The organism is Streptomyces sp. NPDC091972 (assembly GCF_044756385.1).
Classification (GTDB): Bacteria; Actinomycetota; Actinomycetes; order Streptomycetales; family Streptomycetaceae; genus Streptomyces.
Genome location: NZ_JBIVSV010000014.1, coordinates 114,697 through 172,367, shown reverse-complemented (window position 1 = coordinate 172,367; position 57,671 = coordinate 114,697). Strand labels below are relative to the sequence as shown.

45 protein-coding genes and 2 pseudogenes (2 of these 47 only partly in view) are annotated in these 57,671 nt (G+C 72.4%); 20 read left to right on the top strand and 27 right to left on the bottom strand.

All coding sequences use genetic code 11. The annotated features are described in order from the left end of the window. The 3 genes in view from ccrA to ACIQJT_RS33710 are tightly spaced (at most 23 nt apart) and all read right to left on the bottom strand, a layout consistent with a single transcriptional unit that may run on beyond the window. On the bottom strand, window positions 1-547 hold the beginning of the coding sequence (ccrA, locus tag ACIQJT_RS33720) for a crotonyl-CoA carboxylase/reductase (protein ID WP_402649598.1). 683 nt of this gene lie to the left of the window's left edge; only the first 547 of its 1,230 coding nucleotides appear in the window; the start codon lies at window positions 545-547; the stop codon falls past the left edge of the window. 23 nt (window positions 548-570) lie between these two features. Then, the gene (locus tag ACIQJT_RS33715) at window positions 571-4,455 is read right to left on the bottom strand and encodes a type I polyketide synthase (protein WP_402649597.1); all 3,885 of its coding nucleotides are present in this window, start codon (window positions 4,453-4,455) and stop codon (window positions 571-573) included. After that, window positions 4,448-13,090, bottom strand: a complete 8,643-nt coding sequence (locus tag ACIQJT_RS33710; protein WP_402649596.1) for an amino acid adenylation domain-containing protein — start codon at window positions 13,088-13,090, stop codon at window positions 4,448-4,450. Before ACIQJT_RS33710 ends, ACIQJT_RS33715 begins: the two co-directional genes overlap by 8 nt. Before the next feature lie 462 nt (window positions 13,091-13,552). On the opposite strand from ACIQJT_RS33710, the gene ACIQJT_RS33705 reads away from it, so the two are divergent. Continuing rightward, entirely contained in the window at window positions 13,553-14,860 is a 1,308-nt protein-coding gene (locus ACIQJT_RS33705; RefSeq protein ID WP_402649595.1) for a protein kinase, read from the top strand. A 64-nt stretch (window positions 14,861-14,924) separates the two neighbouring features. Next, window positions 14,925-15,443 (top strand): RNA polymerase sigma factor, encoded by a 519-nt coding sequence (locus ACIQJT_RS33700; protein ID WP_402649594.1) that lies wholly within the window; start codon window positions 14,925-14,927, stop codon window positions 15,441-15,443. A 94-nt stretch (window positions 15,444-15,537) separates the two neighbouring features. Here the strand turns inward: ACIQJT_RS33700 and ACIQJT_RS33695 are convergent, their stop codons facing one another. Continuing rightward, a complete protein-coding gene (locus ACIQJT_RS33695) occupies window positions 15,538-16,218 on the bottom strand; it encodes a PAS domain-containing protein (RefSeq protein ID WP_402649593.1) in 681 nt (226 codons plus the stop codon). A 698-nt stretch (window positions 16,219-16,916) separates the two neighbouring features. Here ACIQJT_RS33695 and ACIQJT_RS33690 point away from each other — a divergent pair. Both ACIQJT_RS33690 and ACIQJT_RS33685 read left to right on the top strand, forming a co-directional pair. Then, complete coding sequence (locus ACIQJT_RS33690; RefSeq protein WP_402649592.1) at window positions 16,917-18,179, top strand: helix-turn-helix domain-containing protein; 1,263 nt, start codon at window positions 16,917-16,919, stop codon at window positions 18,177-18,179. Window positions 18,180-18,420: 241 nt separating this feature from the next. After that, the gene (locus tag ACIQJT_RS33685) at window positions 18,421-18,696 is read left to right on the top strand and encodes a DUF3253 domain-containing protein (RefSeq protein ID WP_402649591.1); all 276 of its coding nucleotides are present in this window, start codon (window positions 18,421-18,423) and stop codon (window positions 18,694-18,696) included. A gap of 39 nt (window positions 18,697-18,735) precedes the next feature. Here ACIQJT_RS33685 and ACIQJT_RS33680 read toward each other — a convergent pair whose 3' ends face one another. The 5 genes from ACIQJT_RS33680 to ACIQJT_RS33660 form a co-directional block, all read right to left on the bottom strand. Beyond that, entirely contained in the window at window positions 18,736-19,119 is a 384-nt protein-coding gene (locus ACIQJT_RS33680; RefSeq protein ID WP_402649590.1) for a hypothetical protein, read from the bottom strand. Window positions 19,120-19,652: 533 nt separating this feature from the next. Next, window positions 19,653-21,881, bottom strand: a complete 2,229-nt coding sequence (secD, locus tag ACIQJT_RS33675; RefSeq protein WP_402649589.1) for a protein translocase subunit SecD — start codon at window positions 21,879-21,881, stop codon at window positions 19,653-19,655. Window positions 21,882-21,963: 82 nt separating this feature from the next. Then, window positions 21,964-22,431 carry a hypothetical protein gene (locus tag ACIQJT_RS33670; RefSeq protein WP_402649588.1) on the bottom strand — a complete coding sequence of 156 codons (468 nt, stop codon included), beginning with the start codon at window positions 22,429-22,431 and terminating at the stop codon, window positions 21,964-21,966. 97 nt (window positions 22,432-22,528) lie between these two features. Next, window positions 22,529-23,194, bottom strand: a complete 666-nt coding sequence (locus tag ACIQJT_RS33665; RefSeq protein WP_365459828.1) for a response regulator transcription factor — start codon at window positions 23,192-23,194, stop codon at window positions 22,529-22,531. Further along, window positions 23,191-24,141, bottom strand: a complete 951-nt coding sequence (locus ACIQJT_RS33660) for a HAMP domain-containing sensor histidine kinase (RefSeq protein ID WP_402649587.1) — start codon at window positions 24,139-24,141, stop codon at window positions 23,191-23,193. Before ACIQJT_RS33660 ends, ACIQJT_RS33665 begins: the two co-directional genes overlap by 4 nt. 394 nt (window positions 24,142-24,535) lie before the next feature. Between ACIQJT_RS33660 and ACIQJT_RS33655 the strand changes: the two genes are divergently transcribed. The 4 genes from ACIQJT_RS33655 (at window position 24,536) to ACIQJT_RS33640 (ending at window position 26,784) form a co-directional block, all read left to right on the top strand. After that, window positions 24,536-24,862: a TraR/DksA family transcriptional regulator gene (locus ACIQJT_RS33655; protein WP_402649586.1), complete on the top strand. Its 327-nt coding sequence runs from the start codon at window positions 24,536-24,538 to the stop codon at window positions 24,860-24,862. A 44-nt stretch (window positions 24,863-24,906) separates the two neighbouring features. Further along, window positions 24,907-25,281, top strand: a complete 375-nt coding sequence (locus tag ACIQJT_RS33650; protein ID WP_402649585.1) for a TraR/DksA family transcriptional regulator — start codon at window positions 24,907-24,909, stop codon at window positions 25,279-25,281. After that, the gene (locus ACIQJT_RS33645) at window positions 25,278-26,099 is read left to right on the top strand and encodes a hypothetical protein (RefSeq protein ID WP_402649584.1); all 822 of its coding nucleotides are present in this window, start codon (window positions 25,278-25,280) and stop codon (window positions 26,097-26,099) included. The genes ACIQJT_RS33650 and ACIQJT_RS33645 overlap by 4 nt, the downstream gene beginning before the upstream one ends. Window positions 26,100-26,163: 64 nt before the next feature. Next, on the top strand, window positions 26,164-26,784 hold the full coding sequence (locus ACIQJT_RS33640; RefSeq protein ID WP_402649583.1) for a hypothetical protein: 621 nt from the start codon (window positions 26,164-26,166) through the stop codon (window positions 26,782-26,784). Window positions 26,785-26,980: 196 nt separating this feature from the next. Here the strand turns inward: ACIQJT_RS33640 and ACIQJT_RS33635 are convergent, their stop codons facing one another. Then, entirely contained in the window at window positions 26,981-28,135 is a 1,155-nt protein-coding gene (locus ACIQJT_RS33635; protein WP_402649582.1) for a PucR family transcriptional regulator, read from the bottom strand. Between the two features lie 84 nt (window positions 28,136-28,219). Here ACIQJT_RS33635 and ACIQJT_RS33630 point away from each other — a divergent pair, with 84 nt between their 5' ends. Both ACIQJT_RS33630 and ACIQJT_RS33625 read left to right on the top strand, forming a co-directional pair. After that, entirely contained in the window at window positions 28,220-29,275 is a 1,056-nt protein-coding gene (locus tag ACIQJT_RS33630) for a ferredoxin reductase (RefSeq protein ID WP_365459849.1), read from the top strand. A 7-nt stretch (window positions 29,276-29,282) separates the two neighbouring features. After that, window positions 29,283-30,404, top strand: a complete 1,122-nt coding sequence (locus ACIQJT_RS33625; RefSeq protein WP_365459852.1) for an acyl-CoA desaturase — start codon at window positions 29,283-29,285, stop codon at window positions 30,402-30,404. Between the two features lie 79 nt (window positions 30,405-30,483). On the opposite strand, the gene ACIQJT_RS33620 is transcribed toward ACIQJT_RS33625, so the two are convergent. The 3 genes from ACIQJT_RS33620 to ACIQJT_RS33610 all read right to left on the bottom strand — a co-directional run bounded on the left by ACIQJT_RS33620 (window position 30,484) and on the right by ACIQJT_RS33610 (window position 34,187). After that, on the bottom strand, window positions 30,484-31,416 hold the full coding sequence (locus ACIQJT_RS33620) for an alpha/beta hydrolase (RefSeq protein ID WP_365459855.1): 933 nt from the start codon (window positions 31,414-31,416) through the stop codon (window positions 30,484-30,486). A 273-nt stretch (window positions 31,417-31,689) separates the two neighbouring features. Continuing rightward, the gene (locus ACIQJT_RS33615) at window positions 31,690-33,306 is read right to left on the bottom strand and encodes a LuxR C-terminal-related transcriptional regulator (RefSeq protein ID WP_402649581.1); all 1,617 of its coding nucleotides are present in this window, start codon (window positions 33,304-33,306) and stop codon (window positions 31,690-31,692) included. Between the two features lie 194 nt (window positions 33,307-33,500). Further along, window positions 33,501-34,187: an alpha/beta fold hydrolase gene (locus ACIQJT_RS33610; protein WP_402649580.1), complete on the bottom strand. Its 687-nt coding sequence runs from the start codon at window positions 34,185-34,187 to the stop codon at window positions 33,501-33,503. A gap of 107 nt (window positions 34,188-34,294) precedes the next feature. Between ACIQJT_RS33610 and ACIQJT_RS33605 the strand changes: the two genes are divergently transcribed. Continuing rightward, entirely contained in the window at window positions 34,295-35,266 is a 972-nt protein-coding gene (locus ACIQJT_RS33605) for a helix-turn-helix transcriptional regulator (protein WP_402649579.1), read from the top strand. 81 nt (window positions 35,267-35,347) lie between these two features. On the opposite strand, the gene ykgO is transcribed toward ACIQJT_RS33605, so the two are convergent. The 5 genes from ykgO to ACIQJT_RS33580 all read right to left on the bottom strand — a co-directional run bounded on the left by ykgO (window position 35,348) and on the right by ACIQJT_RS33580 (window position 37,614). Then, on the bottom strand, window positions 35,348-35,470 hold the full coding sequence (ykgO, locus tag ACIQJT_RS33600) for a type B 50S ribosomal protein L36 (RefSeq protein ID WP_006130958.1): 123 nt from the start codon (window positions 35,468-35,470) through the stop codon (window positions 35,348-35,350). Between the two features lie 46 nt (window positions 35,471-35,516). After that, window positions 35,517-35,777 (bottom strand): type B 50S ribosomal protein L31, encoded by a 261-nt coding sequence (locus ACIQJT_RS33595; RefSeq protein ID WP_365459868.1) that lies wholly within the window; start codon window positions 35,775-35,777, stop codon window positions 35,517-35,519. 46 nt (window positions 35,778-35,823) lie between these two features. Next, complete coding sequence (rpmG, locus tag ACIQJT_RS33590; RefSeq protein WP_053846548.1) at window positions 35,824-35,988, bottom strand: 50S ribosomal protein L33; 165 nt, start codon at window positions 35,986-35,988, stop codon at window positions 35,824-35,826. A gap of 227 nt (window positions 35,989-36,215) precedes the next feature. Continuing rightward, window positions 36,216-37,157 carry a hypothetical protein gene (locus tag ACIQJT_RS33585; RefSeq protein ID WP_402649578.1) on the bottom strand — a complete coding sequence of 314 codons (942 nt, stop codon included), beginning with the start codon at window positions 37,155-37,157 and terminating at the stop codon, window positions 36,216-36,218. A gap of 133 nt (window positions 37,158-37,290) precedes the next feature. Further along, window positions 37,291-37,614 (bottom strand): hypothetical protein, encoded by a 324-nt coding sequence (locus ACIQJT_RS33580; RefSeq protein WP_402649577.1) that lies wholly within the window; start codon window positions 37,612-37,614, stop codon window positions 37,291-37,293. Between the two features lie 87 nt (window positions 37,615-37,701). Here ACIQJT_RS33580 and ACIQJT_RS33575 point away from each other — a divergent pair, with 87 nt between their 5' ends. Continuing rightward, window positions 37,702-38,037 (top strand): hypothetical protein, encoded by a 336-nt coding sequence (locus ACIQJT_RS33575; protein ID WP_365459877.1) that lies wholly within the window; start codon window positions 37,702-37,704, stop codon window positions 38,035-38,037. A 175-nt stretch (window positions 38,038-38,212) separates the two neighbouring features. Here ACIQJT_RS33575 and ACIQJT_RS33570 read toward each other — a convergent pair whose 3' ends face one another. Both ACIQJT_RS33570 and ACIQJT_RS33565 read right to left on the bottom strand, forming a co-directional pair. Continuing rightward, window positions 38,213-38,341, bottom strand: coding sequence for a hypothetical protein (locus ACIQJT_RS33570; RefSeq protein ID WP_402649576.1), 129 nt, complete (start codon window positions 38,339-38,341; stop codon window positions 38,213-38,215). A 459-nt stretch (window positions 38,342-38,800) separates the two neighbouring features. Further along, window positions 38,801-39,745, bottom strand: coding sequence for an NADP-dependent oxidoreductase (locus ACIQJT_RS33565; RefSeq protein WP_402649575.1), 945 nt, complete (start codon window positions 39,743-39,745; stop codon window positions 38,801-38,803). A gap of 188 nt (window positions 39,746-39,933) precedes the next feature. Between ACIQJT_RS33565 and ACIQJT_RS33560 the strand changes: the two genes are divergently transcribed. After that, window positions 39,934-40,437, top strand: coding sequence for a MarR family winged helix-turn-helix transcriptional regulator (locus ACIQJT_RS33560; RefSeq protein WP_402649574.1), 504 nt, complete (start codon window positions 39,934-39,936; stop codon window positions 40,435-40,437). A gap of 124 nt (window positions 40,438-40,561) precedes the next feature. On the opposite strand, the gene ACIQJT_RS33555 is transcribed toward ACIQJT_RS33560, so the two are convergent. The 5 genes from ACIQJT_RS33555 to ACIQJT_RS33535 form a co-directional block, all read right to left on the bottom strand. Next, the gene (locus ACIQJT_RS33555; protein ID WP_402649573.1) at window positions 40,562-41,860 is read right to left on the bottom strand and encodes an MFS transporter; all 1,299 of its coding nucleotides are present in this window, start codon (window positions 41,858-41,860) and stop codon (window positions 40,562-40,564) included. Then, entirely contained in the window at window positions 41,857-42,060 is a 204-nt protein-coding gene (locus ACIQJT_RS33550; RefSeq protein WP_402649572.1) for a hypothetical protein, read from the bottom strand. The genes ACIQJT_RS33555 and ACIQJT_RS33550 overlap by 4 nt, the downstream gene beginning before the upstream one ends. After that, a complete protein-coding gene (locus ACIQJT_RS33545) occupies window positions 42,057-43,178 on the bottom strand; it encodes an epoxide hydrolase family protein (protein ID WP_402649571.1) in 1,122 nt (373 codons plus the stop codon). Before ACIQJT_RS33545 ends, ACIQJT_RS33550 begins: the two co-directional genes overlap by 4 nt. Before the next feature lie 217 nt (window positions 43,179-43,395). Beyond that, window positions 43,396-44,913, bottom strand: a complete 1,518-nt coding sequence (locus ACIQJT_RS33540; RefSeq protein WP_402649570.1) for an FAD-dependent monooxygenase — start codon at window positions 44,911-44,913, stop codon at window positions 43,396-43,398. A 49-nt stretch (window positions 44,914-44,962) separates the two neighbouring features. Then, a complete protein-coding gene (locus ACIQJT_RS33535) occupies window positions 44,963-46,216 on the bottom strand; it encodes an SGNH/GDSL hydrolase family protein (protein ID WP_402649569.1) in 1,254 nt (417 codons plus the stop codon). Window positions 46,217-46,501: 285 nt separating this feature from the next. Between ACIQJT_RS33535 and ACIQJT_RS33530 the strand changes: the two genes are divergently transcribed. From ACIQJT_RS33530 to ACIQJT_RS33510, 5 genes and pseudogenes are all read left to right on the top strand, one after another. Continuing rightward, window positions 46,502-49,921 (top strand): BTAD domain-containing putative transcriptional regulator, encoded by a 3,420-nt coding sequence (locus ACIQJT_RS33530; protein WP_402649568.1) that lies wholly within the window; start codon window positions 46,502-46,504, stop codon window positions 49,919-49,921. Window positions 49,922-50,153: 232 nt separating this feature from the next. Further along, entirely contained in the window at window positions 50,154-51,602 is a 1,449-nt protein-coding gene (locus ACIQJT_RS33525; protein ID WP_402649567.1) for an MFS transporter, read from the top strand. After that, entirely contained in the window at window positions 51,592-52,593 is a 1,002-nt protein-coding gene (locus ACIQJT_RS33520) for an RNA polymerase subunit sigma-70 (protein WP_402649566.1), read from the top strand. Before ACIQJT_RS33525 ends, ACIQJT_RS33520 begins: the two co-directional genes overlap by 11 nt. A gap of 297 nt (window positions 52,594-52,890) precedes the next feature. Next, window positions 52,891-54,015: a ferritin-like protein gene (locus tag ACIQJT_RS33515; protein WP_402649565.1), complete on the top strand. Its 1,125-nt coding sequence runs from the start codon at window positions 52,891-52,893 to the stop codon at window positions 54,013-54,015. A 513-nt stretch (window positions 54,016-54,528) separates the two neighbouring features. After that, window positions 54,529-55,372 (top strand): annotated as a pseudogene (locus ACIQJT_RS33510) (helix-turn-helix transcriptional regulator). 40 nt (window positions 55,373-55,412) lie between these two features. On the opposite strand, the gene ACIQJT_RS33505 reads toward ACIQJT_RS33510, so the two are convergent. After that, window positions 55,413-55,853, bottom strand: a complete 441-nt coding sequence (locus ACIQJT_RS33505; RefSeq protein ID WP_402649564.1) for a pyridoxamine 5'-phosphate oxidase family protein — start codon at window positions 55,851-55,853, stop codon at window positions 55,413-55,415. 82 nt (window positions 55,854-55,935) lie between these two features. Between ACIQJT_RS33505 and ACIQJT_RS33500 the strand changes: the two genes are divergently transcribed. Beyond that, window positions 55,936-56,922: an AraC family transcriptional regulator gene (locus ACIQJT_RS33500; RefSeq protein ID WP_402649563.1), complete on the top strand. Its 987-nt coding sequence runs from the start codon at window positions 55,936-55,938 to the stop codon at window positions 56,920-56,922. Between the two features lie 3 nt (window positions 56,923-56,925). On the opposite strand, the gene ACIQJT_RS33495 is transcribed toward ACIQJT_RS33500, so the two are convergent. Beyond that, window positions 56,926-57,666: a LacI family DNA-binding transcriptional regulator gene (locus ACIQJT_RS33495; RefSeq protein ID WP_402649694.1), complete on the bottom strand. Its 741-nt coding sequence runs from the start codon at window positions 57,664-57,666 to the stop codon at window positions 56,926-56,928. On the opposite strand from ACIQJT_RS33495, the pseudogene ACIQJT_RS33490 reads away from it, so the two are divergent. After that, window positions 57,647-57,671, top strand: a pseudogene (locus ACIQJT_RS33490) (sigma factor-like helix-turn-helix DNA-binding protein) (its annotated part continues 77 nt past the right edge of the window); the annotation flags it as partial. The gene ACIQJT_RS33495 and the pseudogene ACIQJT_RS33490 overlap by 20 nt on opposite strands.

The following is a 57,671-nucleotide window of genomic DNA, read 5'->3' as shown; positions in this document are numbered from 1 at the left end:
AGCAGGCCGCCTCCGCCCAGGACAGCCGGGCGGGCTTGGGGTGGCACATGTAGTCGTCGACGACGGCGAACTGGGCGAAGGAGCCGTAGTTCTCCTCGTAGCCCCACACCCGCTGGCTGGCGGACCAGGTGGGGTCGCCGCCGAGGCGGATGTCCTCGGCCTTCTCGTCCCAGCGGTTGGCGAGGACGACGACCTCGTCGCCGAGCCGCACCCCGCGTACGTCCTCGCCGACCGCCCACACGATCCCGGACAGGTCGGAGCCGCCGATGTGGAAGTCCTCGGTGGCGCCCGCCTTCTGCCGGGCGGCGATCACGTCGAGCGGCGAACCGAGGGCCGCCCAGACGTTGTTGTAGTTGATGCCCGCCGCCATCACCTTCACCAGGACCTGCCCGCGCTCCACGGGCGGGACGTCGACCACCTCGGTGCGGAAGGCGTCGACGGGCTGTCCGTAGCGCTCACGGCGGATGAGCGAGGCGTACATCTTCTTCGGGACGGTGCCGATCTCGGGGGCGTCACCGAGTTCGTAGAGGTCCTGGGTCGCTTGCACGCTGGTTCTCCTCGTCGCGGGTGTCACGGGGAAGGGGGTGTGCAGGCGCGGTCGTCGAGGCCGCGCAGTGCCTTCGCGACCGCTTCGCCGATACGGGCGATGGGTTCGGGTTCGGTCATCTCGTAGTGGCCGCAGGGCACGCGGTGGTCGTGGAGGGTTCCGTCGACGTGGGGCCGCCAGCTGTCGGCCTTGCCGGGCAGCACCGCCAGGTCCGTCGGGTGTTCGGTGTGCTGCTCCTCGGCTGCGCTGAAGAACAGCACGTCACCGCGGTAGGTGCCCGGGGCGAACTGGGGTGCGATGCGCAGGTTGTTGCGCATGACGGCGGCGATGGCGGCGGCCTCCTCACGGGTGACGGGGACGCTCGCCGGGTCGGCGGCGACACGGGCGTCGATCCGGTCCAGGACGGTCGTCACGGGCGCACCGTCGACGTCGAGTCCGGCCACCCTGGACAGCAGGGCCGCGACCTGGCGTTCCACGGCGTCGGCGTCGTGGGCGGTGCCGTGCGGCTGGGGCGCGTCGAGCATGGCGAGGAGTTCGACCCGTTCGCCGTCGCCTTGCAGGGCGCAGGCCATGGCGTGGGCGACGAATCCGCCGTAGGACCAGCCCAGCAGCCGGTACGGGCCGCGGGGTTGCACCTGGCGTATCAGGTCGAGGTAGTGGGCGACCATGGCGGCGGCGTCCGGGGCGGGCGGCCGGGTGCCGTCGAGGCCGGCGGCCTGGATGCCGTAGACGGGCTGGTCGCCGCCGAGGTGGGGCAGCAGGCCCGTGTAGCGCCAGGCGACCCCCGCGCCGGGGTGGACGCAGAACAGCGGGGTGGCGGTACCGTCGGCGCGCAGCGGCAGCAGCGGGCCGAGCGCGGAGGAGGTGACCTCCGCCCTGTCCTCGGGCTGTCCGGCCGCGGCTAGGACTCCGGCCACGGTGGGCGCGGCCAGCAGGGTAGCCGCCGGGACGTCGAGGACACCGGTCTGGCGCATCCGGCCGGCCAGCAGTACGGCGCGCATCGAGTCGCCGCCGAGGTCGAAGAAGTTGTCGTGCACGCCGATGCCACCGATGCCGAGGGTCTCCTCCCAGAGCCGGGTCACCTCCCGTTCGCGGTCGTCGCGGGGCGGTACGTGCTCGGTCGTCAGCCGGGGCCGGGGTGCGAGGCCGGGGTCGGCCACTGTCGTGGCGTCGTCGGTGGTGGAGGGCTCCGTCCGGGCGCCGGGCGCGTCGATCCAGTGGCGGTGGCGCTCGAAGGCGTACGGCGGCAGCGGCACCCGTCGGGGTGCGCCAGGCACCGGGGGGAGGGCGCTGTCCACGCCCGCGCTCCACAGCCGGCCCAGCGCTTCGGAGAGGACGAACCCGTCGGACGCCTCGGCCTTGGCGTGGCGCATGGTGGTCACCGTCACCGGTGCCTGGTCGGTGAGGCGGCCGGTGGCGAGCTTGGTCAGGGTGTCGCCGGGGCCGATCTCCACGAGGACGGGGTGCAGCCGGTCCCAGAGGGCGGTGATGCCGTCGGCGAACCGCACGGTGTCGCGGGTGTGGGCGAGCCAGTGCTTGACGGAGGTGGCCTGGGCGTCGGTGACCCAGGTGCCGGTGACGTTGGTGACGTACGGGATGCGCGGCGGGCGCAGGGTGACCTGGCGCAGGTGCGTCTCGTAGGCCGGCAGGACCGGGTCCAGGACGTGGGAGTGGGCCGCGACGGGGATGCGCAGGCGGCGGAACGGGATGCCGCGGCGGGTGAGTTCGGCCTCGAAGCGGGTGACGGCGTCGAGGTGCCCGGCGACGGTGCAGGCGGTGGGGCCGTTGACGGCGGCGAGGGACAGGTCGGTGTCGAGCAGGGGCCGGATGTGTTCGGCCGGGGCGGCGACGCCGACGGTGGCTCCGCCGGCGGAGCTGATGAGCCGGATGCGTTCGGTGACCAGGGGCAGCATGTCGGCGAGGTCGATGACGCCGGCCAGGCAGGCGGCCGTGTACTCGCCGAGCGAGTGGCCGATCAGCGCGTCGGGGCGCACGCCCGACTCCATGAGCGTGCGGGCCAGGGCGTACTCGGTGACGACCAGCCCGAGGAAGGCGGAGGTGTCGTCGGGCCGCTGCTCCTCGAAGAGGGCGGTGCGCAGGTCGGCGCCGAGGACGGGCCGCAGGATGCGGGCGCACTCGTCGACGGTGTCACGGTAGACAGCCTGGTCGCGGTACAGCTCCTTGCCCATGCCCGGGTACTGGGTGCCGCCGCCGGGCAGCAGGAACGCCACGCGGGCCGGGTCGTCGGCGAGCGGCGGGGTGGCCGGGGCCGCGGAGCGCAGCGCGTCCAGGGCCTCCTCGCGGGTGGCCGCCGTGACGGTGAGCCGGTGGCGCAGTGCGGGCCGGTCGGTGCGCAGGGAGTGGGCCACGTCGTCCAGGCGCAGCTCGGGGCGGCGTTCGAGGTGCCGGGCGAGTGCCGCGGCCTGGCCGCGCAGGGCGCCGGCGGTGCGCGCCGACAGCGGCAGCACCAGGCGGCGGCCGTCGTGGGGCGGGCGCGGCGGGGCGGCGGGGGTGCGGGGGGCTTCCTCCAGGATGACGTGGGCGTTGGTGCCGCCGATGCCGAAGGCGCTGACGGCCGCCCGGCGGGGGTGGTCGCTCTCGGGCCACTCCTCCAGCGCGGTGGGCACCCGGAAGGGGCTCGTGTCGAAGTCGATGAGCGGGTTGGGGCGCTCGAAGTGCAGGTTCGGCGGGATCTGCCGGTGCTCCAGGGCCAGGACGGCCTTGATGAGTCCGGCGATGCCGGCGGCGGCTCCGAGGTGGCCGATGTTGGTCTTGACCGAGCCGAGCGCGCAGAACCCGGTGCGGTCCGTGCTGTGCCGGAAGGCCTCGGTCAGGGCGGACACCTCGATGGGGTCGCCGAGTTTGGTGGCGGTGCCGTGCGCCTCGATCAGGCCGATGGTGGCGGCGTCGACCTCGGCCTGGGCCTGCGCGGCGAGGATGACCTCGGTCTGTCCGGCGGCGCTGGGGGCGCTGAACCCGACCTTGCGCCGGCCGTCGTTGTTGACGGCGCTGCCGCGGATGACGGCGCGGATGCGGTCGCCGTCTGCGAGGGCGTCCTCGAGCCGCTTGAGCACGACGGCTCCCACGCCGTCGCCGGAGGAGGTGCCGGCGGCGTCCGCGGCGAAGGCACGGCAGTGTCCGTCGGGTGAGAAGGGTCCGTCGGGTACGTGCCGGTAGCCCAGTACGGCGGAGGGGTTGAGGGAGACGGCGGCGGCGAGCGCGGTGTCGCAGCGGTGGTCGAGCAGGTCCTGGCAGGCGGTGTGCACGGCGACCAGCGCGGTGGAGCAGGCGGTCTGCAGGGAGACGCTGGGGCCGGTGAGGCCCAGTTCGTAGGAGACGCGGGTGGCGAGGGTGCCGAGGGAGTTGGCGGTGGCGGCGTGGACGAGCGCCACCGAGCCGGGCTGTCCGGCGTAGCGGGGGTGGACGTGGGCGGGGTAGTAGCGGCTGTCGCCCGCCCCCGCGTACACGCCGAACGCCTCCCCCGCGCGGTCGCCGCCGAGGCAGCCGGCGTCCTCCAGGGCGTGGTAGGCCGTCTCCAGCAGCAGCCGCTGCTGGGGGTCGACGACGGCGGCCTCGGCGGGGCTGTAGCCGAAGAAGCCGGAGTCGAAGCGGTCGATGCCCTCGACGACGGACGCCATGCGGATCAGTTCCGGGTCGTCGAGGTCGCGGGGGTCGCCGCCGGCGGCGAGGAACTCCTCGTCGGTGACGGGCCGTACGGACTCCCGGCCGGCCGCGAGGTTGTCCCAGAAGGCGTCGAGGTCGTCGGCGCCGGGGAAGCGGCCCGCCATGCCGATGACGGCGACTGCGGGCAGGTCGTCGTCGAGGGGTGCGGTGGTGTCGTGCACGGCCTGTGCCTCGTCCTCTCCCGGTTCGGTGGTGTACGGGGTGTCGTCGGTCCGCTCAGGCATGACCGCGGTCCCTGCCCTGGCGGGCGGTGCGGCGGGCGCGGGCCGCACGTTGCCGGCGGGCCTGTTCCCGGGCGCGGTCCAGGCCGTCGCCGGTCTCCGGCCGGGCGGCCTCCTCGGCACCGGTGACGGGGCTCGCACCGGTGGCCGACAGGTGGCGGGCCAGGTCGCGGACGGTGGGGTGTGCGAACAGGTCGACGACCGACAGTTCGCTGCCGAAGGCGCGGTTGACGGAGCTCTGCGCGGTGACCAGGAGCAGGGAGTTGCCGCCCAGGTCGAAGAAGTTGTCGTCCAGGCCCACTTGGTCGCGGTCCAGGACCTCGCGCCACACCTGGGCCAGCCGGGTCTCCAGGCGCCGCAGGTCCTCTTCCGCCTCGGGCCCGCCCGGGTCAGCGCTGGTGCCCGCGGAGCGCAGCGTCCACGTGTCGTCGGACAGGCCGGCCGCCTGTGCGATGCCTGCCGCGGCCCGGTACAGGGCGCCCAGGTCGGTGCCGTCCTCCAGTCCGACGCGAGCGGCCAGGCGCCGGGTCTGGCGAGCGGGGGCCACGACGTGGCTGCGCACCCAGGGGGCGGTGCGGTCGGCACCGATCAGCAGGTGGGGTGCGTCCAGGGTGCGGGCGAAGTCGAACGAGCGCAGCGCGGCGGGCGTGTCGAGCAGCCGGTAGCCCCGGGCCTCGGTGAGGGCGGTGAGACCGTAGCCGCGGCTCATGCCGCGCTCGCGCCACATGCTCCAGGCCAGCGACTGCGCGGGCAGGCCGAGGCTGCGGCGGTACTCGGCGAGGGCGTCGAGGCAGGCGTTGGCGGCGGCGTAGGCGGCGTTCATGGCGCCGCCGAAGAAGCCGTTGACCGAGGAGAAGGTGACGAAGGAGACGTCAGGGTGGTCGGCGGTGATCCGGTGCAACGTCCACGCACCGCGCACCTTCGCGTCCAGCGCCCGGCGCCAGGTGGGCGTGTCCAGGTCGCGCACGGGGCGTTCGACGAGCGTCCCGGCCAGGTGCAGCACTGACGTCAGGGGCACGCCCCAGGCTTCGGCGGCGGCCTCGACGGCGGCCCGCACCTGGTCTTCGTCGGTGACGTCGGCGCGGGTGTAGCGGACCTCTCCGCGTTCGCGCAGCCCCGGCAGGGCGCCGGCTTCCTCCTCCCCGGTGCGTCCGATGACGAGCAGCCGGGTGCCGGGGGTGCGCAGCAGGTGGGCGGCGATCTCGGTGCCGACCCCGCCGAGGCCGCCCGTGAGCAGGGTAAAGCCGTCGTGCGCGGGCGGCTCGACGCGGGCGGGGGTCTCGGGCAGGGCGGCGAGGCGGCGTACGTAGCGGTGTCCGTCGCGGTAGGCGACGTCCACGCCGTCGTCGGTGTACGTCGTCTCGGCCACCAGGACGGGGAGCGGGTCCGTGGCGTCGTCGGCGGGCAGGTCGAGGTGGCGGGCCCGCAGCGCAGCGGACTCCTCGGCCAGCGACTTCAGCAGGGCCGCTGCCATGGCGTGCGCCGGTGCGGGCCGGTCATCGGGGCGCACGGCCTGGGCGCCGGCCGAGACGTACACCAGGTCCACGGGTCGCTGCGGGCCGGGCCGGTCGGCGAGGGCCCGGGCGAACGCCAGCAGCCGCTCGACGCCGGTCGTGTCGTCCGGTGCCGCCGGCGGCTCGCCCGTGCCGCGGAGGCCGTCGAGGTGCAGGACGGCGTCGACGGGCCGCTCGTCGTCCGCCAACCGGCTCAGCAGCGCGGCGTGGTCGGCGGTCTCCAGGGGCCGGACCCGGTAGTGGGCGGCGTCCAGCCGCTCGTACGCGGCCGCCTCCTCGACCACCGTGCACAGGCCGCCCGCCGAGCGCAGCGCGTCGGCGAGCCGCTCGGCAAGCGCACCGGCCCGCGGATCGCCGCCCGCCAGGACGAGGGTGTGCCGGCCCGGCGTCATGGCGGGGGCGTGGGGGCGTTCCGTCCGCTGCCACACCGGGCGCAGGAACCAGTCGGGGACGGTGGCCGCGGTGCCCAGCAGCACCTGGGTGCGGCGGACCTCGTCGTCGAAGTCGCCCGCCTCGAAGCTCTTGCGCAGCTTGGTGCGCTGGATCTTGCCGATCTCCGTCTTGGGGACGGCGTCCCGCGCCACCGGGATGAGGAAGGCCGGGCTGACGCCGATCTCCCGGGTGACCTTGCCGGCGATCTCGCGCAGGGCGCGGGCCGGGTCGGCGTCGGCCTCGGGGGTGAGGTGGAGGAACAGGGCGAGTTCGTCGGTGGGCGAGGCGGGGTCGGTGCGCACCGCGACCGCGGCCGTGAAACTCCGCTCCGCGTACGGGAGTTCCTCGACGCAGGCTTCGATCTCGTGGCTGTAGTGGTTGACGCCGTTGACGATGATGACGTCCTTGGCGCGGCCGGTGATGTAGAGCTCGCCGTCGCGCAGGAACGCCAGGTCGCCGGTGTCGAACCAGCCGTCGTCGGTGAACGCCTCCGCGTTGGCGGCCGGGTTGTCGTGGTAGCCGCCGGTCACCGAGGTGCCGCGGACCTGGAAGCGGCCCGCCTCTCCCTCGGGCAGGACGGTGCCCTGTTCGTCGACGACCCGCATGGCGAAGCCGGGGTAGGGGCGTCCGCAGCTCACGAACACGCCCTCGTCGGGGACCGGTTGGGCGGGCAGGACGGCGTCGGTGACCACGGAGCAGGTCTCGGACATGCCCCAGCCGGGGTGCATCACGTCCTGGGGCAGGCCGAAGGGCTTCAGCGCGTGCAGGAAGCCGCGGGCCGCCGAGGCGACGACGACCTCGCCGGCGTTCATCACCAGCCGCATCGGCGACAGGTCCCAGTTCCGGCCGGTGAAGCGGTGGGACTGTTCGGCCAGGAGTCCGAAGGCGAAGTTGGGCGCCCAGGTGACGGTGACCCGGTGCCGGTCGGCGAGGTCCATCCAGCGCAGCGGGTCCTGCAAGATCCAGGGGGTCGGGGCGTGGATCTGGCGGCAGCCCAGGTACACGTCACGCAGGTGGAACATGACCACGCCGGTGACGTGGTCGAGGGGGATCCAGTTCAGGGAGACGTCGTCGGTGCCGAGGCCGTTGAGCTGCTCGGTGGCGGCCGAGCGGGTCAGCACGTTGCGGTGGGTGAGGCGTACCGCCTTGGGCAGGCCGGTGCTGCCGGACGTCATCAGCATCAGCATCAGGTCGTCGGGCCGGGCGGGGTGCCAGTCGTGGTCCTCGGGCGCCTCGCGCAGCGCGTCGGCCGTGGTGATGCGCGGGCCGGGCCAGTCCTGCCGGGCGGCGACCGCCCGCAGCCCGGCCTCGCGTCCGGCGGAGCTGACGATCCAGGGCCGGCCGAGCATCCGCCAGATGCCCTTCAGCTTGGTCAGCGCCGCGGAGGGGGTGTCGTAGGAGGCGGGGACGGTCAGCGGGACGGCGACGAAGCCGCCGAGGACGCAGCCCCACAGCACCGCGAGGAAGTCCTCGGTGACGTCGCACTGGAGGATGACCTGGTCGCCCGGGCGCAGGCCCGCCCGGCGCAGACCGGCGAGGACGCGGGACGCCTCGGGGATCAGGGAGGCGTAGGTGCGCCGGTGCTCGCTGCCGTCGGCGTGGACGTGGACGATGTCGCCCTTCTCCAGGGCGGCGGCGCGGCGCAGGGCCTCGGCCCAGCTCGGCACGGACGGCTCGGTGAGCGCGGGGCCCTCGCTGACGGCGGGGACGGCGCGGGCGGGCGCGGGCCGGGTGGCGGGGGCGGCTTCAGCGGGGCGGTCGGGCCGGCCGGCGTGGCGCCGGGCGAGTTCGTCGGGGACGTTCTCCACCGCCACGTCGACGGTGGTGACGCCGGGCAGCTCGGCCAGCCGCTCCCGCCACGTCCCGGCCGCGGTCACGTCCACGGTGGGCAGGGCATCCAACGCCGCGCTGTCGACGCTGCCGTCCTCGCCGCGGGGCAGGACGTTGACCGCCGTGACGCGGACGGAGCCGTGGCCCTGGCGCTCCAGGAGCTCCTCGACGCGTTCGGCGGCGTCCGGCCGGCCGGGCACGACGTACAGGCGGGCGGGGGCGTCGCCGTGGCCGGGCAGCACGTGGGCGTCGCGGATGCCGGGCACGGACCGGGCCGCTTCCACCAGGCCCGCTGCGTCGGCCGTGGCCGGGGCGGGGGTGCGCGCGCCGAGCGCGGGCAACTGCCCGAGGCGGACGCCCGGGTCGATGCTCACCGTGCGCAGGACGTCGTGCAGGGCGCGGGCGAACGCCTCGGCCGTTGCCGCGTCGTAGAGGTCGGTGGCGTACTCGACGTGCAGCGTCAACCCGTCGGGGGCCCCCGCGGCATCGTGGCGCTGAAGGACGTCCACGAACAGGTCGAACTTGGCGGTGCCGGTGGCGGTGGGCCGCAACCGGGTGCGGGTGCCGTCGAGTTCGAGGACGGCGGGCGTGTTGTTCTGCAGGGCCAGCATCACCTGGAACAGGGGGTGCCTGCCGGGCGTGCGGGGCGGGTTGAGGTCTTCCACCAGCCGGTCGAAGGGCAGGTCCTGGTGGTCCAGGGCGGCCAGGTCGGCGGTGCGCAGCCGGGCGAGGAGGTCCCCGAAGGCGGGGTCGCCGGAGGTGTCGGCGCGCAGCACCAGGGTGTTGGTGATCAGGCCGATCAGGGGGTCGAGGCCGGGTTCGGTGCGGCCGGCGACGGGGGTGCCGAGGACGATGTCCTCACCGGCGCCGCAGCGGGTGAGCAGGGCGCTGACGGCGGCGTGCAGCACCATGAACAGGCTGGCGCCCTCGCGGTCGGCCAGGCGCAGCAGCGCACGGTGCAGGTCGGTGTCGACGGCGACTTCGACGTGCGCACCCTTCCCGCGCGGTGCGGTGGGACGCGGCCGGTCGCCGGGCAGGGTGCACTCCGCGGGCACGCCGTCCAGCGCGGTGCGCCAGTGGGCGGTGAGCCGCTCCAGTCGGCCCGGGCCGTCGGGCCCGGGCGCGAGCAGGGCACGCTGCCACAGCGCGTAGTCGGCGTACTGCACCGTCAGCGGCGTCCACCGCGGTGCCCGGCCGGCCCGGCGGGCCGCGTAGGCGGCGGACAGGTCGGCTGCGAAGGGGGCCAGCGACCAGCCGTCGGCGGCGCTGTGGTGCAGCACGAACAGCAGGACCTGGTCGTTGCCGGTCCCCAACAGCCAGGCCGCCAGGGGGCTTTCCGCCGTCAGGTCGAAGCGGCGGCGCGAGGCGGCCTGGACGTGGGCGGCGATCTCCGCGGCGGGGCAGTCGACGCGCCGCAGCACCGGAGCCAGCTCTCCGGGCGCCAGGATGCGCTGGCAGGCCGTCCCGTCCTGCTCGGCGATCACGGTGCGCAGGCTCTCGTGCCGGTCGGCCAGGTCCCCGAGCGCGGCCTGGAGTGCCTCGCTGTCCAGGCCGGCTCCGACGGGGACGATGAGCGGGATGTGGTAGGTGGCGGCGCCCTCGTCGAGCCGGTTCAGGAACCACATGCGTTCCTGCGCGAAGGACAGCGGCACCCGCTGCGGGCGGGCGACGGCGCCGAGGACGGGCCGGGGCGGGGTGCCCTGCGTGCCCGCGGCCAGGCGTTCGGCGAGCGCGGCCGGGGTCGGCGTCTCGAACAGGGCGGTGATGGGGATCTCCGCACCGGTTCGCTGCCGCAGCCGGGCCAGCAGCCGGGTGGCGAGCAGCGAGTCGCCGCCCAGGTCGAAGAAGCCTGCGTCCACGCCGACGGACTCGCGCGGCAGGTTCAGCACGTCCTCGAACAGGGCGCACACCAGGCTCTGCTGCGGTGTCGCGGGCCGGGTGCCGGACGCGGCGGCGGTGAAGTCGGGGTCGGGCAGGGCTTGCACGTCGAGCTTGCCGTTGGCGGTCAGCGGCAGGGCGTCCACCAGGACGCAGGCGGCCGGGACCATGTGCTCGGGCAGGTGCGCGGCGGCATGGGTGCGCAGGCCGGCGGGGTCCGCGGGGGCGTCGCCGGAGGGGACGGTGTAGGCGACCAGGTGCAGGGCGCCGTTGCCGGCGCGGCGGGGCACGACGGCGGCGCGGGCGACCCCGGGGTGGGCGGCCAGGACGGCCTCGATCTCGCCGGGCTCGACGCGGAAGCCGCGCAGCTGTATCTGGGCGTCGGCGCGGCCCATGTAGTCGAGGGTGCCGTCGGGGCGGCGCCGGGCCAGGTCGCCCGAGCGGTACATGCGGGTGCCGGGCGGGCTGTAGGGGTCGTCGAGGAAGCGTTCCGCGGTCTGCTCGGGGCGGTTCAGGTAACCGGGGGCGACGCCGGCGCCGGAGACGTACATCTCCCCCGTCGCGCCGGGCGGCACCGGGCGTCCCTCGGCGTCCAGCAGATGCACCCGCAGGTCGGCGAGCGGCCGGCCGATGACGCTGACGCGGCGCGCATCGTCCAGGTCGGCCGCGGTGAGGCGGTGGTGGGTGACGTGCACGGTGGTCTCGGTGATGCCGTACATGTTCACCAGGGCCGGGCGGTCGAGGCCGTGCCGTTCGGCCCAGGGACGCAGCCGCGCCGGGCGCAGGGCCTCCCCGCCGAACACGACGTAGCGCAACGCCCCGCTGCCGCGGCCGTGTTCGAGGTCGGCGTCGACGAGCTGCTCGAACGCGGACGGCGTCTGGTTGAGGACGGTCACGCCCTCGCGGTGCAGCAGGTCGAGGAAGTCGCGCGGCGAGCGGCTGACGGCGTAGGGCACGACGACGATCCGGCCGCCGTGCAGCAGGGCGCCCCACATCTCCCACACGGAGAAGTCGAAGGCGTAGGAGTGGAAGAGCGTCCACACGTCGTCGGCCCGGAAGTCGAAGTGCTCGGCCGCGGCGGCGAAGAGGCGTACGACGTTGGCGTGCGGCACGGGCACGCCCTTGGGGCGGCCGGTGGAGCCGGAGGTGTGGATGATGTACGCGGTGCCGGACGGGCTGAGCGGGCCGTGCCGTTCGGTGTCGGTCAGGTCGGTGCCGGGGCGGCGGGCGAGATCCGCGGCCACCTGGGGGTCGTCCAGCAGCAGGGCGGGGACGGCGTCCTGGGCGAGGTGGGCGTGGGCGTGTTCGGTGACGAGGACGACGGGGGCCGCGTCCTCGACGACCAGCCGCAGCCGTGCGGCCGGCTGACCGGGGTCCAGGGGCAGGTAGGCGGCGCCGGTCTTGAGGACGGCCAGCAGGGCGGGCAGCAGCCGGATGCCGCGCTCCAGGGCGAGCGCCACGACCCGGCCGGGCCCGGCGCCGTGCTCGGTCAGCAGCCGGGCGATCCGGTTGGCCTCGGCGTTGAGCTCGGCGTAGGTGAGCCGTTCGTCGCCGTGGCTGACGGCCGTGCGCTCCGGTCCTGCCGCCGCCCGCTCCTCGAACAGCTCCGCGAGGGTCCGCTCGACCGGATACGTGTGCGCGGGTGTGTCGCGGGGGTGTTCGCCCGGCAGCAGGATGTCCAGATCGCCCAGCGGCGTCTCCGGTCCCGCTCCGGTCAGTTGACGCAGCAGGGTGAGGAACCGGTCGCGGTGCAGCGCGAGTTCGTCCTCCTCGTACAGGGCGGGGTTGGCGTCGAAGGCCAGCCACAGTCCGCCTCCGCGGGGCCCGGGGCGCACCGAGACCTGGAGGTCGTCGACGGCACCGCCGGACAGGTGGTGCCAGGTGGTGGGGTGTCCGCCGAAGACGGGGGACTCGTCGAACGGGACGATGTTCAGCACCGGCCCGTAGAGGCGGCGCCCGGTGCCCAGCAGGCCCAGGTCGCGGCGGAGGAACTCGCCGCGGTAGCGCTGGTGGCGGCGCAGGTCCCGGAGTTCATCGGCGACGGCCCGGGCCAACTCCGCTACACCGATTGCGGGTTCGGCTGCCACGCGCAGCGGCAGGACGTCGGAGGCGGTGCCGGGGGTGCGCAGGGCGGCGCTGCCCAGCCGGCTCATCGTGGCCATGCCCAGCACCAGGTCGCGGGCGCCGGTCATCCGGTGCAGGTAGGCGGCGGTGGCCGCGGTCAGCAGGTCGGTGCGCTGGACCCCGAGGCGGGCGGCCGCGGTGTCCAGGGCAGCGGTCTCGGCCGGCGTCAACTCGGCGGTGCGGCGCAGGAATGGCGCGGTGGGCGGCGCCGTGCGGGAGGTGAGCCGGGCCGGCTCGGGCAGGTCGGCCAGGCGCTGCGCCCAGTGGTCACGGTCACGGGCGAAGCGCTCGGAGGCGACGTAGGCCGCTTCCTCCTCCTGGAGTCGGCGCACCGGCGCGAAGGCGCAGGGCTCCGGTTCCCGGCCCTCCGCCAGCGCGTTGTAGGTCTCGGCGAGGCGGCGCCCCAGGAGCTTGTAGCTGTAGCCGTCCAGGAGCAGGTGATGGGCCCTCAGCAGCCACAGGTGGCGGTCCTCGGCGAGGGTCAGCAGGGTGTGCGCGAACAGGGGGCCCTTCTCCGGGTCCACCGGGGTCGCGAGGTCGGCGCGGACGTACTCCCACGCGGCGGCCTCCGGATCGGCGGCGCCGCTGACGTCGGCCCGGTTCAGGCTCCAGTCGTCCGCGTCCGGCGCCGGGTGGCAGCGGGGGCCGTCGTCGGTGTCGGCGAACCGCAGGGCGAAGGTGTCGGCCTCGGCGACGACGCGCCGCAGCGCGCTCTCGAACAGGGCGGTGTCCAGGGGCCCGTGGATCTCCACGGCCTCCGCGGTGTTGTACGCGGCACTGTCCGGTGCGAGCCGTCCTGCGTACCAGAGGCCCTCCTGGGCTCCGGACAGCGGTCGACGTGCGTCCTCCTGGAGTGACATAGCGCAACCCTCACGTGGCAAGCCGAAGATGTCCCGGACGGCGAAGGCCCGGCCGGATCGGACGGGTGCGGCCACCCCGTGTCGCACGCCTGACGTACGCCGGGCGCGACCCGCGGGGAGCGACTGAGGCCGCACACCGGGGACAGGGCGATCACGCCGTCTGCCCCGGTTTCACGGCACAGCACGTTGAGGCACCCGCGCAGGCCGGGTCAAGGCGAACCGGCCCGGCGGCCGTCGTTTCAGGGATTTCCCTGAAATCCACGGGACCGGGGAGTGTGCGCCGTGACTCAACTTCTAGGGAAATCACGCGACTTCCCCGCACGCCGCGCTCCGGGCTGGATTCGGCCGCGTTCCTCCGTGCACCCTCGAAAGGCCCCCGACCTCCTCGCGGACCACCGCGGCGGCAGACCTGTCCCGGGGCCGTGGACTTCCGGAACGAACGACGGAAAGAAGGCTGACGGCATGCACCGTGCGCTGTGTCCGGTCGAGACGCTCTACGTGGGCCAGAGAAGCAGGGCGGTGCTGTCCTGCACCCTGCGCGGACCGGTGGACGTCTTGGCACTGTCGGCCGCGTTCGACGCCACGACCGAGGCGAACCCGCCGCTGCGCTCCCGCATCGAACAGGACGGCTCCGGCCACGTGTTGCGCGTCCTCGACGCCGACGCGCGGCCCCGGTTGATCACCCGGACCGGCGACGCGGACGAGGCTTATGCGACGGAGCTGAACCGGCCGCTGCCGCTCGGAGGCCCCCTCAGCCGCGCCGTCCTGGTCAGCGCCCCGGACGGGGACAGCCATCTGTTCGTGCTGGTGATCGACCACACGATCACCGACGGCCACAGCAGCATCGCGCTGCACAATGCCCTGTGGGACCGCTACCGCCAGTCGGTCGAGGGGAGCACCGGCGAGAGCGTCGATCCGGAGGGCCCCCGCTGGCCGGAGCCGGTAAGCCGTCTGCTGCCCCCGGTCGACGACGCCGACACGGCCAAGTACCTCGACGGCCGCCTGGAGGAGATACGACGCCACCCGGTCGAACTGGTCCCCTACGACGCCGTCCCCGGCGAGGGGGCCGACGCCGGCGGGCACATCGAGGTCCACAGGCTGACCCTGGACGCGGACCGCACCTCGCGCCTGCGCCGGACGGCGCGGGCCTCGGGCGTCTCGGTGCACGCGTTGATCTCCGCGACCCTTCTGGTGACGGCGCGACGGCGGCTGCCGGGGGACGAAGGAGCCCGCACTCTCGGCTGCCTCTCCCCCGTCGACCTGCGCTCGCGGCTGTCCCCGCCGCTGCCCGCCTCCGCCTTGGTGCCCGCGGTCACCACCCACCTGCAGACCCTTCAGGTGTCCACGACCTCGCAGCCGCTGGAGGTGGCCCGTGCCGTGCACGCCCGCCTCGGCGACTTCCTCAACCGCGGCGACCACGTGCACGAGATGCGCATCACGCCGGAGATCCCCCGCAATCCCGCCCTGCAACTGGCCACGGTGATCGCCACCAACATGGGCGTGGTCCCGGGCCCGCGACTGCCTGAAGGACTGCGCGCCGTCGACGTACGACTGGTCCCGGGCCGCGAGAACTACTTCCCGCAGGCGGGTCGCAGCCCCGTCATGGCCTGCGTCGTCTCCTTCGAGGGCCGGCTCAGCATCGAGTTCCCGCACTCGACCGCCTGCTACAGCCCGGACTTCATGAGGGCGTTCCGCGACGACGTGCGCGCCGGGCTCCTGGCCTTCACGGACGCCGCCGAACCCGGGCACGCCCTGACTGCCGCCGGCTGAGCACGAGCCCGTCCGTCCTCTCCCTCCCCCACCCGCCCGGCCGTGTAAGGAACCTCTGTCCGTCATGACGACCGTCAGCGAACTCCCCTCCCCCCTCACGCTGCTCCCCCGAGCCCAGGCGGGCGACGAGGACGCGATGAACCACCTGCTGACCGCCATCACGCCCTACGTCGCACGCATCTGCCGGTCCATCACCCACGACGACGGCGCCGACGCCACGCAGGAGGCGCTGCTCGCCGTCTACCGCGGCCTGGGATCCCTGCGCGAACCGGCGGCGTTCTACGGCTGGGTGCGCTCCGTGACGGTCCGGGAGGCCGTCCGCACCGCCAGGCGCTACGGCGCGGAGAACTGCTGCTCCGAGGTGGAGGCGCAGCAGGAGACCAATCCCATGGACGCGGTGTACATCAGCGACGTGCTGGAGCGCCTGTCGCGGGCGCACCGGCAGATCCTCACCCTGCGTGCCTACGGGCTGAACGAAGAGGAGATGGCCGAGGTGCTCGCCCTGCCCGTCGGCACCGTCCGTTCCCGTCTCTTCCGTGCCCGGCGCCGGTTCCAGGAGGCCTGGCAGCCCTCGGCGGCGTGAGGCCGGGCCGGGTCCGTTCGGGCCGATACGACGGCGGCCGTGGCGGTGCTTCCGCCACGGCCGCCGTGCGGGGCCCGTCAGGCCCCGTTCCGCACTAGCGCACGCGTTCGGGGAGGACACGCGGGGGCCACTGCCCCGCGGCGAACATGCCCAGGGCGTGGGCCCGCGCCACGAGAGCGGGCCGGTTGGGCGCGTCGAAACGCCGCAGCATCTGCCCGACGCGGTACTCGATGCCCTGGCGGCTCAGATACAGACGGGAGGCCATCTGCACCGTGGACTCACCACTCGCCACACCCTCCAGGACCTGCGCGTCGAGGGCGCTGAGCACGGGCCCGCCCGTGCCCGCTTCGGCCGACCGGCGCAGGAGGACGACGACACCGACCAACCCACCCGAGGGCTGTCTGACGGCGATGGCGGTGATATCGGCAGCGAAATTACGGCCATCGCCGTCCCGGCCGGTCACCTTCTCCTTGAATCTCCGGCTGCGCCCCGAGGAAAGCGCGGTGAATTGTTTCCGCAAAAGGCCCGGGGCCGGGGAACGGAGCAGTTCGAGCAGCCCGCGTCCGCAGATGTCGTCGGCACTCAGGCCGAATTGGCGGGCGAATTCGGGTTCCGCGGCGGTGACCGTGAGGTCCCGCGGGGACAGGTGGGCCGTACAGGCGGCCGCCGGGGTGACGTGGTCCGGTGCGGCGGTCAGGCCGCGGCGGACCGGGACAGCCGTAGCTGCGGTCTTCTTCCTGCTGGGCGAGGCGTCGGGGAAACTCGTGGTCGCCACGGACGTACCGTCCTTCTTCCTGCACGTGGGGGGCTGGGAAGGGTGGAGCGGACGCGGAGCGGACCGATGCGCTGTGCCTGGGTGTCGACGAGCGCCCGGTGACGGCACGCGCCACCTCGTCGGTGGCCCGGTGCCGGGGATCCGCGTCGTTCCGGGCCGGAGGTGGGCTCCGGAACAGGGGTCGGTTCAGGTGAGCGGAGGGAGCGGTGCCGAGGCGACCGTCATCCGGGGCTGCCGGGCAACGTTGTCATGACGGCTCTTCGAGCCCGGGCCGCGGTCCCGTCCACGGGCAGCCGGAGGGCCGGGCGGGTGAGCCGTAAGTCCTGCCATGACGAGGAGCCCGTTCGGGCGGTGGGGAGCACGAAAACCTCCACGCGGCGAAGAGGGGATCGCTTGAAGCGTTCGATGGAACCGCCATCGAGATTAAAGGGCGACAACCCCTGAGACAAGAGTTTGCCAGGTGACCTGGGCAACTCGTCAACTCTTGTGCGGGCGGGCGGAATTCGGGCCCGGAGAACCCCCGTCTCCCACAATCGGGGCGGCCGGACGTCACCCACCCGGAATGCGCTTGCCCCCCCGCAGCAAACAGGTTGTCGCCTCTTGCGGCGCTCCCTAAAGTGCTGACAACTCACGTGCCCGACCGGGCAAACGGAACCACGGATACCGTGCCGACCGGGCCACCGAACCCGAGGAGGGAGATGCTCGACCAGCCGCAGTTCGGCCGTCGGCTCAAAAGACTCCGGACCGCACGCGGCCTGAGCCAGGCCGACGTCGTCGGCGACGACATGTCGACGGGACACCTGTCACGCCTGGAATCCGGAGACCGGCGACCCACCGAACGCACCGTCGCCTACCTCGCCCACCGCCTCGGGGTCGACGCTTCGGCCCTGACCGGCCAGGCGGACGGCACCTCCCTGAGCGGAGCGCTGGCCGCCGCGGCCTCGGCTCCGCCCGGGACGGACGGCACCGCGGCGCTCGGCCGCGCGGTCGAGGAGGACGCCTGCGAGGATCCCGCCGCCCGCTGGCATGCCCTGTGGCTGCTCAGCCAGGCCGCCGGCCGCGACGGCGACCATCGACGGGAACGCACCCATCTGCTGCAACTCCTGTCGCTGAGCCGGACGTTGGACGCCCCGGACCTCCTCACCCGCTCGCTGGTCCGCCACGCGCGCTGCGCACGTGCCCTCGGCGACATGCGTACGGCGGAGTCGGCGGCGGCGGAGGCCTTCTCCGTCGCCCGCACCGCGCACCTGTGTGTGCCCGACACGCTGGCCGCCCTGCTGGAGCTGATCAGCATCGAGACGGACCTCGGCCGGTGGGAGGCGGCCTCGCAGCACGTCGACGAGCTGGACCGAGATCTGCTGCCCCGGGCCTCCGCCGTGCAGGCGGCCGAGGCCCTGTGGACGGCCGCCGTGGTCAGCAGCCGCAAGGGCGACGACGCGGCCGCCCTCGCCCGGCTGGACACAGCCCTCGACCTGCTCAAGGGCGGCCAGGACGACCTGACCGTGTGGGCCCGGCTGCGGACCACCGCCACCGCCACAGCCCTGCAGATGTCACCACCCCGGGTGGCCGCCGCAGAGAGGTGGCTGACAGAGGCCGCCTCCGTCCTCGACCTGATCGGCACACCCGCACAACTCCAGGAACTGCACGCCCTCCAGGCTCATCTCGCCTTCGCACAGGGCCGGTTCGAGGACGCCGCCCAGCTGAGCCGGGCCGTGCTGTCCGAGGAGGAGCTGCGTCTCCCCTACCGTGACCGGGTGCGGCTGTCGGTCCTCGACGGCCGGCTGGCGATCCACGCGGGCCGGGTCGAGGAAGGCGTCGCCGCGCTCCAGCAGCTCGCACGACAGGCCACGCAGTCAAGGCACGTCGACCTCGCCGCCCATGTCTGGCAGGTGCTGGCCACCACGCTGGCTGCGGGCCTCCACCCCTCGGGGGCGGGCCCCTGTCCGACAGGGCCCGGCTGAACGGGCGCGGGGCGGGCGGTGAGTGGGCAGGCGGTGAGTGGGCGAGACCTTCGCCCCGACGGGCGGAACAGCCACTTTGAGCCCCCCGGGAAAGGCGTGACGACGGGGCTACAGCTCACCGGGGCGCCAAGCCTGGACATCACCCCCGACCCGCCCGGAGTGTCGCAGCCGAACTGGTCAGCCATGGCGGGGCCGACGTCTCGGCCTGCCGCCGCACGGACTCTCCGGCACACTGGATCGCATGGAGGAGACGGACCGGCAGCTCGGTGAACGGCTGGAGAAGGCCATCATGAGCCTGCTGGAGCGCCGCGCCGACACTGCGTCCATCTGTCCGTCCGACGCGGCGCGCGCAGTCTACGAGGGTGACGACGACGGCTGGCGGGCCCTGATGGAGCCGGCCCGCCGAGCGGCCTGGCGTCTGGTGAACGACGGCGAGGTCGAGGTGACGCAGGGCGGCCGGCCCGTCGCGGAGACGGAGACGCGCGGCCCCATCCGCATCCGGCGCGCCCGTCGGTAGGGCCAGCGTGGCGCCTTCCGAACGCCGCACACGGCGCTGCTACGGCGTGAAGACCTCGTCGAGGCGGTCGATGGCGCCGTCGGCACCGAGGTGGTAGGTGAACACGAGCCCCGAGTTCGGGTGCGCCTCCAGCCAGTCGAGGAACTCCTGCACCCCGATGTGCTGGTTCTCGGTGCTCTCCACGATGGGGGTGGTCACGGTGACGTACGCGGCCTGGTCCATCGGGATGAACGTCTCCTTGCCGACCGTCTCGAACGGCGCGCCGTCGGAGTCAGGAGATCCGCAGCCCCAGTTGCCGTGCTTGACGATCAGACTGAGAAATCCTCCCTCGGGGGTGTAGCGGTAAACCGCTATCTCGTCGGGGGAGATCGGCATCTTGTGGTCACAGCCGTCGTCGGCGACGCCCTCCGCGGTCGGCGACACGGAAACGGGAGCCTTGGACGCGACTGGAACGGCGACGGGCGTCTTGGCGGCGCTGCTCGGTCCTGAAGACGCAGTGGCGCCCGGAGTTTCGCTCGGCGCGCCGGAAGCTGTTCCCTTGCCGCCGGCGCCCGCCGCCTTCGTCGGGCTCGTGTCGGCGCCCGAACCCGCTGCGTCTCCCTTGCCGTTGCAGCCGGTGAGGAGCAACGCGCCAGCCACGCAGGCTCCCAGTACGGCCGTCCCGACAACGCTCGGTCTGCGCCGGCTCTTCTTCGACGTCACGTTCATGCTGTGTCCCCCCTGTTGTCCCAGTTCTCGGTGTGCCTCGACGGCTCGTCGCAGAGGACGACTTTCGGCCGCCGCCAGTTGCACGTCCGCGTGAGTTGTTCACGCATCACCGCTCGTGCAACGGACATCGGTAGATCCCGCATGCCGCCCTCGCGCCTGACCTTGGCCAGTTTTCGACTGCTGACCCTAGCGTGACAGCGCGGTCGTGTGTCACTGCCCCGTGGCCCCGACCGTGCCGTGGACACCGTCTACGTGCGGCGCTCGTGCAGTGCTACGGCCAGCGGGGTCGCCGTGAACATCGAGGAGTACGTCCCCACCGCGAAGCCGATCAGAAGGGCCAGGGCGAAGTCGGTCAGGGTGTCCCCGCCGAGGACGGCCAGTGCGGTGAGGATGAACACGGCGCCCATACCGGTGTTGACGGTGCGGGGCAGGGTCTGAAGAAGGGCCTGGTTGGCGACACGTGCGAATGGTCCCCTGTCCGCGCGGCGGCCCAGTTCCCTGATCCGGTCGAAGACGACGACGGAGTCGTTGACGGAGTACCCGATGACGGTCAGCAGCGCGGCCAGGAACACGCCGTCGACGGGCTTGCCCAGCCAGGCGAACACGCCGACGAGGATCACCACGTCATGAGCGAGCGTGACGACCGCGGAGCTGCCCAGCAGCCAGCGGAAACGTGCCGCGAGGTAGACGAGCTGGGCGCCGAGGGCGACGGCGAGGGCGATAACGGCGCCGTGGCGCAGCTCCTCGCCGAGGCTCGGTCCGATCGCCTCGTCGCGGATCTTCTCGGCCCCGGGCGCCACGTCGGTGACGGTGGCGGTGACGGCCGCCGCTTGGGTGTTGCTCAGGTGGGGGGTGCGGACGGTGAGTCGGTGTTCGCCGGAGGTCTGGACGACGGCCTGGGAGAATCCGGCGTCGGCGAGCGCATCACGGGCTCGGTCGGCGTCGGCGGGGGCGGCCGTGGTGTAGGAGAAGAGGCGGCCGCCGGTGAACTCCACGCCGAGGTCAAGACCGCGCATGGCAATGCCGGAGGCGGCCAGGACCAGGGCCACCGCCGAGACCGCCAGCCACCGGCGCGGATGGCGCATCAGGTTCGGGCTCGTGCGGATGAGGTGTTGGCGCACGAGGCCGTTGTGGGCGATGCCGGTGAGGCGGGGGCGGCGACGCGGACCGGGGCGGCCGACGGCGAGGTCGGCGAGTGCCCGGGTGATGACCAGAGCGCTCAGCATGGAGGCGAGGACGCCGATGCCCAGCGTGACACCGAACCCGCGCACCGGCCCGGAGGCCAGGAAGAACAGCAGGCCCGCTGCGATGAGGGTGGTGATGTTGGAGTCGGCGATCGCGCTGAGGGCCCCGCGGAATCCGGCGCTCAGGGCCGACCGTGGAGTGCGGCGGTGCCCAGCCGCGTACTCCTCGCGGGCGCGTTCAAAAACGAGCACGTTGGCGTCGACCGCCATGCCGATGGCCAGCACGAAGCCGGCGAGGCCGGGCAGGGTCAGGGTGGCGCCGAGGGCTGCGAGGACCGCGTAGGAGATGAGGCCGTAGCAGGCCAGGGCCACGGTGGCCAGGAAGCCCATGAGCCGGTAGACGGCGATGATGAACAGCGAGGTCACTGCCGTACCGATACCGGCGGCCCAGGCGCTGGCCGTGATGGCTTCGGCTCCCAGACTGGGGCCGACGGTGCGCTGCTCGATGGTCTCCACCGGCACGGGCAGGGCTCCGCCGTTGATGAGCAGGGCCAGCTCCTTCGCCTCGCTGTCGTCGAAGGTGCCGGTGATCTGGGTGGAGCCGCCGCTGATGCCGGACCGGCAGGCGACGGACGGGTCGACCTGCGGCGAAGAGATGATCTTGTCGTCCAGGACGATGGCGACCCGGCGGCCCGGGTCTCCGACCGGGTGGCAGGCGGCCTCCCCCGTCAGCCGGGCCCACCCGGTCTCCCCCGACCCCCTGAAGTCGACGGTGACGTGCCAGCCGGCACCGCCCTGCTGATCGAAGCGGGCGGCTGCCTTCTCGACGTCCTCGCCGGTCAGCGAGGCCGCCCGGAGCCGCAGTCGGTTGCCGGACTCGTCGGCCATCACCTGCTCGCGGGCCCGTTTGGGCAACGGAGCCGGCAGGTCGTCGGCGGGGGCCGCCGTGCCGAGCACCTGGTGGAAGGTGAGCTGCGCGGTGCGGCCGAGCACGTCGGCCGCCTCCCGGGGATCCTGCAGGCCGGGCAGCTCGACGATGATCCGGTCGCTGCCGGATCGGGCGATGGTGGGCTCGGCGACACCAAGGGCGTCGATACGGCCGCGCAGCACCTCCACGGTCCGGTCCGTGGCGTCCGAGTCGGCGTCGGAGTCGTTGGGGCGGGTCTCCAGCACGATCTGGGTACCGCCCCGCAGATCGAGTCCGAGGTGGACGGGCACGGTGAGGGCGACGTACAGCGACAGGACGACGGCGGCCAGGGCGATCAAGCCTCTGATGCGCGCGGATCGGTTCACAACGGGCCTCCGGCAGGCACACCGCGGCCGCCACAGTGGCCGCGGCAGGAAAGGAAGTCGAGAAGGAGGAGACGGACGGGGCTCAGTTGCCGGAAGGCGAGGGTGGTGCCCGCACCCCGTGACGGTGTGCCGGATCCTCCGACACGGGTGGGTCGCCCTCCTCGGCCGGAGGCTGCGCGGGCCACAACGGATCGGCCTCGAAACCGGATGAGGCGCCCTGGGCGGAGACCGGTGGTGCGTGACGCTCGCCGACGACCTCCCCCTGGCCCCGCACCGCGGCGGCGGAAACAGCCGGGTCCGCACTCTCCGCGTAGGACTCGCCGTGCGTCGCCCGGGCCTCGGCCGCGAGCACCGGGCCACCGCCGGCGCGGAGTTGCTCGTGGAATTGCTCCACGCCCGGGACGGACAGACCGATCAGCGTGATGACGACGGCGAGCAGGACGCCCGGCACGGCCGAGCCCAGGCAGCGCATTCGTGAAACGGCACGCGCGGAAGGGTGCCCGGCATGGCGCGCGGAGCAATGCTCGAAACGTCGCTCGGAGCGGGCCATCCCCTCCCCCTTCCAAATCGGTGACGACCTGCCGGTGACGGCCTGCCAGTTACTCCCCGCCGACAGCCACCCGAGATCCGAGCGACGGCCCCTCTGCTCAGGCTTCGACGAGGCCGGCGCGGATCGCGTAGCGGGTGAGCTCCAACCGGTCGCGCAGCCCCAGCTTGCGCAGCAGGTTCTCCCGATGCCGGTGGACGGTCTTGATGCTGATGAAGAGGATCTCGGCGATCTCCTTGGAGGAGTGGCCCTCGGCCACGAGCTTGAGGACCTCCTCCTCCCGCGCGGTCAGCACCTGTTCGGGCGGCTCCTCGCCGTTGCGAACGCGGTCGAGGTAGCTGCGGATCAGCGCGCTGACCGCTCCCGGATACAGGAACGGCTCGTCACGCATCGCGGCACGGCAGGCCGCCACGAGGTCGCGGTCGGCCACGGATTTCAGCACGTATCCGCTGGCTCCTGCCTTCAGGGCCTGGAAGAAGTACTGCTCGTTGTCATGCATGGTCAGCATCAGCACGCGCACACCCGGCTTCAGCGTGACGAGGTCGCGGGTGGCCTGCAGGCCGGTCATCCGGGGCATGGCGATGTCCATCACGGCCAGGTCGACCTCGTGGGTGCGGGCCAGTTCGACGGCCTCCGCCCCGTCCCCGGCCTCGGCGACCACCTCGAGGTCCGGCTCCCGGTCGAGGATGAGCCGTACGCCGCGACGTACCAGCGCGTGGTCGTCGGCGAGGAGGATACGGATCACGGATGTGTGGGGCGTGGTCATGGCTGCTTCCTGTGGGGCACGACGAGCCGGACCGTCGTACCGGCCCGCGGGTGGGAGGTGATGTCCAGCGTGGCCCCGATCAGCAGGGCCCGCTCGCGCATTCCGCGGATACCGGCCCCCTCGCGGACGGCTTCGGTGCCGCCGCCGTCGTCGGCGACGGCCAGGACCACCGCCTCGCCGGTACGGTGCAGGCTCACCTCGACCTGGCCGGCGTCCGCGTGACGGGCGGCGTTGGTCAGGGCTTCCTGGGCGACGCGGTACAGGACCAGTTCCGTCTGCTGGTCCAGCGCGGGCAGACCGGTGTCGAAGCGGCGCACCACCCGCAGCCCCACATGGGTCGCGAACTCACTGGTCAGCGAGGTCAGGGCGCTGACCAGCCCGAGGTCCTCCAGCACGCCCGGCCGCAGTCGACGTACCAGGCGGCGCACCTCGTCCAGGCTCGCCCGGGTGATCTCCTGCACCTGCCGCAGTTCACCGCGCAACGGCTGGTCCGCCTCGTCGGCGGCCCGCTCCAGTGACAGCAGGATCGCGGTCATGCTCTGCCCCACCTCGTCGTGCAGTTCCTGTGCGATACGGCGTCGTTCCGCCTCCTGGGCGAACAGGGCGCGGGCGCTGCTGGAGGCCCGCTCGTGCTCGAGGCGTTCGAGCATGGCGTTGAAGGTTCGGATCAGTTCGGCGGTCTCGCCCCGGCCCCCTTCCGGCAGCCGGTGTCCGGGGCGCAGCAGATCGACGGTGGTCATCAGCCGGGTGAGCCGGTCGAGCGGGGCGAGGCCGATGCGGAGCAGGGCCGCGTTGGCGACCAGCATGACGGCCAGCCCGGACACGAGGATGATCGCCTCGGTCAGCACCACCGGCACGGAGACGGTCACCGGCGCCCACAGCAGCAGCGCGGTGGCGCTTCCCAGCACTACCGCGTTGAGCGCGAAGATCCGCCAGAACAGGGACACCGGGATGACGCCTTTCCGTGTGTGACGCGGCCATGCCTCTACTGTCGGTCACCGCGCACCCCGAGCTTGAGCTGCGTTCACTGGTTCTGACCGGCCTGCACTCCAGGCTGCCCGCCGCCCGCTCCGCCGTCGATGGGCTCCAATGCCCATTTCCGGGCCCGGCCGGCAGGCACCGCCATGGGTTCCGGCCCGCGGTGCGATGGGCTCCCGGCGCGCACCGCGACACGTTCGGGTCACACCGCGACCGGCCCGGGCCATGCCACAGATGGGTATCGCGCCCGATGGGTTTTCCGCGGTGACGCGGCCACGGTGGAGGCATGAACAGCCCTACGTGACCGCACCTCGCCCCGACGACTCCCTGCCGACCCGGACTGCACCGGAAGAAGGACCTGCCATGTCGCTCGACACGCCCCAGACCGAAACCCGTCGTGAACGGCTGACGGCGCACGAGGCCCTCCAGCGCCTCGAACAGGAACGCGCCTCCCGGCTCACCCAGTTGCGCGCCGTCGACGAGGCCGGCTCCGACGCGGAGGAACAGGTGATGTCCACGCAGAAGGACACCATCCGGCGAGTCCTCGCCGAGGTCGAGGCCGCCTTCGCCCGCGTCCAGGACGGCACCTACGGCATCTGCCGCACCTGCTCCAGGCCCATCCCCGTCGAGCGTCTGGAAATCCTGCCCTACACGCCGTACTGCGTCCCCTGCCAGCGCAACGCCGCCTGACAGGCACTCCTTCGACCCCTTTCCCGCCCTGCCCAGGGGGTGACTTGGTGAACCAGCGGATCATCGATGACCACAACACGGCTCTGTCGACCGAGGACTTGGCCGCACTGCGCGAGAACCTGCACGAGCAACGCCTGTTCCGCCAGGAGCAACTCCACCAGCTCTCAGCCGCCGCCACATCTCGTGCCGGCGCTCCGGGCCTCCGTCCGGCGGCGTCCCAACTCGAGGTGCGCAACAAGCTCGCCGCCTCCGCCCGCCTGGTCCTGGCCGACGTGGAAGCCGCCCTCACCCGCATGGACCAGGGCCGCTTCGGCATCTGCCACCTGTGCCGCGGACCCATCGCACGTGAACTGCTGATGATCGTGCCCCAAGCCCGCTACTGCGCGCGATGCCGTCAGGTCAGGGAGGCCGGCGGATGACCACCCCACCCGGGAGCCGTCCCGCGACCGCCCGGCACCGCGCGTGGCCCTGGTGCCGGCAGTGTTCCGGCATCGCCCTCGACCTGGGCAGCGCCCGCACCCGTGTCTGGACGTCCGGGCGGCGAACCGTCCTCGACGTGCCCACGGTCACCGTCGGGGGCGACGGCAACGGCTACCCCATCCGGCGCGGCACCATCGTCGACACCCCCGGAACGGCCCGGATGCTCGACCGGCTACTCGGCCACCGCCTGCCGCGTGCCGGCCGTCCTCTGGTCATCCTGACCACACCCGTGCTGGGCGGCCTCGCCTACCGGGCCGAAGCCCGCACGGCGGTCGAGGTCCTGCGGCCGCGCACCGTTCTGACCGTCCCCACGGCGCGTGCCGTGGCCGTGGCGGCCGACGCCGACCTGGCCTGCCCCCTGCTGGTCGTGGACATCGGCGCCCACCTCACCGAGGTGACGCTCCTCGTCGAGGGCACGGTGACCGACGCCCGCTGCACCGCCCTGGGCACCAGCGACCTGGACGGCCGCACCCCACCCGCACGGATCGCCGACGCGGTCGTCGCCATGGTGACCGGCATGCGGGACCAGGACCCCACCCACCAGATGCCCGACGCTCTCCGGCGGGGCCCGCTGCTCGCCGGCGGCGGTGCCCTGCGCCCGGACATCACCTGCCGTCTCACGGATGGGTTGCAGGTCCCCCTGCGCCCCATCCACGCCCCGCACACCGCAGCGGTCCGCGGCGCCGCGCAACTCCTGCGGACCGCCCACGCCCACCCCTCGGCCACCGCGAACACCGACGCCACGCACCACCGCTAGCCATCGCCCGCGTCCCGGCAAGCGCCCGGCGTAGTCGCCGCGTTCCCGCGTAAGGAGAGACACCGTGGCCCGCGCAGTACCTCCGTCACGCCCTCCCGAACACCTCCCCCGCGTCCTGTTGTGGCGATGGCGGCGCAACCCCCTGCGCCGTCGCGCGGACCTCGCGCAGGCATGGATCGCCGTCGGCCTCTTCCTGGCCGTCCTGGCCGCCACTCCACCCGTCGCGTTCGTCGTGGGCGACACCGCCCACCGCCACTACGCGGAGACCGCCCGGCACCAGCACGCCACCCGGCACCACACCCCCGCCGTACTGCTGCACGACGCTCCCCGTCACCCGGAACCGGGATCCGCCGAGGCGCGGAAGACGCGATATCCGGTCACGGTCCGCTTCACCGACCCCCGAGGACACACCCGCACCGCGGAGACGGACGTCACCCCTGCTCTGGCCGCGGGCAACACCGTGCACCTATGGGTCGACGGGGAAGGAAAGATCACTGAGGCTCCGCTCAGCACCCGGCAGGTCCGTGACGGCGCCATCGGCTGCGCCGTCCTCGCCGCCATGGCCGTCCCCGTCCTCGGCCTGGCCGGGTACTCCTACGCCCGACGAAGGCTTGAGCGCCACAACCTCACCCAGTGGGACGCGGAGTGGGCCCGCATCGCCCCCCGGTGGACCGCATCACGCTGACAGGCTGGACCCCCAACAGCGTTGTCGGAACCGGCCGGCCGCGAGGCCACCCACCTGCCCGGACTCACGAGGCTGCGGATCACCGGCCTCCCACCTGGGCGAGGTGAGGACCCCCGCCCTCGACCGCTGCGGCACCAGGTCACCGAGCCGTCCCGGGCGACGCTGCTTCCCTGCCCCGTTGACGCTCCCGTCGGACCTACCGTGACGTCGAGTCACCCGCCCCGAGACCGACCGCCAGTGTCAGCTCAAGGACCCGGTCGGGCGAGGAGAGGTCCGGGAACAGCTCCCGCACCTGCGCCATCCGGTACCGGACGGTCTGGGGGTGGACGTACAACGCCGCCGCCACCTCGTCCCGCCTGCCCTGGTGCAGCAGCCAGGCCCGCAGTGTCTCCTCCAGCCGCCGGGCGGTCGCGGGGGGCAAGAAACGCAGCGGTGCGAGGGCCCGGGCGCGCAGGTCTGCGAAGGCGTCCATGTCGGCGCTCAGCACCAGCTCGGGCAGGTGGTCCTCGGTGTCGCGGATCTCGGAGGAGAGGGAGCGCGCGCGTACGGCCCGTGCGTACGAGGCGGACACGCGGGTCCACGGCCGGGCCGGGCCGACCACGGCGGTGCGGTCGGTCAGATGCCGCAGGAGGTGGGCTCGGTCGGCGTCGGGGACGAGCAGCACGCCGAAGGCGTCCGGCAGATCGTCCAGAACGAGGGTGCTCGGGTCGAGCACCCGGTAGGCAGGCCGGGCCTGGGCGGCGGGCAGCAGGACCGCGGTCAGCGACACCGGAGGCTGCCAGCCGGCCCGTTGAGCGGAGACCAGCAGTACGTCCGGACTCGCGCCGGCGAGGAGGTCGCGGGCCAGCTGTTCCAGGTGCCGTTCCTGGGCACGGCCCTGGGCGGCCAGCTCGTCGGCGTGGCCCGCGGCGCTCGCGGCGGAGAGCTCGTCGATGTAGGCGAAGGTCAGCTCGGCGAACTTGGCGACCTCGGCGGCGGGCAGGCCCGCGGGTACGGCACCCGCCGCCAGGCAGCGCCAGGCCACGCGGGCGCCGACGCGGTAGGCGCTGAGCAGGGCGTCCATCGAACGGCCGTCACGGACCTCGCCGCGGCCCAGCTCGTAGGCCGCGTCACCGGCGTCACCTCCCGTGGCCTTCCCGCTGGCGAGGTCCAGGTAGTGTCCCAGGGCCGTGCGGACGGCTCGGCGGATGGTGCCGCCCATGCTGCCCGAGAGGGCGTTGGCGTAGGGAGGAACCTCGTCGATGATGGCCTGGACGACCTCGTCGGCGGTGGTTCTCAGCGCGGCCCGCAGTGCCGTGACCGTCCTCTCGTCGAGGGCCAGTTCGCTGGCCCTCTGGATTGCATGGCTCATATTTGTTCCCTGCGAACAATTCGGTCGACCAAATTCACATCCTGCGGTCAGGACTTTACGCGCCAGGCGCAGCAAGCTGGAGTCATGACGAGTGCAGCCCTCCGCAGCAGGGCTTGGAAACTGTTGGAGATGGTCACGACGCCGCTTCTGCCGTCGGACTACCTCGACCTGGTCAGCCCGCTGCGCGCCGGTGCCGACCTGCGCGGGCGCATCGAGGCCGTGCACGCCGAGACGGGCGACGCGGCGACCATCGTGATCAGACCGGGCCGGGGCTGGCGCGGCCACACGGCCGGTCAGTACGTACGGATCGGGGTGGACGTCGACGGAGTGCGACTCTGGCGTGCCTACTCCCTCACCTCACCGACGAACCGCCAGGACGGCCGGGTCACGATCACCGTGAAGGCCCTCCCGGACGGCAAGGTCAGCAACCACCTGGTCCGTAAGGCGAAGCCGGGCACGCTGATCCAGCTCGACCAGGCGACCGGTGACTTCGTACTGCCGCGGAACAAGCCCGCCAAGGTGCTCTACCTGACGGCCGGCAGCGGCATCACGCCCGTGATGGGCATGCTGCGCGACACCGAGTTCGACGACGTCGTCATGGTCCACTGCGCCCCCCGGCCGCAGGACGTGATCTTCCGCGACGAACTGCACGACCTGGTCGCGGACAGGAAACTGCGGCTCACCGAGGTCCACACCGACACCGACGGCACGCTCGACATCGCCCGCCTCGACGAACTCGTGCCCGACTGGGCCGAGCGCGAGACCTGGGCCTGCGGGCCCACGGGCCTGCTCGACGCCGCAGAGAAGCACTGGAGCGACCACGGCGTCCCCGAGCGCCTGCACACCGAACGCTTCCGCCCCAGCATCGTCGTCGCCGGCGACGGAGGCGAGGTCACGTTCAGCGCCACCGGCAAGACCGTCGACGCCAACGGCGCCACGCCGTTGCTGGACGTCGGCGAGGAGGCCGGCGTGCTCATGCCCTCCGGGTGCCGCATGGGCATCTGCTTCGGCTGTGTCTCGCCGCTCAAGGCGGGCGCCGTCCGCGACCTGCGCACCGGCGAGATCACCGAGGCCGAGCCGGGTGTCCTCATCCAGACCTGCGTGTCCGCCGCGGCGGGCCCCTGCGACATCGAACGGTAGGAACAGTTTGACCGCCATCGACCCCACCGCCCATCTGACCGCAGAGCAGATCGAGGAGCTCGGCCGCGAGCTGGACGCGATCCGCGACGAGGTGATCGCCAGCCGTGGCGAGAAGGACGCCGCCTACATCCGTAAGGTCATCGCCGCCCAGCGCAAGCTCGAGCTGGTCAGCAGGGGCGTGCTGCTGTTCTCGATGTTCCCGCCCGCGTGGGTGATCGGCACCGCCGGGCTGTCCGTGGCGAAGATCATGGACAACATGGAGATCGGCCACAACATCCTGCACGGCCAGTGGGACTGGATGCGGGACCCGAAGATCCACTCCACCACCTGGGAGTGGGACCACGTCTCGCCGGCCGACCAGTGGAAGCACTCGCACAACGAGCTGCACCACACGTACACCAACGTGATCGGCAAGGACAACGACCTCGGCTACGGCATCATGCGCGTCGACGAGGACCAGAAGTGGCACCCGTTCCATCTCGGCCAGCCGCTGTGGAACTTCATCAACGCCTGCTTCTTCGAGTACGGCATCGCGGCGTACGACCTGGAACTCGGCAAGAACCTCAACAAGCGCCGCCGCAAGAACCCGGTGTTCCGCGCGCAGGCCAGGGCCGTGGGCCGCAAGATCCGCAAGCAGGTGCTCAAGGACTACGTGATCCACCCGCTGCTGTCGGGCCCGTCGTTCCTCCCCACGCTCGCCGCCACGTTCACCGCGAACCTGGTCCGCAACCTCTGGTCCCACTCGGTGATCATGTGCGGGCACTTCCCCGAGGGCGTCCAGGTCTTCGAGCGCCGGTCGATCAAGGGCGAGACCCGAGGCCAGTGGTACCTGCGCCAGATGATGGGATCGGCGAACATCAGCGGCAGCAAGGCCATGCACTTCATGACCGGCAACCTGTCGCACCAGATCGAGCACCACCTGTTCCCGGACCTGCCGAGCAACCGGTACGCCGAGGTCGCGGTGAAGGTCCGTGCGCTGTTCGAGAAGTACGAGCTGGAGTACGTCACCGGGCCGCTGCCCAAGCAGGTGTTCTCGGCATGGCGCAAGGTCTTCCGGCTCTCGCTGCCGAACAGGAAGAAGCCCGAGGTCCGGACTCCGGCACGTGAGCAGGAGCTCGTCGCGGCCTGATCACCGGTCCTCACACTCCGAGGCGCACGTCTGTGGCCCTGACCGGGTTTCCGGTCAGGGCCACAGACGTGCTCCGGTGTCAGGAGGTGTGCGGGCAGTTGCCCCGGGACTCGGCGATCGTGAGGCTCACGGCCGGGAGCGGGCAGAGGAACTGCTCATAGCGGGTGTCGTTGTCGATGAACCGCTTCAGCCAGGAAATGCTGTACTTCGCGATCGTCGTGTTGGACGTGTTCGGCGTGAAGTGGGTCGCGCCCCGCAGTTCGATGTAGGCGCGGTCGGTGGAGGAGGGCAGGGTCGAGTAGAACGGCTCGGAGTGCGTGGCCACCGGCGCGATGGTGTCGCCGTCGGCGCCGACGACCAGGGTGGGAGTCCTGACCTCAGGCCAGGTCTTGTCCAGGTTCCAGCCGGTCAGCGGGATGGCGGCCTGGAGCGAGGGACGGGACTTGGCCGCTTCGAGGGTGCCGCCGCCGCCCATGGAGTGGCCCATCACTCCGAGACGTGTGGCGTCGATGCGGCCGCGGACCGTGCTGCGCTGCGTCAGGTAGTCCAGTGCGGCCAGCAACTGCCTGCCGCGGCTGTCCGGTTGGTCGGAGGTGGTGAGCGTGTCGATCGTGAAGACGACGAAGCCCTGGGAGGCGAGCCGCGGGCCGAGCCAGGCGATCGAGGACTGATAGGCGGTGAATCCCGGTGACACCGCGATCGCCCCGAAGGTCCCGTCGGCGGTGCTCGTCGGGTAGTAGATGGTGCCGCCGCCGAACCCGCTCACCGCGAGTCGCGACACGCTGGTCTCCGACACCGCGTACGGGCCCCGGCTGGCCTCGATGCTCGCCGTGGTGGGCGCCGGGCCCCGCTCGTACGGGTTGTCGGCCGCCTGGGCTCCGCCGGACAGCGAGGTCAGCAGGCCGACGAGTGCGGCGGCCGTGGCGACGCCGGAGCCGAGGCGCCCGAAACGGCGGCGCCGGTGGCGGTGGGGGGTGTGCGTGGGGCTGGAGATCTCTGGGGCGTGGCTCATCGCGGCTCCTTCGAGGTGAGGGTTCCGGCGCCTTCGGACCTGACGGGGCCGCCGGGGAAGGGCGGCGTCGGGTCCGTCGACGTGACACGAGTCATCCGGCGTGGAACAACGTAGGAGCTGACCAAAAGTCAGTCATCAGTGGAATCACCAGTCATCCCCCAGGGCGCCCACACGCACCAGCTCGAACAGGGGAAATCGCCGGTCACACCGGTGGTGCCCTTCAATGGCCGCGCAGCCGTCGGACGTTCGGCCGGGCGCGGCCCGCTCCGGTCCTCAGCCCCGGTCCGGCAGCTCCCAGCCCCGGCCGTGGTCCTCGTCGACGTTCGCCAGCAGATGCGCGAGACCGGTGCGCGACCGGACGCCCATCTGCGCGAAGACGTTGCGCAGGTGGTACTCGACGGTCCGGATGCTGATGGACAGCTCCGCGGCGATCTCCTTGTTCGTCGCGCCGCGCGCCACGCCCCGCGCAATGCGCACCTGCTGCGGTGTGAGCGACGACAACGGCCCCGCCTCCCCGGTCCCGGCCACCTCGCCGGCCGCCCGCAGTTCCGCCCCGGCTCGCTCGGCCCACAGCACCGCGCCGCAGTGTTCGAAGCCCACCAGCGCGGCACGCAACTGGTCCCGTGCCTCGGTGGGCCGCCGTCGGCGCCGTAGCCACATGCCGAAGGCCAGATGGGTGCGCGCGTGCTCGTACGGTCCGGACGCCCGCTCGTGGTGGGCGAGCGCGGCGCGGTAGAGCTCCTCGCTGCGGTCCGCGGGTGCGAGGAGGGCGCGGCACCGCGCCAACTGCGCCGGGGCCTGCGGGTCGGCGCCGAGATCCGCCCAGACGGCGAACAGGTCGACCATCTCCGGCGCGTCGAGGGCCCGGTCGGACAGGACGCAGGCCTCGACGAAGCACGGCACGGCCAGGAACCACAGCCCGAAGTGGCCCTGCCGGGCGCCGGGTTGGACCAGCGGAGCCAGCCGGGCGGCCGCCCGTTCGACCTTGCCCGCTCCCAGTTCCGCACGCGCCTGGGCCCACTCGGCGAGGAACGCGGCCTGGGCCAGCCCGTGCGGCTGAGCGACGGCCAGCACCTCCGCGACCTGGGCGCGGACCGTGGGCAGGTCACCGGCGATGGACACCACCAGCGCGCGTACGGCCGACAGGTCGGCGGCGACGTTGCGCTGCCCGAGTCGCCGCGCGAGCACCAGCCCTTCCTCGGCGTGGGCGCGGGCCTGGGCGTGGCGGCCTTCCCGCAGCTCGGCGCAGGCCAGGTACGCGATGATGCCCGGCACCGCGGTCTCCGCGCCCGCCGCGCGCGCGGAGGCCAGGGCGAGGCTCAGGAGCCGGCGCGCGAGGGGGAGGCGCCCCAGCAGGAGGGCCACGCTGCCTGCGTCGCAGAGCTCGTCCGTCTCTGCCCGGGGCGTGACCTGGTGCAACCGGGGCTCCAGGACCGCGATGGCCCGTCGGAAGTCGCCCTGCGCCATCGCGCTCATCCCGATCCGGTGGTCCCTCCACGCGGCTTCGGGGCACCCTCTGGCGCACGGCGTCGACGCGCAGCCCGCCCCGCACAGGTGACAGGGGCCCACCGCGAAGACACGCCGGTAGCTGTCGTGGTCACCGGCCGACCAGGCCGCCGACGCCGCTGCCAGCAGGGCGCGGCGGGCCGCGGCGGGGTCTGTCTCACGGAGTCCGGCGGCGGCACGGAGCAGCGCCGAGCAGGCGTCCGCCACGGGCCCGTCGCGCAACTGCTCCTGCCCGTGGGCCAGGGCGCGGCGGGAGACGGTGTCGGACGCGGACGACACCCTGACCCCGGTGGCCGCCGGCGGCAGGCCGCGGGCCTCCGGTGCGTCGAACCCGGCAAGGCCGACGCCGCGGGTCGCGAAGGCGCCGCGAGCCTCGTCGTTCACACCGATCACCACCCCGGATGCAGCTGTCCCTGGCGTTGCCGGGACGTCGTTGTTGAAAGAATGTCCAACAACGGCTCGCCCGTCGACCGTCAGCGCAACATTTCGTGGCGGGGTGAGTGCCGTACAGCGCTCGACGAACCCGGTGAAGGCGTCCCGGACGGAGAGGCCAGGGGCGGCCCTGCCTCGGCCGGGGCTCAGGCGTCGGCGGCCGCCGCGGCCAGCAGCCGGGCGAGCTCGCCCGGCTTGGTGATCATCGGCCAGTGGCCGGAGTCGATGTCGACGAATTCCACGTGCTCGGTGCGGGCGGCCTCCGGCACGTCACCGGCGTCGATCCAGGCCCGGGCCTGGGCGGGCGTGTACTCGGGGCACACGAGCAGCATCGGAACGTCGAATCTCCGCTCGTCCGTCAGCCGCACCGTTCCCTTGGCCACCTGCTCGGGCACGGGGATCGCCGCCGAGGCGATGCGGGTGCGCGTCTCCTCGTCGAGGTCGGCGGAGTCCGGACCTTCGAAGGGACCCCAACCGGGAAAGGGCATCACGCCGTCCTTCGTCTCGAAGAAGTTTGCGTACGGCTGCCCGTCGGCGGACGGGAAACCTCCGACGAGCGCCACCTTGGCGACCCGCTCCGGCCGCGCGTCGGCGGCGAGCCAGGCCAGGGTGCAGGCGGCGGAATGCCCGACCACCATGGGCCTGTCGGGCGCGGCGTCCACGGCGGCGAGCACCGCCGCCACCTGGTCCTCCAGCGTGGCGGACCCGGCTCCGTCACCCTGCCCGGGCAGGGTGACCGCCACGGGGCGGTGGCCGAGTTCCTCGAGGGGGGGCACGACGTCGTCCCAGGCGGATCCGTCGAGCCACAGGCCGGCGATGAGCAGGATGTCCATGGATCAGTTCTCTTTTCGGTGAGGCCCGGTCGGTGGGTGCCCTCACGCTACGACCGGTTCCGGACAATCCACTTCCGGTATGTCTCGCGGCCCTCTAATCTGCTCGGGTGCCGACCGAGCTCAGCCCCACCGCGCGAGCCCTGCGCACCCTCGAGATCCTCCAGTCACGTGCCGCGGGAGTGACGGCCGACGAGCTGGCCGCCGCCCTGGGCGTCACCGAACGGGCCGCGCGCCGCTACATCGGGATCCTCCGTGAGGCGGGCGTACCCGTGCACTCGACCCGGGGCCCCTACGGCGGGTACCGCCTGGGGCGCGGGGCGCGGCTGCCGCCGGTCGTCTTCACGGAGCCCGAGGCGCTGGGCCTGGTCATGGCGGTCCTCGACGGGCAGCCGGCGGCCGCCGACCCCTCAGCCGACGACCTCGTCGGCACCGCCCTGGGCAAGGTCATCCGGGCCCTGCCCGAGAGCGTCGGCCGGCAGGCGGCCGCCCTGCGCGAGCACGCGTCGGCGGCGCCCGACCCTGGCGCGTCCCGCCCGGATCCCGCCCTCACGAGCGCTCTGGTCGCGGCCGGCGCGGTGCGACGCCGTGTGCTGATCGCCTACCGCAGTGAGTCCGGCAACGAGTGGGAGGCCGAGGTCGATCCCTGGGCGGTCGTCGTCCGCTACGGCCGCTGGTACCTCCTGTGCCACTCCCACCACGCGGACGCGATCCGCACCTACCGGATCGACCGGGTCCGCGCGGTCCGGGAGACCGCCCACGGTTTCGAGATGCCCGACGATCTGGACCCGGTGGCGGTGCTGGAGGAGAACCTGGGCCGGGGGTGGGCGTTTCCCACACGGGTCCTGTTCGACGCCCCGACGGCGGAGGTGCTGCCGTCGATCCGCCCTCCCATGGGACGGCTCGAACCGGCGGGAGACGGGTGCGTGCTCATCGGCAGTACGAGGAATCCGACGATGTACGCGCAGGAGTGGCTGGCCCAGCTACCGCTCCCCTTCCGTGTCGAGGGCGGCCCGGAACTGCGCTCGGCTGTGGCATTGCTCGCGGCGCGTTTCACCGCCGCCGTGGCGGACGAGCCCTGAGGGTCAACCGCAGGCTCCGCACACCGCAGTGGCCCGGCACCGCGCGTGCGGTGCCGGGCCACTCGGCTGCTGGGCAGGGTGTCAGCCCTGGCGGGCCTTGAAGCGGGGGTCCTTCTTGTTGATCACAAAGGTCACGCCACGCCTGCGCACCACCTGGGCGCCGGGCTTGGCCTTCAGCGAGCGCAGGGACTTGCGTACCTTCATAGCGGTCTCCTTGCCGGGTCTTGCGGGGATCGGACGGTTCCGGCCGTCAGGGACGGACGGGAGCGGTACGGCCGTAGCGTCGCTCGAAGCGCTCCACCCGGCCCGCGGTGTCCACGACCCGCGAAGTGCCGGTGTAGAACGGGTGACTCGCGGACGAGATGTCCACGTCGACGACCGGGTACGTGGTGCCGTCCTCCCACTCCACGGTGCGCTGGGTGTCGACGGTGGAGCGGGTGAGCAGTTGGAAGCCCGCCGCACGGTCGCGGAAGACGACGGGGCGGGAGACGGGGTGAATGCCGGACCTCATGAGCTGTGCCTCCTTGCGAAGCCTCGGTCGACGACCGAGGCGGGTGTCAGCGTTCCTCGCGGAACAGAACGTGCTTGTCGGCCACCGGGTCGTACTTGCGCACGACCAGCCGGTCGGGGTTGGCCAGACGGTTCTTGCGCGTCACGTAGGTGAAGCCGGTACCGGCCGTCGACCTGAGCTTGACGACGGGCCGCGCGGTGCTGCGTGCCATGAGGACTCCTTCCACCACCACCGAGTGCTTTGACTCGGTCATGTCATGCAGTGGTGTCAACACGGCCACCCAGTCCTTCATTCCCGAAGCAGGACAACGTCCCCGCGCTCCCTTCAGGTGCGCCGGTCGCAGGAGCGGCGGCCTGGAGGGCTTGCGCGTAATGGAGCAGGCGGATGCCCATAGGCGCAGGTGGCGGCAAGGTCGACGGTGATCCCGGACCATTCCGGCTAGGTGGTGCCGCCGGTCAGACGACGTACGTGCTGCGCGCTCTCACGGACCTTCCGTTCGGCCCGGGCGAGGGCGTCGGCGGCGGAGCGGCTGCGTTGCTCGGCTTCCTGCTGCGCGTTCTCGGCTTGCCCGCACTCCTCGCGTGCCTGCTGCATCTCCTTCTCCAGGGCGGCCATCCGCTGGTGGGCCTGCTCGGCGCGTTCGCGCGCCTGCTGGAGCTCGGCGTCTACGTCGGCCTGCCGTGCACGTTCCTCCCGGAGGTGCTGCTTGGCCGCCTCGGCGGCTTCCCGTGCCCGCTGCAACCGCTCCTGGCGGGCACGGCGCCGCTCGGCCAGCTCGTCCTTCTTGGACGCGCGGGCCGCAGGCTGGGGCGCGGGCGGGTGACTGCGCTTGCCCGCCTTCTCGGCCGCCGGTGCGGTGCCGGGCTGGAAGTCCGACGGCGGGGTCAGGGCGGTGGCCAGACGGCCGCCCGACCACTGGTCGGCTGCGTCCGGATCGGCGAGCACGGCACGCAGGGTCGCTTCGACGTCCTGCTGGACCGGTTCCGAGAGCCGCTGCCCGGCGTCGCGGGCGAGCTGGGCGGCCTGCTGGGACAGGGCGGCAACGACACGGCGGCGCTGGGCGGAGAGGTCCTTGAGGCCCGCGGCGTCCAGATCACGGTAGGCCTCGCGCAGTGCGCGCCCGAGCTCCAGGAACTGCCGGCTCTCCTCCGGCTGGGAGCGCAGCAGGAGGTTGGCCGCCCACGCCGCGAGGGTGGGGCGGCGCGCGGCATGGATACGGCGTGCGTCCTCCGCACGGCCCGCCGTCCTCGCCGCGGCGGCCAGTGTCTCCCGCCGGGGGACGAAGGCGGACGGCGGCGTGGTGTAGAGCTCGTCGAGGTCGGCCTCCACGTCTCGGTCGCCGCCGGCACGTCTGCCCTTGCGCACGCTCAACGCCACCACTCCCCCGGCCCGCCCTCGTACCGCGCGACGACCACACACTCCGACATGACCTCAGGGTCACGCGGCCCTCGGCGGCCCGCATCCCGGCCGAGGCGATGGGCCGGGGGCGAGAACCGGCGCGGGCAGACCAGGCCTACCGCTCCCGGCCTGCGCCATGCGGATGTTCCTGAAGGCGGGTGATCCCTCCCCGCTTGCCGAGCGATCTCAGTACCAGCCAGATCAGGAGGACCTGGACGACGCCCGCGATCGCGTGCACTGACGGTGCATACGTGTCCGGGCCGGGGCTGTGGTCGTCGAAGCCGAAGACCACCGCGGCGAGGAGGAACACGACCGTCGTCACGACGCCCGAGGGAAAGGTGATGACGGAAAGGACGATGGCCGCAGCGTCCCTGCCCTGTTCGACGCTCAGCCAGTCGAGGCCGAACACCACTGCCAAGTACGCCAGGGCGAGCGGCACACCGGCCCTACGGGACGGAAGGTGCACGGTTCTCTTTCCCGGGCCCGTCGTGCCTCGCCCGCGGTGTTGTCGTAGGAGGTCAGGGCCTTGAGGTTACCGGTGCGCGTGCGGCGGGTGCTCTTCCCGGCCATCGATCTGTACGAGGACGTGACCCTGGCGAGGGTGGTGCAGACCTGCGGTGGCTGCCCGTCGCAGTCGGAAGCCTGGACGACCAGGGGCCGGTACCTCTACTTCCGGTACCGCCACGGCGAGGGGACCGTCGAGCAGCATCCGAGCGATGACCCGGACACCTGGGACGGCGCGGAATCGAGACTCTGGACCAGATGGGACGACGGATCCGACGGAGGCTCGATCACACTCACTGACTTCCTCGAGAGGGCCGGACTCCGACTGGCACCGGACGCCACGGTCTGCACCACGTAGCAGCCGAATGCTCCCGCCGGGGAACTGGAGCGTCAGGCCGGCTCTGAAGTCGGCGCCGCCGTCCTCGTAGCCGAGCTCCCGGAGCGAACGAATGGGCTCTCCGACGAACCGCCGATGCTCGTACGACCTCGACACGAGCACCATCCACGACGTCATACATGTCGGCTGTCCCGGCTCAGCGGCGGCGTTTGGCATACATGACGCCGACGAAGATCGCGGCCGCGATGAACATGCCGATAGCCAGGTAAGGAGACCACGAGGGTCCGTCGGGCCGGTCATTGGCGAGGCTGATTAACGCGAGCACGTTGTCCTCCGTGGGGAGTCAGACGGTGATGTGACTGTGCCGGAGCACTTGTCAAAGCTTCCGCGGGCCTGCCCCGTACCCGTTGAGCTCGGGCTGGGCGCCGCGGCCGACCTGCGGGTCTTGGCAGGGGGCGCCCATCCTGTACGAGTCCGTCGAGTCGAAGGGTTCGAGGCCGTAGATGGATTCCCCCCAGTTGCCATGGAGGGCAACGTTCCCGCCGATAGACGAATGAATCCCGTGGCAACGCCCAGCACTGTCTGGTGGCACCGGTCGAACCCAGCTCAGTGCGTTGGGAGTTGACGGCTACCGCGCGTGCCGTGTCGTAGGCGGTACCGCCCTGCACGATGGCCAGAACCGGGCCCCGGGCGGAGTCCCCCGACAGCTGCGCTGGGGCAGTTGATTCGAGGGACGCTCGATGCGGTCGTTCCCGGGGAGTTGCAGAAGCGCAACAGGTCGGCGTCAGGCGGTGGGCGGGACGACGACGACCTTGCCGTGCACCGCGCCCTCCGCGGCCCGGGCGTGCAGCGCCGGCAGCTCGGCCAGCGGTACCCGTTCGGCGACGTCGACACGCAACTGTCCGCTGTCGATCAGTGCCACCAGCCGCGACAACTGATCGGCGTCGCTGCGGACGTACAGGTCGATGCCGCGCACGCCGCGTTCCTCGTCGGCGGGGGCGGGCATCCACACCGTCGTGTTCACCACGACCCCGCCGGGACGGACCAGCGTGACGAGTGCGGCCAGCTCGGCCGGGTCCACCGGTGCGAGGTTGAGCACGACGTCGACAGGCTCGGTCACCGCCGCGGTCAGGCCGGTGGTGGTGTGGTCGATGACCTCGTCGGCGCCGGCCGATATGACCGCTTCCCGGCTGCGCGGGCTCGCCGTGGCGATCACATGGGCTTCGGCGCCCTTGGCGAGCTGCACGGCGTAGCCGCCGACCGCTCCCCCGGCGCCGTTGATCAGCACGCGTTGTCCGGCCGTCAGCCCGGCGTGGTCGAACAGCGCCTGCCACGCGGTGAGGCCTACGACCGGCAGCGCGGCGGCGTCGGCCAGCGGGACGCTCTTGGGCGCCGGGGTCAGTACCTCCGCCGGCGCGAGGACGTACTGCGCGGCGGCGCCGTCGCCGTCCATCGGCAGGAAGCCGATCACGTCGTCACCGACCGCCACGCCGTCCACGCCCTCGCCCAGGGCGTCGACCGTACCGGCGACGTCGATGCCGGGGGTGTGCGGCAGCTCCACCGGTATGGGGCCGCGCATGAAGCCGCCGCGGATGTTGCCGTCAACGGAGTTGAAAGAGGTCGCCGCGACGCGGATGCGGACCTCACCGGCTCCGGGGACCGGCTGCTCCACGTCCTCGTAACGCAGGACGTCGGGGTCACCGTACTCGTGGAAACGCACAACCTTCATGGGGGTTCTCACCTTCACTGCGATCCAGATTGCTTCGAATTCGAAGCAACTGAAGAGGACAGTACTCCTGCTTCGAATTCGAAGCAAGTGGTGTCGCCGGCTGCTGTCGGTCCGGTCCGGTCGGCTCCGCACGCGCAGGGGACGGCGGCACGCCACACTCTTCGAATTCGAAGCAGTAGACTCCGGTCATGTCTGATTCGCCGCCGTCACTCGACCCCGTGCAGCTCGGCGCCTACTTCGACCTCGTCGAGGTGTCCAACCTGCTGCGGCATGCGGTCGAACAGCAACTGCGCGAGGCGGGTGATCTCAGCTACGTGCAGTTCCAACTGCTGGCCCGGCTCGGCGACTCACCCACGGGCAGCCATCGCATGACCGATCTGGCCGACGGAGTGGTCTACAGCCGCAGCGGCCTGACGTACCAGGTGGGCCTGCTCGCGAAGGAGGGCCTGGTCGTCCGCGCTCCCTCGCCGGACGACGAGCGGAGCATCACCGTCACCCTCACCGACGCCGGACGGGAGTTGCTCGCGAAGGTGCTGCCCGGTCACGTCGAGGTGGTCAACTCCCTGTTGTTCGCACCGCTTTCGCCCGACGACGTCAAGGCTCTCGGCGCACTGCTGGCGCCGGTGCGCGAGCACATGCGCTCCACGCCGCCCCGGTCTGCGGCACCTCGCCGCCGCAAGGGCGGAGCGTAAGGGCCCGGCTGGCGTGGGGCACCGGTCCCTGGGCTCCGTTCAGGAGGCTGACGAGGCGAGGCCCAGACCGGCGAGTTGCGGCCACCCGTAGATCGTCAGGCCATGGCACGTGGTCAAAGAACACTCACGTGATGCCTCTGTCCTCTGTATCCGGGGCGCTACGCGAGGAGTGCGGGAGGTCTGCTGCCGGACCCGTCGCCGAACCGGCCGGGCCGCTGGGGCGCCTCCTCAACAGGACGAGCGCCAGCGCGGCGGCGACCGCCTGGCATGCGGCGGTCCCCAGCATCAGCGGGGCGGCTCCCAGCCCGCCGAGCGCACCCGCCGCACCCGCTCCGGCAGCCGCGAACGTGCTCTTCAGCCCGGCGCCGAGAGTGAAGATCTGTGTGCGGACGGCCGCGGGCGCATATCGCTCGCGGCTGGCCAGGAGGGCACTGAACAGCGGCCCGGTGCAGAAGCCGGCCGCAGCGAACAGGGCCGCCGCCGCACCGGCGTGACCGGTCAACGGCACCATCGACAGCGGAATGCCGGTGGCCACGAGTCCCCACAGCACGACCAGCTCCGGGCGGCGCCGGCCGACGGGGCGCCAGGCATAGCTCAGGGAGCCCGCCAAGGCGCCGACGGCGAACACGGTCATCAGCCCGCCCGTCACCCACGGGGCGTGGTACTCGGCAGCCAGCAGGACGCTCACCACGGGCAGTGCCCCCACGCCCAGTTGTCCCACGCCGCTCCCCCAGGTGACCGACCGGAGCGGGGCGTTGCGCATCAGCTCGGCCACTCCCCGCGTGAGGTCGGCAGGTCGAGCCTTCCCCGGTGCGGCCTGGCGCCCGGTCCGCGGGGACAGCCGCAACGAGAACAGCAGCGCGCCCCCCGTCATCGCGCCGCACCCCAGAACCGCGAGAGCCGTTGCCGCGCTCATCGCGGTACCCAGGGCCGCGGCGACGGCGGGCCCGCAGATACCCGCCAGGTTGTACGACACGGCGTCCGCGCTGAACGCCCTGGTCAGACGTTCCTTGCTCAGCAGGTCTCCGAGGAGGCTGGTGAGCCCTCCTGTCAGCAGGGGAGCCACGCACCCGGCAGCCGCGGCCAGAGCCAGCGCCACGGCGTCGTGGGTCACGCCGACCAGGAGGGCGAGCGTGAGGAGCGCGGCGCCGTAGAGGACCACGGCGCCGCCGTGGAAGAGGCGACGACGCCGTACCGAGTCGGCCAGTACGCCGACCACCGGTGCCGCTGCCACGTGGGGGATCATGAGCGCGGCCACCAGGGCTCCGCCGAGCGCCGTGCTGTCGGCACGCTGGGCGGCCAGCATCACGAGCGCGACACGAGCCCCCTCGTCGGCCGTCCGGGCGAGAACGGCCGAGGTCAGGTATGCCGGGAGCGGCGACGGGCCTCTTGTGCGGTCCGCGTGACGGGGCGCATTCGTCATGGACGGCGGATGTGGCGCTGGTGCCGAAGCGGCACGGGCGGCTCGCTGTCACCGGTGCGGAACCGCGCGAGGACGGCCCGCCCCGACGGCGGCGAAGTAGCGCCGGAGCCGGCCACCACCTCACCGGATCCTGCGCTGCGGGCCCTGCCCACCGCCTCCTCCGCCGGGAGCAGCACCCTCGCCTGGGCACGGACGGTCACGCGGGCGCCTTCCCCCGCGTCGCCAGGTCCACTGCCGTGCGGACGCCGGCAGCGTACTGCGACGGGCACTCCCAGGCCGCGAAGTGGCCGCCGGCCGGCTCCTCCGTCCAGGAGCGGACGTCGAAGAAGCGTGCCGCGAACTCGCGGGGCGCGTTGACGAGGTCCTTCGGGTAGATCGTGAACGCCGTGGGGACGTCGATGCGTCCGGTCGGCTTCGCCCCGCTCTCGACGTAGGGAGTGAACGAGGTGCCGATGGCGCCGCTGACCCAGTACGCGGTGATCCAGGTGAGCAGCTCGTCCCGGGTGAACACCTTTTCCACATCGCCGTCGCAGTCGGTCCACGTCCGCAGCTTCTCCAGGATCCAGGCCGCCAAGCCCGCCGGTGAGTCACCGAGCCCCACCGCCAAGGTGTGCGGCTTGGTGGCCTGTTCGAGCATGTAACCGCCCTCGGTGGCCTGCCAGTGGTGCCCGTACCGGACGTACGCCTGCTCCACGTCGGACAGGTCCTTCGGCGGGTCCACCCGGAAGCGGTACTGCGACACGTCCGTCAGATGCAGCGCGGCGACGCGGTCGGGGTGGGCGGCGGCCAGTGCCTCGGCGACGTCGCATCCCACATCGCCGGCGGACACGACATAGCGTTCGTAGCCGAGGTCGGCCATCGCGTCGGCGACCGCGTCGGCCATGTCCGCGGATGACATGCCGCGGCGGGCGACTGGCGCGGCGAACGGATAGCCGGGCAGGGCCGGGACGACCACGTGGAGGTCGGACAGCAAGGGCCAGAGCCTCTCGAACCGGAGGACGGAGTCGGGCCATCCGTGCAGGAGCACCACCGGCACCGCGTCGTTGCCCGCCGCTCGCAGATGGACCGCCCGCACCGGGGCGTCGGCCCGGCCTGCGAGGGTCCAGGGCAGGGCGCGGAGCCGGGCTTCGTGCTCGCGCCAGTCGTAGGAGCGGGCCCAATAGGAGATGAGGTCCGCGAGGTAGTCGCCGTCGACGCCGCGCGCCCATCCGAACCCGGTGGGCAGGTCGACTCGACGGTAGCCGCGCAGGCGCAGGTGCAGGTCGTCGAGCACCGACTGCTCGACGGCCGAGGGAGCCGCCTGTTCCGTGCTGATCATGCTCGGTCGTCCTCTCGTCAGTTCATGACGTGTTCCATGTCCGTGTCCAGCCATGCCCCGTGAAGCCCTCCGAGAGACGTCTGCCCCGGAGGTTGCACCAGGCGACACTTCCGCCCCGGCCGGGACGGCTCCGCGCTCACCCACTGCCTGCGACACCACCGTCGGTCCAGGCGTCCGCGCACGTCCGCCCGTAGACCGAGGCCGCAGGTGCGCGTGGTCAGGCCCTGGGGCTGCCGAACCAGCGGGCAGCAGCGCGTGCGAACTGGTCGCGGTCCGGATCGAGTCCGTCAGCCCAGGCGACCACGCCGTCCGGACGGACGAGCAGAGCCCCGCAGCCCACTTCGTTCCTGGCCGATCCGGCGACGTACCGGATCAGGCCCTCGTGGCCGGCGAGGGCATCGGCGAGCCTGCGATCGGTGGTGAAGTCGACGGCGACGCCCTGACCCTCCTGCATGTGGTCGCCGAGGTGTGTTCCGTCCGCGAAGCGGAAGTCGGGAGCGTTGCGGCCGACCAGAGGGTGAGTGCTGCCCAGGTCGTAGCGCTGGGCGGAGCCCGACGTGCGCTTGTACACATACGTGGTGCCGTCTCGGGTGTTCAGCAGGTCGGCGATCAGGGCCTGGAGGGCCCGGGAGTGCGGGCCCGGCTTCATGACCGCGCTCTGGGCACGGGTCCAGTCCAGGATCTGTGCCCCGACCGGATGACGTTCTCGCGTGTACGTGCCGAGGAGGTCGTCGGGGGCGTGGCCGTGCACGGTCGCGGCGAGCTTCCAGCCCAGGTTCACGGCGTCGCCGATGCCGGTGTTGAGTCCCTGTGCGCCCAGGGGTGAGTGGATGTGGGCGGCGTCGCCGGCGAGCAGGACGCGGCCCCGCTGGTAGGTGGTGGTCTGCTTCGCCCGGTCGGTGAAGGTCGACGCGAGCGTGACGTCGGTGAGGGTGACGTCGGTGCCGGAGACGTGGCGCAGCACGCTTTGCAGGTGCTGGACGGTCGGCGGCTGGGCGCGGTCGTAGGCTCCGCCGTCATAGTCGATCATGCCGATGTGCCCGGGGGCGGGCATGCGCAGGTACATGCCGTCGGGGGTGAGGCTGAAGCCGGGCTGGAGTTTCTCGGGGTCGGCGACGGTGGCGAGCATGGTGTAGCCGGTGAACTGCGGTTCGGTGCCGGTGAACTCGAAGCCGGCCAGGCCCCGGACCGTGCTGCGTCCGCCGTCGCAGCCGACGAGCCAGCGTCCCTCGTGTTCGTGGTCGCCGACCCGCACGGTGACGCTTTCGGTGTCCTGGCGCAGGTCCGACACCTCGGCGCCGCGGCGGATGTGCACGCCGAGCTTCGCAGCCTGCTCCGCCAGCACGGTTTCGACTGCTTCGAGGCTCGTCATCACGCCTTCGAGCACGGGCCCGGGGAGCCGGTAGGGCAGGGCACCGGTGTCGATGTCGTCCGCGTCGAGCATCATGCCCGCGAAGTGGGACACGCTGCGCGGTGCCGGGGCGGTGTCCTGGTCTTCGTCCGCGGTGCCGTACTTCTCGACGCCGGAGGCGATGAGGAGTTGTCGCAGCATCCCGCGACGGTGGAAGACCTCGACCGAGCTCGCGGACAGACCGCGCATGCCCAGCGGCATCGTCTTCCAGGGGCTGGTCCGCTCTTCCTGCTCCAGGACCAGGACATCGCAGCCGGCGAGTCCGAGTTCGCAGGCCAGCAGAAGGCCGACGGGGCCCGCGCCCGCTATCAGTACGTCATGCATGGGTCAGTCGTTCCGCTCGTGGTCGTGATCAGGGGTGGACGGGCGGGGCTCACTGGAACAGCGTCAGGTCGACGGAGTCGCCCAGCGCCCGGCAGCCGGCGTCGTTTCCGTGCAGGTGGTCGCCGGCGTGGAACTCCTCCCTGATCCGGCCCGGGTGGGCGGGGTCGTTCCAGACGGCGTCGAAGTCCAGGACCGCGTCGAAGGCGCCGCTCGTGCGAATCCACTCGTTTACCTCCTGACGCACCTGCTCGCCTTCCGGGGTGTAGATGTCGTCGCCCTCGTACGGCGTGAGGGTGGACGCGTACACGCGGACCGCGCGGGCACGGGCCCGGGCGATGACCTGGCGGTAGCCGGCGATCAGGTCGTCGGCGGTCACCGGGGCGCCGGGGAACATGGCGAGGAACTCCGGCGAGGGGCCGCTGCCGTCGCGCGGCGCGTACGAGACGCCGATGTCGCCCAGGCCGATGGCCACGATGACGTGGGCGAGGCCGGGAGTGGCCAGTACGTCGCGGTCGAAGCGGGCCAGAGCCGCCTCGCCCAGCCCTTCGTTCAGCAGCCGATTGCCGCTGATGCCCTGGTTGGAAACGCAGACGGCAGTCCCACCGCGTTCGGCGAGACGCTCGGCCAGGCGGTCGGTCCACCGCCGGTTGGTGTCGGGAGTGGTACCCGAGCAGTCGGTGTTGGAGTCGCCGATGACCACGAGCGTGGTCGAGGGAGCGGCTGCGCGGACGTCGATCCCGGAGATGAGGGCTTGCAGGGGCAGCGACCGGGCCGTGGCGGGCAGAGCGAGCGCGTCGACGCTGTTGCCCGGGATCGTCCACGCGGTCTGCACCCCCATGGCGTGGCAGGTGGGGCTCTTGACCGCCTCCGGCAGGTACAGGCTGACGGCCAGCTCCGAGAGGGCCGGCGCGGGCAGCTCGACCGGGTCGCTGAGCATCGGCGCTCCGGTCGGGACGGTCACCGCCGGCTTGCCGCCGAAGGTGAGGACCCGTTCGCTTCCCGGCCTGATGCCGCCGTCCGGTGCCGCCAGGGCGATGCGGGCAGCTTCGATGACCAGGGGCGCGGTGCCGTACTCGTTGGTGACGCGCAGCCGTACCTGCTGCCCTCCCCCGCTGATGCGGACCACCTGGCGCAGGGTCGTGTCGGCGAACGAGGGCAGGGGGCCGAACGCGTCGATCGGTGCGTGGGGCGAGGCGCCCCACGTGCGAGCCCAGCCGTCGTCCGCCGGGCCGGCAGCGCTGTTGGGCGTGGTGCTCGTCCTGGGGTTGGCCGTGGTGGTGGCCGTGGTGTCGGTCCCGGTCATCGGGAACCTCCTGAATTCGGGTCGTGCGTCGTGTCGTCGTACGTCGTGTCGTCATGCGTCATGTCGTCGTACGGCGTGTGGTGATCCGCGGTGGTCGTCGTGTCCGCCGCGGTACGAACAGACTGGCGCCGTGCGCTCACAGGAGGCGCATACCGCACTGACACGAGCTCTCACCAGGAAAGAGGCCCTGTGAGCTGCCCGCGTGTGGCCGGCGGCGGAGGGCGCTCTGACGGCCGTGCCGCCTCGCCCGCGCCGGGCGCTGTCGAGAGGCGTGCGGATTTGGTCATGCCTGTGCGCTCACGCGAGGATGAGCGGATGGAGGGCGAGGCGCGGCTGCGCATCACGATGCTCGGCGCGTTCCAGGCGTCGCGGGGCGAGACCGTCGTACCCGTGCCCGGGGCCCGGCTCCAACATCTTCTGGTGCGGCTTGCGTTGGCCGGAGGCGGCCCGGTCGGACAGCAGGCCCTGATCGACGCGATCTGGCCCGAGGACGCTCCCGCCGATCCGGCGCACGCCTTGCAGGCGCTGGTGTCGCGACTGCGCAGGACGCTGGGCTCCGCGTCCGCGGTCGTACAGGCCGCGGGCGGCTACCGGCTGACTGTGGACGCCCACGACGTGGACACGCTGCGCTTCGAACACCTCGCCGCGGCCGGACGGGAGCGTCTGCGTGCCCGGGATCCGCAGGGTGCGGCAGCCCGGCTCCGAGAGGCGACGGCCTTGTGGGGCGTGCCGTTGGGCGCACCACCCGTCGTGGTGGCTGCGGTGGCGCCCGCAGCGGCGACCCGTCTCTCCCACGCCTCCCTGGAGGCCGTTGCCGACCTCGCCGAGGCCGAACTCGCCCTCGGTGACGCCGTTCCGGCCGCCGCCCGCCTGAACAGCCTGCTTTCCGAACAGCCGCTGCACGAGCGGGGCGTCGCGCTGCTCATGGATGCCCTGACCGCCCAGGGACGTCAGGGAGAGGCACTGAGCCGGTACGAACATTTTCGCCGGCACCTGGCCGAGTCCTTCGGCACCGACCCCGGCGCAGCCTTGCGTGCACGGCACCTGCGTCTGCTGCGCACCCGACAGGGGCCGGAACCAGCCGTGTTCGGTGCGCGCACCAAGGGCCCTGAGCAGCACGCGAGCAATCTGCCCGCGGCTCTGACCAGTTTCATCGGTCGGGAGGACGATCTCGCCCGTATCGACGCCCTGTTCGCGTCCGGCCGTCTGGTCACCGTGCTCGGTCCCGGTGGAGCCGGCAAGACACGGCTGGCCGTCGAGAGCGCCCGTCGGCAACGCCTCTACCGTGACGGGGCCTGGCTGGTCGATCTCGCATCGGTCACCGAACCCGGCAAGGTCGGCGCCGCGGTCCTGGCCGCGATCGGCCTGCGCGGCCCCGCGTTCTTCGAGGCCGGAGCACCACGCGATCGGTTCTCCGACGCCGGAGGGCCACATGATGCGGGAGGGCCACGTGACGCCGTACAGCCACCCGCCGAAGCACGGCCACGCGCTGCCAGAGGGCCACTCGGTGCCGCAGAGCCACACGATGCCGCACGGCCACGCGATCAGTTCTCGGTCGAAGTCGACGCCCTGGCCGATCAGCTCGACGGCCTGGAGATCCTGCTCGTGCTGGACAACTGCGAGCACGTGATCGACGCCGCGGCGCACCTGACCTCGGCGCTGCTGCGGCGGTGCGTCGGTCTGCGGGTGCTGGCCACCAGCCGCGAACCGCTCGCCGTCGACGGGGAAGCGCTGGTCCCACTCGGCCCACTGCCTGTGCCAGGCCCCGACACGGACATGGAAGAGATCCGCCACGCGCCCTCGGTACGCCTCTTCACGGAGCGCGCGGCGGCGGTGCGTCCCGGCTTCGAGGTCGACGAGGGCAATCACGCCGACGTGCTGCGCGTCGTGCGCGACCTGGACGGCCTGCCGCTCGCACTGGAACTGGCGGCGGCCCGCCTGCGCACACTCTCCCTGACCGACCTGGCGAAAGGTCTCAGCGACCGGTTCGCCCTGCTCAGCACCGGCAACCGCACCGCCTCGGCCCGCCACCGCACCCTGCGCGCCGTCATCGCCTGGAGCTGGGACCTCCTCGACGAGGACGCACGCACCGTCGCGGAGCGCATCGCCGTACTGCCCGGTGGGGTCACGCCCGCGTCTGCCGCCGCCGTCTGCACCGGAACCGCGGTCCCGGTCCGCGCCATCCCCGACCTTCTCGCCGCCCTCGTCGACCGCTCCCTGCTCCGACTCGCGCCCGACAGCGGCCGCTACCGCATGCTGGAGACGATCCGGCAGTACGGACTGGAACGTCTGGCCGCGCACCAACCTCCGGCAGGGGTGCGGGACTTGGCCGCCCGGTACCTGGCGGACCTGGTCGCCCACTACGACCCGCTGACCCGTGGCCCCCGACAGATCGACGCCCTCCGTACCCTGCGCGCCGAGCACGACAACGTCATCGCCGCCCTGCGTCACCTCTGCGACAGCGGGGCAGCCGACGCGGCGATCGCGCTGGCACTCGACCTGACCTGGTACTGGCGGATGCAGAGCCGCCACGAAGACGCCGTCTACTGGCTTGCACAGGCCGTCGCGCTGCCCGCGGATCGCTCCGGCGACCGGTACGACATCGCGCGAGCGATGCTCCGGCTCAGCGCGCACACGGGCCAGGGCTCCTCGGTCAGGGACCTCATGGCCGAAGATGACGCGGACCTGAGCGCCCTCACCGACCGCGTGCTCGGCCACCGCCGACACTACGTCTTCACCGGCGCCCTGACCGCCGTCGGACTCGCCCTCCTGAAGAAGACCCCGGAATCCGAGGCGCTTCTTCGAAGGTTCATCGACGGGCCGGACGCCTGGCTCGCCGGCTACACCCACATCTCACGCGCCCATACCTACGAGAACCAGGGCGCCCTCGACCAGGCACGTGAGGACGTCGCGGCAGCCCTGCACCGCTTCACCCAGGCCGGCGACCAGTGGGCCGTGGCCATGGCCCTGCCGATGCGCTCCCTTCTGCGCCAGTACGACGGCGAACTCGACGCGGCCCTGGCCGACTTGAAGGAGGCACAACGGCTGGCCGAGCAGTTCGGGGCCCTCAGCCTCAGCGACGAGATCTTCCTCGCCCTGCGCCAGTCCGACCTCCTCATCCGTCTTGAACGGACGGCTGAGGCCACCGACCTCATCACCGCGACCCGCCGACGCGCGCTGCGCTCGACCTCACCCGAGATGGCCGTCCTGCTCGACGCCCGCGAGTCCCGCCTGCACATGCAGACCGGTGACCTGGACCACGCGGGCCGGCTCATCGACGCGGCTGAGGCCCGACTGCGCGAGCCTGATCCGCACGGTGGCGAACACGGCCAGGCCCTGATCGCGACCGTACGAGCTGAGTTCTGCCTTCGGAAGGCCGACGGACAGGCGGCCGCATACGCCCTGCGCAAGGCGTATGCCGCCGCGACACGCAGCCGCGACCTACCGCTCGTGGCAACCGTGACCGTGACCGTGGCCGGCTTGGCGGAGCTGTACGCGCGCCCTCACGACGTGGCCACCCTGCTCGGCGCCGCCGCCCGCCTGCGTGGCGCCCACGACTCCACTGACCCCGACATCCGAGCCCTGCGCACACGCGCAGAGGCCGTTCTCGGCGAGCCGGACTTCACCACGGCGTACAGCGGCGGCCGGCAACTCGACGTAGCTGCCGCATTGGCCCGGGTCGATCCGGCGTTGCTGCTCCGGTGAGCCGGTTGCTCCGGACGGGACGCGGTGTCCGGGGCCGTCAGGCGAAGTCGGCAGGGGCGGGGTCGTGTCCGGTCCCCTCCTGCCCGACTGCGCAGCCCGTGCACACCGCTCCTCAATTTCGGAGCCCGTGAAGGCACCGCACCCGCTCGCGCACTCCTCGGACGTCCCGGACCGGTGAAACGGTGACCGCCGGCGGGTCTGTATCACCAAGACCTGATCGGAAGGACCGAACATGACCCTCGCCCCGCCCCACAAGGCACCGGCAGCACTGCCGTGGGTACTGGTGCTGACCGCGGTCGCCGCCCTCGTGGTGGCACTGGACCAGCTCGTGGTCGCCACCGCGCTCCAGACGATCCACCACGACCTGGGCGCCTCGATGACGAGCCTGGAGTGGACCGTCAACGCCTTCAGCCTCAGCTTCGCCGCGCTCATGATCCCCGGTGCCGAACTCGGCGACCGCATCGGCCGCAAGCGGACCTACATTCTCGGCCTGGTCGTCTTCGCGCTCGCCTCGGCCGCCTGCGCCCTCGCGCCGAACATCGGGTTGCTGATCGCCGCCCGCGTCCTCCAGGGCGCCGGCGGCGCCATGATCTCCCCTGCCGCACTGGCGCTCCTGACGGCGGCCGCGCCGCCGCACAAACGCGGCGCTGTCATGGGTGTCTACGCTGCCGTGATGGGGCTCGCCGTCGTCGGCGGCCCGCTCGTCGGCGGCGCCGTCACCCAGGGCCTGGCCTGGCAGTGGATCTTCTGGATCAACGTGCCGGTCATCGCCGCGGTCGTCCCGTTCGCGATGGCCAAGCTCACCGAGGCGAAGGGGAAGGCGGTCGCCGTCGACCACCTGGGCATTCTTCTCGTCGCGGCCTCGATGTTCGCCCTGGTGTGGGCGCTGGTTCGCTCGGACCCGGCGGGTTGGGCCAGCGGAGAGGTGATCGGCTCCCTGGCCGGCGGCCTGGTCCTGCTCGCCGCGTTCATCGGCTGGGAGCGGCGGGCCGCGGAACCGATGCTGCCGATGCGCCTGTTCCGCGTCCCCGCCTTCGCCGCCGGCAACCTCTCCACCCTCCTGCTGACCGCGTCCCTGTTCAGCACGGTCTTCTTCCTCGCCCAGTACCTCCAGATCTCGCTCGGCCACTCGCCTCTGGGCGCCGGTGTCAGGTTCCTGCCGTGGACGGTGCCGCTGTTCTTCGTCGCCCCCCTCGCCGGGCGGCTGCAGGACCGTATCGGCCCGCGCTGGCTGATCTCGTCGGGGCTGTTCCTCCAGGGCGCGGGACTGGTGTGGCTGGGCGTCAACGCGCACCAGCACGACCCCTACGCCTCCTCGGTCGCCGCACTGATCATCTCGGGCCTCGGGACGTCGATGGCCATCCCCGCCCAGCAGAGCGCGGTGATGACGTCGGTGCCACCGCAGGCGATGGGCAAGGCCGGCGGCACCTTCAGCACGGTGCGCCAACTCGGCGGCGCCCTGGGCATCGCCGTCCTCGCCGCGGTGTTCGCGGCCCATGGCAGCGACCGGTCGCCGGAGCAGTTCGCGGACGGCTTCTCGGCGGCCATCCTCACGTCCGCGGTGCTCGCGTTCGCCGGTGCCGCCGCGGGCATCCTCACCCCGGGCCGCACACCCGGCGCGCGGCGAACCCCGCAGCGCCCGGCCGCTCCCACCGCCCAGGAGGAACTCGGTGTCCGTTGAGAGCCACCACACGGGCGACGAGTTCACCCGCCTCGCCGACCCGTACCAACAGGAACTGCTCGCGCACTGCTACCGCATGCTCGGGTCCTTCCAGGACGCCGAGGACCTCCTTCAGGAGACACTGCTCCGGGCCTGGCGCGGATACGACAACTTCGACGAACGGTCGTCGCTGCGCACCTGGCTGTACCGGATCGCGACCAACGCCTGTCTGAGCGCCCTGCGGAGCAGCCACCGACGCGTCCTGCCCTCAGGTCTGGGCACCGCGACGGACAGCCCTGAGACCGCCGACCGGTCGCGGGCGGACGCGCTGCCGTGGCTCGGGCCGATCCCCACACACCGTCTCGGTGACCCGCAGGACGACCCCGCCGGCGTCGCGGCGCTCCGCGACAGCACCCGGCTCGCCCTCATCGCCGCCTTCCAGCGGCTGCCCGCCCGGCAGCGCGCCGTTCTGATCCTGGTCGACGTGGTCGCCTTCCGTCCCGCCGAGGCGGCCGAGTTCCTCGGGATCTCCGTCACCGCCGCCCGCAGCCTGCTCCAGCGCGCCCGCGAGACGCTGGCCCAGGACGTGCCGGACGAGGAGGAGACGGCGTCGCGCTCCACGGCCGACGCGGCGCTCGACGAGAAGATCATGCGGCAGTACCTGCGTGCTTTCGAGACTTCGGACACCGCCGCTCTGGCGGAGCTGCTGCGCGCGGACATCGAGTACGAGATGCCGCCGATCCCGACCTGGTTCGTGGGCCGCGCGGCCGTCGTGGACCACCTGAACCGCCGGGCCTTCACCCGACCGCACCGCTCCCTCGCCACCTCCGCCAACGGCTGCCCGGCGGTGGCGACCTACAGCCCGGCGGGGGACGGTTCGTTCGTCCCGCACGGCATCCACGTGCTGGAGATCCGCGACGGCCTGATCGCACGGATCGTGGTCTTCCTCGACGGTGCGCTGTTCCCGTCGTTCGGCCTTCCCGCGTCGCTTCCTGGTCCGGCAGCGCTGTGAGCCGGACGTCGGCCACGGCCAGGGGGTGAGTGCGTGTGCCCGCCCGGGTCCGGCCGGCGAGGTGGGCTGCTGGTCGGACAGGTCGGCCGACGGTGGCGATCAGCGCGGTGCCGCTCCTCGCGGATCGGCGCCGGGCGGGGTTGGCCTGACAGGGTGGCGATGTTCCGGTACCCGCCCGTCAAGCCTCTCATCTGCGGTGATGCCTGCTAGCTTCGCGAGCTGATCCGAGGACCCCGTATGCCTTCAGCATGGCCGGGGCCGCGACCGCGAGGCGAGGGTGATGGTGTGAGGGAAGACGTGGACAGGCCGGAAGCCGGGGCTGCGTTGAAGCGCAGGAGTTTCCTGGCCACTACCGCCGTGGCGGCCGGTGCGCCGGCCATCGCGGCAGCCGCACCCGCGTCGGCCGCTGCGGGCCCGAGCAGCGGACCGTCCGAGCCGGCGCCACCCGGTGCCGTGGCCCGTCTGCTGGCAGTACCGGAGGCCGGTCGTGGCATCGACTGGCTGCGATCGGCGCTCCAGGTCGCCGTGGAGCTGGAGATGTCCACCATCCCGCCCTATCTGTGCGGCTGGTGGTCGATCGGGGACCGCGGCTCGCATGCCGCGCGACTGATCCGGCGCATCATCGACGACGAGATGTACCACCTGGGCGTGGTGTGCAACCTGCTCGTGGCCGTGGGCGGGCAGCCCCGGATCAGGGCGGCGGCGCCCACCTATCCCGGTCCGCTGCCCGGGGGCGTCCGCTCCGGTGTGACCGTGTACCTGTCCGGTCTCACCAAGTCCCTGGTGCAGATGATGATGACCATCGAGGCCCCCGAGGAGCCGCTCGCCCTCAGCGACAGCGCCACGCACACCGTCGGCGCGTTCTACGGCGCCGTGCTGGAGGGCTTTCGGTCCGAGAACCCGCAGTTGTCGGGCCGTGGGCAACTGCACGCGCGCATCGGCTCCGACGAGCTGCGGCCCGTCGAGACCCTCGTCGACGTGGAGCGCTCCATCGACATCATCAGGGAACAGGGCGAGGGCACGAGCAGCTCCCCGGCCGACTCCTTCACCGACGACCACCCGGCCCACTACTACGCCTTCGCCGAGATCTATCACGGCCGCCAACTGCGCCAGACCGCCGAGGGCTGGGCGTTCACCGGGGCACCCGTCCCCTTCCCGGACGCCCGCCCCATGGCTCGGGTCCCGGCCGGCGGCTGGCCCCGGCCGGCGGCACCTGTACGGCAGCTCCTGGACCGGTTCGACAACACGTACACCACCCTGCTGACCTCCCTCGACGCGGCCTGGTCCGACGGCGGGGCCCGCGCCCTGGGCGCGGCCGTCCATGCCATGCGCGCCCTGGAGGAGCCCGCCGTGCGGCTCATGGAGACCCAGATCCCGGGAAGCCGGAGCACGTACGGTCCCCAGTTCCACGCGCTGTCCTAGCGGGGGCGAACCGCGGACATGGCGCCCTTGCCGGTTCAAGAGCGTCCGGGCGCCGCATGATCGGCGTGCCGACTCCTCTTCGCTCTTGGCCCGCTGCCTCTTCGTGATCTTCGCCGGCCTCTCGTAGACGTAGGAATCCTCGCTACGGGAGGCCTTGGCCTGCCCGACGGACGTCTTCACTTTTCCCGTCGCCGACGACTCCCCCGGCATCACCGTCCCGGCCTCCGAGGGCGTGTCCCTCGCGAGGGCGACGATCGCGTCCTGCGATCCCCCTGCCCAACCGGCAGCACGGTGTCTTCTCGTCACGACGCGCAGCCGCAGCACGATGACGCGGTTGCGGCTGTGAACATGGTTGGTACACCGACCGCTGGATGACGGTGAGTCAAGCGGTGAGGCTGGGTGAGTGTTCCCGAACCGGTTCCCCATGCGTGACGCGAGCAACTCGCCCCGGTCCAGGGCCAGAGGGGCCGGCAACCCCTGGAAAGCCGCGTGTCTTCGGGTCAGGGTGGTGGTGTGCATCTTCCAGAACTGGGCGACTTTCTGAGGTCACGCCGTGATCGCATCCGCCCCGGGGACGTCGGCCTGCCGACCGGGCCGCGCCGCCGTGTGACGGGTCTTCGCCGTGAAGAGGTCGCCCAGTTGGCCGGTGTCTCGGTCGACTACTACATCGAGCTGGAGCGCGGAGCGGGCGTCCAGCCCTCGGAGCACATGCTCGCCGCGCTCGCCCGGGCACTCCGACTGAGCCGGGACGAGCGCGACTACCTGTTCTCCCTGGCGGGCCGTCCGCTGCCGCCGTCCGGCAGTCCGGCCGACCGCGTCCACCCGGGGATGCTGGACCTGATGCATCGTCTGGGGGGCACGCCGGCCCAGGTGGTCACGGACCTGCGCGTCATACTCGTACAGAACCCCGCGGCTCGTGCGCTGCTCGGTCCACCGCCGTCCACCACCGGCTGGACCGCGAGCTTCCTGTACCGGTGGTTCACCGACCCCGAGGCACGGGCGCTCTACCCGCCCGAGGACCACGCCGAGCACACCCGCTCCTTCGTGGCCGACCTGCGGGCGGCCTCGGCGCGGCGCTGACCCCGACGTCCGGGCGATGATCGCGGCGTTGAGCGCGCGCAGTCCCGAGTTCTGCGCACACTGGGCCCAGCACGATGTGTCGTTCCGACGGCACGACAGAAAGCGTCTGATGCATCCGGAACTCGGTCTGCTGGACGTCAACTGCCTCAACCTGTTCAGCGAGGACGGGCGCCAACGGCTGCTCTGGTTCACCCCCGCCCTCGAAACCGACTGGGTCGCCAAACTGGAGCTGCTCGCCGTGATCGGCACACAGGCCTTCGACCGGCAGGAGCCCTGAGGGGACGTTCTGTGAGGTGCCGACGAAGCGGCTGCGCGGCTCAGTTCATGTAACGACTCACTTTCTCGGGATGGATGACGACACGGACCTGCTCCGTGGCCAGCATCGCGGCGAGCGCGTCGGCACGGGCCGGGTCGTCGAGGTCCCAGTAGCGGGCGGCCAGGCGGGCGCAGAGGTCGTGGGCGCCGTCGGGTTCCACCGTGGTGGGGCCGGCGACCGACAGCCAGCGCTCGCGTTCGCCCACCGGGGCGGCCACGACGATGGAGGCGCGCGGGTCACGGCTCAGGCGCCGCACCTTGAGCGAGTCCGGGGCCGTGAACAGCTGGATCGTGCCATCGGCGGTGGCCTCGAACCACACCGGTCGGGGCTGTGGCGGGAGCGGTCCCGCCGCCACGGACAGGAACCCGTGCAGGGGGCGTCGAAGGAAAGCGAGATCCTCGGGGGTCAGGGTGTCGGTGCTCATGCCGGTCCTGTTGCTCATGACGCCGATTGAACACGGCCGAACTGGACGAGCCCATGGGTGAAAAGCCGAAATGCCTGTGTGTTCGTCTAACCTCGCTCAGGTGGACGTGTTCAGCGATCTGATCCGTGGAGTACGGACCCACGGCTCGTTGTTCGGCAGTTCGACCCTGTCCCCGCCCTGGGCCCTTCGCTTCGTGGACGGCGCGCCGCTGACCTTGTGCACCGTCCTCACCGGGGCGGGCTGGATCGTGCCGGAGCACCACCCACCCGAGCCGCTGCGCGCCCGCGAGACGATCGTCGTACGTGGCCCGGCGCCGTTCTCCTTCGTCGACGAGCTCGGCACGCAGGCCGAACCGATCGAATGCGGCGAACACTGCGCGACCCCCGAACGGGGTGGGACCCGGCACCGGCGCGGCTGGAGCGACCACGGCGCGGTCGCCACGGGCGGCCACGGAACGACGACCCTGATCGTCGGCGCCTGTCCGCTGCGCGGTGAGATCAGCCGTCAACTGCTGGACGCGCTGCCTGTCGTGCTCCGCGTGGGCGCCGGGGGGACCGGTGACGCCGTACTGGAGCACCTCGCCGCCGAGGTCGCCGTCGATGCGCCGGGCCAGCAGGCGGTGCTCGACCGCCTGCTGGACTGGATGCTGGTCTGCACGCTGCGCGAGTGGTTCGACCGCCCCGGCGGCGAGCCCCCTGCCTGGTGGGCCGCCCAGCGGGACCCGGTGGTCGGTGAGGCGCTGCGTCTGCTGCACGCCGAGCCGGCGGCACCGTGGACGGTCGGCGCGCTGGCCGAACGCGCCGGGGTGTCGCGTTCGACGTTGGCCAAGCGGTTCGCCGAGCTGGTCGGCGAACCGCCGCTGACCTACCTCACCCGCTGGCGTATGACGCTCGCAGCAGACCTGCTGGTCGAGCGGAGGACCGCGACCGTCGCGGACATCGCCCGCGCGGTGGGGTACTCCGACCCGTTCGGATTCAGCGCCGCGTTCAAACGGGTCCGGGGCCTCAACCCGAGCGAGTTCCGCCGCACCGCGGGCACGGCCTCCCCGGCGGCCGGGCGGTCTGCCGCGGCCCGTCTCCACCGGTAGGACTCACTCCGCCACGGTGCTCCCCCTGATCAGCAGCCGATACGGTGCTCTCGCCTCGCTCGGCGAGGATGCCGTGCCCTCGATGATGCCGGCCAGGGTACGGACGGCCAGCCGAGCGATGTGCGCCTTGTCAGGCGCGATGGTGGTGAGCGTCGGCGAGCTGTACTCACCCTCCTGGATGCCGTCGACGCCGATGACGGCCACGTCCTCGGGCACCCGGAGTCCCGCGCGGGCGACGGCGTGCATCGCGCCGATGGCAAGAAGGTCGTTGTAGCAGAAGACGGCGTCGGGCGGCTCGGGCAGGGCCAGGAGCTGCTCCATGGCCCGCGCGCCCAGGTGGCGGTGGAAGCGCGGGGTGGGCACGACGAGGCTCTCGTCGACGGCCAGTCCCGCCCTCTCCAGGGCCTGACGGTAGCCGATCGTACGCAGTTGCGCGGTTTCGCCGGTGCTGTAGGGCTGGTCACCGATGGCGGCGATGCGCCGACGCCCCAGCGCGTGCAGGTGGTTGGTGGCCTCACGGGCGGCAGCGACATTGTCGATGGCCACATGATGGAAGTCGCCGTTGAAGATGTGTTCGCCCAGGAGGACCGCGGGCACACGGTTGGCGCGTTCGCGCAGTTCGTCCGCCGAGATGCTCAGCGGGCTCAGCAGCAACCCGTCGAACATGGTGGCCCGGGAGTCACGACCGAGCAGTTCGCGTTCCCGATCGCCGTCGCCGTCGGTCTGGTCGAGCGAAGCGCAGATCGCCG

Excerpts from the sequence above, each read along its gene's own strand:
- ACIQJT_RS33715 (WP_402649597.1), bottom strand. The coding sequence starts at position 4,455 with ATGCCTGAGCGGACCGACGACACCCCGTACACCACCGAACCGGGAGAG.
- ACIQJT_RS33710 (WP_402649596.1), bottom strand. The coding sequence starts at position 13,090 with ATGTCACTCCAGGAGGACGCACGTCGACCGCTGTCCGGAGCCCAGGAG.
- ACIQJT_RS33705 (WP_402649595.1), top strand. The coding sequence starts at position 13,553 with ATGCACCGTGCGCTGTGTCCGGTCGAGACGCTCTACGTGGGCCAGAGA.
- ACIQJT_RS33700 (WP_402649594.1), top strand. The coding sequence starts at position 14,925 with ATGACGACCGTCAGCGAACTCCCCTCCCCCCTCACGCTGCTCCCCCGA.
- ACIQJT_RS33690 (WP_402649592.1), top strand. The coding sequence starts at position 16,917 with ATGCTCGACCAGCCGCAGTTCGGCCGTCGGCTCAAAAGACTCCGGACC.
- ACIQJT_RS33685 (WP_402649591.1), top strand. The coding sequence starts at position 18,421 with ATGGAGGAGACGGACCGGCAGCTCGGTGAACGGCTGGAGAAGGCCATC.
- ACIQJT_RS33670 (WP_402649588.1), bottom strand. The coding sequence starts at position 22,431 with ATGGCCCGCTCCGAGCGACGTTTCGAGCATTGCTCCGCGCGCCATGCC.
- ACIQJT_RS33665 (WP_365459828.1), bottom strand. The coding sequence starts at position 23,194 with ATGACCACGCCCCACACATCCGTGATCCGTATCCTCCTCGCCGACGAC.
- ACIQJT_RS33655 (WP_402649586.1), top strand. The coding sequence starts at position 24,536 with ATGTCGCTCGACACGCCCCAGACCGAAACCCGTCGTGAACGGCTGACG.
- ACIQJT_RS33645 (WP_402649584.1), top strand. The coding sequence starts at position 25,278 with ATGACCACCCCACCCGGGAGCCGTCCCGCGACCGCCCGGCACCGCGCG.
- ACIQJT_RS33635 (WP_402649582.1), bottom strand. The coding sequence starts at position 28,135 with ATGAGCCATGCAATCCAGAGGGCCAGCGAACTGGCCCTCGACGAGAGG.
- ACIQJT_RS33630 (WP_365459849.1), top strand. The coding sequence starts at position 28,220 with ATGACGAGTGCAGCCCTCCGCAGCAGGGCTTGGAAACTGTTGGAGATG.
- ACIQJT_RS33620 (WP_365459855.1), bottom strand. The coding sequence starts at position 31,416 with ATGAGCCACGCCCCAGAGATCTCCAGCCCCACGCACACCCCCCACCGC.
- ACIQJT_RS33610 (WP_402649580.1), bottom strand. The coding sequence starts at position 34,187 with ATGGACATCCTGCTCATCGCCGGCCTGTGGCTCGACGGATCCGCCTGG.
- ykgO (WP_006130958.1), bottom strand. The coding sequence starts at position 35,470 with ATGAAGGTACGCAAGTCCCTGCGCTCGCTGAAGGCCAAGCCCGGCGCC.
- ACIQJT_RS33595 (WP_365459868.1), bottom strand. The coding sequence starts at position 35,777 with ATGAGGTCCGGCATTCACCCCGTCTCCCGCCCCGTCGTCTTCCGCGAC.
- rpmG (WP_053846548.1), bottom strand. The coding sequence starts at position 35,988 with ATGGCACGCAGCACCGCGCGGCCCGTCGTCAAGCTCAGGTCGACGGCC.
- ACIQJT_RS33565 (WP_402649575.1), bottom strand. The coding sequence starts at position 39,745 with ATGAAGGTTGTGCGTTTCCACGAGTACGGTGACCCCGACGTCCTGCGT.
- ACIQJT_RS33560 (WP_402649574.1), top strand. The coding sequence starts at position 39,934 with ATGTCTGATTCGCCGCCGTCACTCGACCCCGTGCAGCTCGGCGCCTAC.
- ACIQJT_RS33555 (WP_402649573.1), bottom strand. The coding sequence starts at position 41,860 with ATGACGAATGCGCCCCGTCACGCGGACCGCACAAGAGGCCCGTCGCCG.
- ACIQJT_RS33545 (WP_402649571.1), bottom strand. The coding sequence starts at position 43,178 with ATGATCAGCACGGAACAGGCGGCTCCCTCGGCCGTCGAGCAGTCGGTG.
- ACIQJT_RS33540 (WP_402649570.1), bottom strand. The coding sequence starts at position 44,913 with ATGCATGACGTACTGATAGCGGGCGCGGGCCCCGTCGGCCTTCTGCTG.
- ACIQJT_RS33535 (WP_402649569.1), bottom strand. The coding sequence starts at position 46,216 with ATGACCGGGACCGACACCACGGCCACCACCACGGCCAACCCCAGGACG.
- ACIQJT_RS33530 (WP_402649568.1), top strand. The coding sequence starts at position 46,502 with ATGCCTGTGCGCTCACGCGAGGATGAGCGGATGGAGGGCGAGGCGCGG.
- ACIQJT_RS33525 (WP_402649567.1), top strand. The coding sequence starts at position 50,154 with ATGACCCTCGCCCCGCCCCACAAGGCACCGGCAGCACTGCCGTGGGTA.
- ACIQJT_RS33505 (WP_402649564.1), bottom strand. The coding sequence starts at position 55,853 with ATGAGCAACAGGACCGGCATGAGCACCGACACCCTGACCCCCGAGGAT.